At 67.1% G+C, this 57,671-nt stretch carries 45 protein-coding genes and 3 tRNA genes (2 of these 48 cut by a window edge); 20 read left to right on the top strand and 28 right to left on the bottom strand.

Features of this window, described 5'->3' with window-relative positions:
* The 7 genes from HGB41_RS09965 to HGB41_RS09935 form a co-directional block, all read right to left on the bottom strand.
* A protein-coding gene (locus HGB41_RS09965) for an alpha/beta hydrolase (RefSeq protein ID WP_171083793.1) crosses the window boundary here: on the bottom strand, positions 1-201 show its beginning. It extends 546 nt beyond the left edge of the window; 201 of the gene's 747 nt are visible here — the first part of the coding sequence; the start codon lies at positions 199-201; its stop codon lies beyond the left edge, outside the window.
* Positions 202-210: 9 nt separating this feature from the next.
* Entirely contained in the window at positions 211-480 is a 270-nt protein-coding gene (locus HGB41_RS09960; RefSeq protein WP_171083791.1) for a BufA1 family periplasmic bufferin-type metallophore, read from the bottom strand.
* Between the two features lie 55 nt (positions 481-535).
* Positions 536-868, bottom strand: coding sequence for a CzcE family metal-binding protein (locus HGB41_RS09955; RefSeq protein ID WP_171083790.1), 333 nt, complete (start codon positions 866-868; stop codon positions 536-538).
* Between the two features lie 163 nt (positions 869-1,031).
* Positions 1,032-2,357, bottom strand: coding sequence for an ATP-binding protein (locus HGB41_RS09950; RefSeq protein ID WP_171083788.1), 1,326 nt, complete (start codon positions 2,355-2,357; stop codon positions 1,032-1,034).
* Positions 2,354-3,094, bottom strand: coding sequence for a response regulator (locus HGB41_RS09945; protein WP_171083786.1), 741 nt, complete (start codon positions 3,092-3,094; stop codon positions 2,354-2,356). Before HGB41_RS09945 ends, HGB41_RS09950 begins: the two co-directional genes overlap by 4 nt.
* Positions 3,095-3,139: 45 nt before the next feature.
* A complete protein-coding gene (locus HGB41_RS09940; RefSeq protein WP_171083785.1) occupies positions 3,140-3,628 on the bottom strand; it encodes a MarR family winged helix-turn-helix transcriptional regulator in 489 nt (162 codons plus the stop codon).
* A gap of 73 nt (positions 3,629-3,701) precedes the next feature.
* Positions 3,702-4,886 carry an MFS transporter gene (locus tag HGB41_RS09935; RefSeq protein WP_171083783.1) on the bottom strand — a complete coding sequence of 395 codons (1,185 nt, stop codon included), beginning with the start codon at positions 4,884-4,886 and terminating at the stop codon, positions 3,702-3,704.
* Positions 4,887-5,322: 436 nt separating this feature from the next.
* On the opposite strand from HGB41_RS09935, the gene HGB41_RS09930 reads away from it, so the two are divergent.
* The 5 genes from HGB41_RS09930 to HGB41_RS09910 all read left to right on the top strand — a co-directional run bounded on the left by HGB41_RS09930 (position 5,323) and on the right by HGB41_RS09910 (position 12,986).
* Positions 5,323-5,742 (top strand): Ohr family peroxiredoxin, encoded by a 420-nt coding sequence (locus tag HGB41_RS09930; RefSeq protein WP_171083781.1) that lies wholly within the window; start codon positions 5,323-5,325, stop codon positions 5,740-5,742.
* A gap of 140 nt (positions 5,743-5,882) precedes the next feature.
* Positions 5,883-7,835 carry a putative bifunctional diguanylate cyclase/phosphodiesterase gene (locus HGB41_RS09925; RefSeq protein WP_171083779.1) on the top strand — a complete coding sequence of 651 codons (1,953 nt, stop codon included), beginning with the start codon at positions 5,883-5,885 and terminating at the stop codon, positions 7,833-7,835.
* Between the two features lie 155 nt (positions 7,836-7,990).
* On the top strand, positions 7,991-9,946 hold the full coding sequence (locus HGB41_RS09920; RefSeq protein WP_171083777.1) for a TOL_0244 family TonB-dependent receptor: 1,956 nt from the start codon (positions 7,991-7,993) through the stop codon (positions 9,944-9,946).
* Positions 9,947-9,948: 2 nt separating this feature from the next.
* Positions 9,949-10,542: a TOL_0243 family YfiR-like periplasmic protein gene (locus tag HGB41_RS09915; protein WP_171083775.1), complete on the top strand. Its 594-nt coding sequence runs from the start codon at positions 9,949-9,951 to the stop codon at positions 10,540-10,542.
* A gap of 5 nt (positions 10,543-10,547) precedes the next feature.
* Positions 10,548-12,986, top strand: a complete 2,439-nt coding sequence (locus HGB41_RS09910; RefSeq protein ID WP_171083773.1) for a sensor histidine kinase, YfiR-like protein-associated — start codon at positions 10,548-10,550, stop codon at positions 12,984-12,986.
* A gap of 36 nt (positions 12,987-13,022) precedes the next feature.
* Here HGB41_RS09910 and HGB41_RS09905 read toward each other — a convergent pair whose 3' ends face one another.
* Positions 13,023-13,514, bottom strand: a complete 492-nt coding sequence (locus HGB41_RS09905) for a nuclear transport factor 2 family protein (RefSeq protein ID WP_171083771.1) — start codon at positions 13,512-13,514, stop codon at positions 13,023-13,025.
* Positions 13,515-13,703: 189 nt separating this feature from the next.
* Between HGB41_RS09905 and HGB41_RS09900 the strand changes: the two genes are divergently transcribed.
* From HGB41_RS09900 to HGB41_RS09890, 3 genes are all read left to right on the top strand, one after another.
* On the top strand, positions 13,704-15,644 hold the full coding sequence (locus HGB41_RS09900) for a PAS domain S-box protein (RefSeq protein WP_171083769.1): 1,941 nt from the start codon (positions 13,704-13,706) through the stop codon (positions 15,642-15,644).
* A gap of 101 nt (positions 15,645-15,745) precedes the next feature.
* Positions 15,746-18,169, top strand: a complete 2,424-nt coding sequence (locus tag HGB41_RS09895; protein ID WP_171083768.1) for a heavy metal translocating P-type ATPase — start codon at positions 15,746-15,748, stop codon at positions 18,167-18,169.
* Positions 18,170-18,471: 302 nt separating this feature from the next.
* On the top strand, positions 18,472-21,093 hold the full coding sequence (locus HGB41_RS09890) for an ATP-binding protein (RefSeq protein WP_171083766.1): 2,622 nt from the start codon (positions 18,472-18,474) through the stop codon (positions 21,091-21,093).
* Positions 21,094-21,135: 42 nt separating this feature from the next.
* On the opposite strand, the gene HGB41_RS09885 is transcribed toward HGB41_RS09890, so the two are convergent.
* The 5 genes from HGB41_RS09885 to HGB41_RS09865 all read right to left on the bottom strand — a co-directional run bounded on the left by HGB41_RS09885 (position 21,136) and on the right by HGB41_RS09865 (position 24,382).
* The gene (locus tag HGB41_RS09885; RefSeq protein WP_229422961.1) at positions 21,136-22,380 is read right to left on the bottom strand and encodes a glycoside hydrolase family protein; all 1,245 of its coding nucleotides are present in this window, start codon (positions 22,378-22,380) and stop codon (positions 21,136-21,138) included.
* 185 nt (positions 22,381-22,565) lie between these two features.
* The gene (locus HGB41_RS09880; RefSeq protein WP_171083764.1) at positions 22,566-22,922 is read right to left on the bottom strand and encodes a translation initiation factor Sui1; all 357 of its coding nucleotides are present in this window, start codon (positions 22,920-22,922) and stop codon (positions 22,566-22,568) included.
* On the bottom strand, positions 22,919-23,581 hold the full coding sequence (locus HGB41_RS09875) for a TolC family protein (protein WP_171083762.1): 663 nt from the start codon (positions 23,579-23,581) through the stop codon (positions 22,919-22,921). The genes HGB41_RS09880 and HGB41_RS09875 overlap by 4 nt, the downstream gene beginning before the upstream one ends.
* Positions 23,581-23,913, bottom strand: coding sequence for a hypothetical protein (locus HGB41_RS09870; protein ID WP_171083760.1), 333 nt, complete (start codon positions 23,911-23,913; stop codon positions 23,581-23,583). Before HGB41_RS09870 ends, HGB41_RS09875 begins: the two co-directional genes overlap by 1 nt.
* A gap of 55 nt (positions 23,914-23,968) precedes the next feature.
* The gene (locus tag HGB41_RS09865; RefSeq protein WP_171083758.1) at positions 23,969-24,382 is read right to left on the bottom strand and encodes a hypothetical protein; all 414 of its coding nucleotides are present in this window, start codon (positions 24,380-24,382) and stop codon (positions 23,969-23,971) included.
* Between the two features lie 118 nt (positions 24,383-24,500).
* Here HGB41_RS09865 and HGB41_RS09860 point away from each other — a divergent pair, with 118 nt between their 5' ends.
* Together HGB41_RS09860 and HGB41_RS09855 are read left to right on the top strand one after the other, a co-directional pair.
* Positions 24,501-24,902, top strand: coding sequence for a hypothetical protein (locus tag HGB41_RS09860; RefSeq protein ID WP_171083756.1), 402 nt, complete (start codon positions 24,501-24,503; stop codon positions 24,900-24,902).
* Between the two features lie 147 nt (positions 24,903-25,049).
* Complete coding sequence (locus HGB41_RS09855; RefSeq protein ID WP_171083754.1) at positions 25,050-27,728, top strand: bifunctional acetate--CoA ligase family protein/GNAT family N-acetyltransferase; 2,679 nt, start codon at positions 25,050-25,052, stop codon at positions 27,726-27,728.
* 223 nt (positions 27,729-27,951) lie between these two features.
* On the opposite strand, the gene HGB41_RS09850 is transcribed toward HGB41_RS09855, so the two are convergent.
* From HGB41_RS09850 to HGB41_RS09845, 3 genes are all read right to left on the bottom strand, one after another.
* A complete protein-coding gene (locus HGB41_RS09850) occupies positions 27,952-29,199 on the bottom strand; it encodes a DEAD/DEAH box helicase (RefSeq protein WP_171083752.1) in 1,248 nt (415 codons plus the stop codon).
* A 105-nt stretch (positions 29,200-29,304) separates the two neighbouring features.
* A complete protein-coding gene (locus HGB41_RS23740) occupies positions 29,305-29,430 on the bottom strand; it encodes a hypothetical protein (protein WP_267874186.1) in 126 nt (41 codons plus the stop codon).
* 83 nt (positions 29,431-29,513) lie between these two features.
* Positions 29,514-30,191: a hypothetical protein gene (locus HGB41_RS09845; protein WP_171083750.1), complete on the bottom strand. Its 678-nt coding sequence runs from the start codon at positions 30,189-30,191 to the stop codon at positions 29,514-29,516.
* A 215-nt stretch (positions 30,192-30,406) separates the two neighbouring features.
* Between HGB41_RS09845 and HGB41_RS09840 the strand changes: the two genes are divergently transcribed.
* The 3 genes from HGB41_RS09840 (at position 30,407) to HGB41_RS09830 (ending at position 33,053) form a co-directional block, all read left to right on the top strand.
* On the top strand, positions 30,407-31,705 hold the full coding sequence (locus tag HGB41_RS09840; RefSeq protein ID WP_171083748.1) for a sensor histidine kinase: 1,299 nt from the start codon (positions 30,407-30,409) through the stop codon (positions 31,703-31,705).
* Complete coding sequence (locus HGB41_RS09835; protein ID WP_171083747.1) at positions 31,698-32,468, top strand: LytR/AlgR family response regulator transcription factor; 771 nt, start codon at positions 31,698-31,700, stop codon at positions 32,466-32,468. The genes HGB41_RS09840 and HGB41_RS09835 overlap by 8 nt, the downstream gene beginning before the upstream one ends.
* A gap of 102 nt (positions 32,469-32,570) precedes the next feature.
* Complete coding sequence (locus HGB41_RS09830) at positions 32,571-33,053, top strand: hypothetical protein (RefSeq protein WP_171083746.1); 483 nt, start codon at positions 32,571-32,573, stop codon at positions 33,051-33,053.
* 15 nt (positions 33,054-33,068) lie between these two features.
* On the opposite strand, the gene HGB41_RS09825 is transcribed toward HGB41_RS09830, so the two are convergent.
* Positions 33,069-34,052: an aldo/keto reductase gene (locus HGB41_RS09825; RefSeq protein WP_371868498.1), complete on the bottom strand. Its 984-nt coding sequence runs from the start codon at positions 34,050-34,052 to the stop codon at positions 33,069-33,071.
* 211 nt (positions 34,053-34,263) lie between these two features.
* Here HGB41_RS09825 and HGB41_RS09820 point away from each other — a divergent pair, with 211 nt between their 5' ends.
* Positions 34,264-35,598 (top strand): NAD(P)/FAD-dependent oxidoreductase, encoded by a 1,335-nt coding sequence (locus HGB41_RS09820; RefSeq protein WP_171083743.1) that lies wholly within the window; start codon positions 34,264-34,266, stop codon positions 35,596-35,598.
* Between the two features lie 536 nt (positions 35,599-36,134).
* Here HGB41_RS09820 and HGB41_RS09815 read toward each other — a convergent pair.
* Complete coding sequence (locus HGB41_RS09815) at positions 36,135-36,872, bottom strand: sensor histidine kinase (protein ID WP_171083741.1); 738 nt, start codon at positions 36,870-36,872, stop codon at positions 36,135-36,137.
* A 189-nt stretch (positions 36,873-37,061) separates the two neighbouring features.
* On the opposite strand from HGB41_RS09815, the gene HGB41_RS09810 reads away from it, so the two are divergent.
* Positions 37,062-37,517 (top strand): hemerythrin domain-containing protein, encoded by a 456-nt coding sequence (locus HGB41_RS09810; protein WP_171083739.1) that lies wholly within the window; start codon positions 37,062-37,064, stop codon positions 37,515-37,517.
* Between the two features lie 78 nt (positions 37,518-37,595).
* On the opposite strand, the gene HGB41_RS09805 is transcribed toward HGB41_RS09810, so the two are convergent.
* A complete protein-coding gene (locus tag HGB41_RS09805) occupies positions 37,596-39,221 on the bottom strand; it encodes a response regulator (RefSeq protein ID WP_171083737.1) in 1,626 nt (541 codons plus the stop codon).
* A gap of 270 nt (positions 39,222-39,491) precedes the next feature.
* On the opposite strand from HGB41_RS09805, the gene HGB41_RS09800 reads away from it, so the two are divergent.
* A complete protein-coding gene (locus HGB41_RS09800) occupies positions 39,492-39,941 on the top strand; it encodes a hypothetical protein (protein ID WP_229422960.1) in 450 nt (149 codons plus the stop codon).
* Between the two features lie 163 nt (positions 39,942-40,104).
* On the opposite strand, the gene HGB41_RS09795 is transcribed toward HGB41_RS09800, so the two are convergent.
* The 4 genes from HGB41_RS09795 to HGB41_RS09780 form a co-directional block, all read right to left on the bottom strand.
* Positions 40,105-41,103: a GGDEF domain-containing response regulator gene (locus HGB41_RS09795; protein ID WP_171083735.1), complete on the bottom strand. Its 999-nt coding sequence runs from the start codon at positions 41,101-41,103 to the stop codon at positions 40,105-40,107.
* A gap of 132 nt (positions 41,104-41,235) precedes the next feature.
* A complete protein-coding gene (locus tag HGB41_RS09790) occupies positions 41,236-44,310 on the bottom strand; it encodes a hybrid sensor histidine kinase/response regulator (RefSeq protein WP_171083728.1) in 3,075 nt (1,024 codons plus the stop codon).
* Positions 44,307-45,365 carry a uroporphyrinogen decarboxylase/cobalamine-independent methonine synthase family protein gene (locus HGB41_RS09785; RefSeq protein ID WP_171083725.1) on the bottom strand — a complete coding sequence of 353 codons (1,059 nt, stop codon included), beginning with the start codon at positions 45,363-45,365 and terminating at the stop codon, positions 44,307-44,309. Before HGB41_RS09785 ends, HGB41_RS09790 begins: the two co-directional genes overlap by 4 nt.
* Positions 45,366-45,484: 119 nt before the next feature.
* Complete coding sequence (locus HGB41_RS09780) at positions 45,485-46,339, bottom strand: response regulator (protein ID WP_171083723.1); 855 nt, start codon at positions 46,337-46,339, stop codon at positions 45,485-45,487.
* A 361-nt stretch (positions 46,340-46,700) separates the two neighbouring features.
* Between HGB41_RS09780 and HGB41_RS09775 the strand changes: the two genes are divergently transcribed.
* From HGB41_RS09775 to HGB41_RS09765, 3 genes are read left to right on the top strand one after another with little or no spacing between them, the layout of a single operon-like run.
* Positions 46,701-48,668 (top strand): TOL_0244 family TonB-dependent receptor, encoded by a 1,968-nt coding sequence (locus tag HGB41_RS09775; RefSeq protein WP_171083722.1) that lies wholly within the window; start codon positions 46,701-46,703, stop codon positions 48,666-48,668.
* Positions 48,669-48,689: 21 nt separating this feature from the next.
* Positions 48,690-49,289, top strand: a complete 600-nt coding sequence (locus HGB41_RS09770; protein ID WP_171083721.1) for a TOL_0243 family YfiR-like periplasmic protein — start codon at positions 48,690-48,692, stop codon at positions 49,287-49,289.
* A gap of 5 nt (positions 49,290-49,294) precedes the next feature.
* On the top strand, positions 49,295-51,181 hold the full coding sequence (locus HGB41_RS09765) for a sensor histidine kinase, YfiR-like protein-associated (RefSeq protein ID WP_171083720.1): 1,887 nt from the start codon (positions 49,295-49,297) through the stop codon (positions 51,179-51,181).
* A gap of 342 nt (positions 51,182-51,523) precedes the next feature.
* On the opposite strand, the gene HGB41_RS09760 is transcribed toward HGB41_RS09765, so the two are convergent.
* The 4 genes from HGB41_RS09760 to HGB41_RS09745 form a co-directional block, all read right to left on the bottom strand.
* Positions 51,524-52,069 carry an FxDxF family PEP-CTERM protein gene (locus tag HGB41_RS09760; RefSeq protein WP_171083719.1) on the bottom strand — a complete coding sequence of 182 codons (546 nt, stop codon included), beginning with the start codon at positions 52,067-52,069 and terminating at the stop codon, positions 51,524-51,526.
* A 484-nt stretch (positions 52,070-52,553) separates the two neighbouring features.
* Positions 52,554-52,630, bottom strand: a tRNA-Arg gene (locus tag HGB41_RS09755).
* A gap of 210 nt (positions 52,631-52,840) precedes the next feature.
* Positions 52,841-52,917: transfer RNA gene (locus tag HGB41_RS09750), tRNA-Arg, on the bottom strand.
* Positions 52,918-53,309: 392 nt separating this feature from the next.
* Positions 53,310-53,386: transfer RNA gene (locus tag HGB41_RS09745), tRNA-Arg, on the bottom strand.
* A gap of 106 nt (positions 53,387-53,492) precedes the next feature.
* Between HGB41_RS09745 and HGB41_RS09740 the strand changes: the two genes are divergently transcribed.
* Positions 53,493-57,455, top strand: a complete 3,963-nt coding sequence (locus tag HGB41_RS09740) for a sensor histidine kinase (RefSeq protein WP_171083717.1) — start codon at positions 53,493-53,495, stop codon at positions 57,453-57,455.
* A 9-nt stretch (positions 57,456-57,464) separates the two neighbouring features.
* Here HGB41_RS09740 and HGB41_RS09735 read toward each other — a convergent pair whose 3' ends face one another.
* A protein-coding gene (locus tag HGB41_RS09735) for a D-2-hydroxyacid dehydrogenase (RefSeq protein ID WP_171083715.1) crosses the window boundary here: on the bottom strand, positions 57,465-57,671 show its end. Its footprint extends 741 nt past the window's final position; only the last 207 of its 948 coding nucleotides appear in the window; the start codon falls outside the window, past its right edge — the gene reads right to left on this strand; it ends in the stop codon at positions 57,465-57,467.

Genomic DNA, 57,671 nt, shown 5'->3' with positions numbered 1-57,671 from the left:
CTCGAGCGTGTCGTGGGAGAGCGGCACAACGGTTACCTGGAAACCCTTGTGGCGGAGGATGTCGTGCACCACGCGCCAGCTGGCGCCGTCGATGAAAGTGCCGGGGACGATCACGACGTTCTTCGTGTCGGCCGGCGCGGCCTGGGCCAGGGCCGGCGCGAACACGGCGGCGGCCAGCATCAGGGAAGCAAAAGCGTTCATGCGGCGTCCTTACTTGCGCGGGGTCAGCGAGCCGTAGCCCTTGGGGGTCTTGATGGTGGTGCAGCTGCCTTTTTCGACCAGCGTCCAGGCATCGCCCTGGTAGTCGGACACCGAGGTGGCGGCGCAGGACGTGCCTTCGCCGGCGGCGCAGTCGTTATGGCCGGCGAGCGAGACGCCGTAGCATTTCTCCATCGGTTTCTTGACGTCGGCGGCATGGGCGCCGGCGGCGCACAGGCTCAGGGCAAAGGCGGCGGCAAAGGCGGCGCGGGTAGGGTGCATGGTGTTCTCCTGAAGGTGGGAATGTAGAAAAAAACTGCCCGGGGCGGATCGGCTGTCAGAAATCGAGGTATTGCGGGCCCGCGGCGATGTAGACCAGGACCTCCTGGCCGCTCCCGTCGCGCGGCAGGATGCGCGACAGGGGGACGACGGTGACGTTTGGCGCGGCCTGCACGAACCAGGTGACGCTGCGTTCTCCCTGGCGGATGGCGACGGTCTCGCCGTTCCTGACGTTGAGGTAGCGGGTGTTGGCCTTGACCTCGAGGACGCGTTCTGCAATGGCGCCGGTGCCGACCGGGCCGACGTCGGGACCGGTGGCGGCGGGTGCGGCCTGGGCGGCGCCGCCGAGGGCGAGCGCCAGCAGGAAGAGGCTGGTGGTGATCTTGTGCATGATGGTTCTCCGGGTGGTGAGCGACGGCGTCGCGACAGGAACCATTAGGCGCCCGCGATATGTCGCGGGTATCTCCGGCATGTGTCGGAAGGGGGCGCTTGTGTGTCGGCGCCCGGACTGGACATATTCGGAAACAAAGGCGCCGCCCGCGGCGCCGCGCGCATCAGGCGGCGCGCAGCACCAGGCGGGCCTCGAGTCCGCCGCCGGGGCGGTTGTGCAGGGTCAGTTCGGCCGGTAGCGCGGCGGCCAGCTGGCGCGCGATGGCCAGTCCCAGTCCGGTGCCGCCGGTCTCGCGGTTGCGCGAGCTTTCGAGCCGGTAGAAGGGCTCGAACACGGCTTCCAGCATGTCTTCGGGGATGCCCTGCCCGCGGTCGAGCACGCGGATCACGGGCGCTCCCGGCACCCCGCAATCGAGTACCAGCTCTGCCTGGCCGGCATACTTGAGGGCGTTGTCGACCAGGTTGCAGACGATGCGGCGCAGGGCCTTCGGCCGGGTGTGGACGATGGCCCCGGGCGGGGCGGCAAGGCACAGGGCGGCCCCGCCGTCGCGGTAGTCGAGCGCGATGCTGTCGAGCAGGCTGGCCAGGTCCAGGGGACAGGCCGGTTCCAGCTTGCCGTGCATCGCGCGGGCATAGTCCAGGCCTTCGCGCACCAGGTGCTGCAGCTCCGACAGGTCAGCGCCGAGTTTCTGCTGCAGTGCCGGGTCGTCGGCCAGGTCGATGCGCAGGCGCATGCGGGTGATCGGGGTTTGCAGGTCGTGCGAGATCGCAGCCAGGATGCGCAGGCGCTCGTCGACATAGCCGGCGATACGGCGCTGCATGGCGTTCAGCGCGCGGGTGGCACGCAGCACTTCGGACGGCCCGTGTTCCGGCAGCTCGGCCGGGCGCAGGTCGGGGCCCAGCGCGTCGGCGGCTTCGGCCAGCGCGCGCAGCGGGGCGGTGGCGAGGCGCACGGCCAGCCAGCAGCTCAGCGCCACCAGCGCCAGCTGCGCTCCCAGCACATAGGGCAGCCAGGGCGACAATGGCAGGCCGGGGCGCGGCCGGAACTCGATCGTGAGCGGATCTCCGTCGGCCAGCTGCAGGTGCAGCTGGAAACGTTCGCGCGGACCGGCCAGCGCATGCGCGCTGAAAGCATAACCGGGGGTCAGCGCCCGTGTGGCCGAGCGCAGCAGGCGGGTGGACAGCGCCGCTTCTACCGGCGGGCCGGACTGGCCGGTGCCAGGCAGGAAACGGTAGCCGCTGCGTTCGAGTTGCGGCAGCCAGGCGGCGCGCTCGGCGCGCGGCAGGCGGTCGAGCAGGGCGACGGCAGCGCGCAGGTCGACCTCGACGGTATCGATCATCGCGCCCATGTTCACCTCGTCGCGCTCGCCGATGGCGAGTGTGGCCGACAACAGCTGGGCCGCGGTCAGCCCGGCCACCAGGATCAGCGACAGGCGCGCGAACAGGCTGGGCGGCGCCAGGCGGGCCAGCAGCGCGCGCAGCGGCTTCATGATGCGCTTTCGAGCAGCTCGACCGGGCTGGCAAAGACATAGCCCTCGTTGCGCAGGGTCTTGATGTAGCGCGGCTCGCGCGCCCCGTCGCGCAGGCGCTGGCGCAGGCGGCTGACCAAGATGTCGATCGAGCGGTCGAACTGGTCGGCGTCGTGGCCGTGGGTCAGTTCCAGCAACTGGTCGCGCGTCAACACGCGCTGCGGATGGTCGAGGAAGACGCGCAGCAGGCGGTATTCGGCGCCGCTGACCGGCACCGCGACGCCGTCGGCGTCGAGCAGGTGGCGCGCCACGGTGTCGACCCGCCACTCGCCGAAACCGAGCAGGGTGGCGGCCTGGGTCAGCTGCATGTTGGGCGGCAGCATGCGGGTGCGGCGCAGCACGGCGCGGATGCGCGCCAGTAGTTCGCGCACCGAGAACGGTTTGGGCATGTAGTCGTCGGCGCCGATTTCGAGCCCGACCACGCGGTCGAATTCCTCGTCGCGCGCAGTCAGCATCAGGATCGGCACCGTGCGGTGCTTGCCGGCCCGCAGTTCGCGGCACAGCACCAGGCCGTCGTCGCCGGGCAGCATCAGGTCGAGCACGATGGCGTCCGGGGTGAAGCGCTGCAGCACGGCGCGCATTTCGCGCCCGTCCGCGGCCGCAGTGGTACGCAGGCCCTGTTTTTCGAGGTAGGCGCAGACCAGCTCGCGGATGCCGCGGTCGTCGTCCACCACCAGCACGTGGTCAGTATCGCGCATGGCAGCCTCCCTGAACGTGGGCTGCCGGGGCACGCAGCGCGGGGCTTAATCCGCTGCCGGCGCCTTCTCGTACCTGCCGGCGTTCTCCAGCAGGTTGGCGCGCAGGGTGACCAGGGTGCGGTGAAGTTCGGCCGACTGCTCCGGCGTGAAGCGGGTTTCCGACACCACGCCCTTGCCCAGTGCGCTCAGGCGCAGCCGGTGCCCAGCCTCGGTCAGCCCGACCCGCACCTGGCGTTCGTCCCTGGGGTCGCGCTGGCGCCGCACATAACCCATCGCCTCGAGTTTCTTGAGGATGGGGGTCAGGGTATTCGATTCCAGGAACAGCTTTTCCCCCAGGCCCGTCACGGTCTGGTCGTCCTCTTCCCACAGCGCGATGATGGCGATGTACTGGGTATAGGTCAGGCCGAGTTGCTCCAGGACCGGCTTGTAGGCCTTGCCCAGCGCCAGGTTGGTCGAATAGATCGCGAAGCACAGGAACTCGTCCAGCCTCTTGACACCCGGGTCGCCGGGTTTCACGCGCGCTGCCGTTTTCATTGCCGTTCTCCTTGGTTGCATGGTCATGGCGATTATATATCGCGCCCGATTTTTTCAATATACGGTCCATGGCTTATCCTGCCTGGGCGGTGGCGCCGGCGGCGCCAGGCGCGCTGGTGGCGCGGATGCGGCGGTCGGCCAGCACGGCGACGCCGAAAGCGAGCGCCAGCAGCGCGCCGGCCAGCAGCCCGATGTCGTGGCGCTCGAACAGGGCGATTGCGGCGCCGCCCAGCACGCCGGCCGACGACACGCCGGCGTAGAGCGCGGCGGAATTCAGGCCCATCAGCAGCGGCGCGGCGGCCGGCGCCAGCCCGATCAGGCGGTGCTGCTGCGGCACCAGCAGGCCCCAGCCGCAAACTGCCCAGACTACGATGGCCGGCAACGCGCTCCACAGGTGTGCCGAGGTCCACGGGGTCAGGGCGAAGTTGACGGCGCCCACCAGCAAGGCGCCGAAGATGATGCGGCGGCTGCCGAGGCGGTCGGTCAGGCGTCCCGCGACCAGGTTGCCGGCGGTGGCGGCAACACCCCAGATCAGCAGCAGGCCGGCCAGTACGCCGGGGGCGCCGGCGGTGACGCGGTCGAAGATCACGCCGATATAGGTGTAGACCGAGAACATGCCCGCATAGGCAACCAGGGTGGTCAGCAGCACCAGGGCGATGCGGGTGTCCTTGAGCGGCGCCAGGCGCTGGCGCAGGGTGGCGGCCGGCAGCGGCGGGATCGCCGGCAGCAGGAGCCAGACCCCAAGGCCGGCCAGGGTGCCGAGGATGCTGACGAACCACATCGTGCTGCGCCAGTCGTCCAGGCCGGCGATCAGGGTGCCAAGGGGCGCGCCGAGGGCGGTGGCACTCGACAATCCGGCGATCACGATGGCCAGGGCCGTCGCGCGCCGCTCCGGCGGGACCAGCGCAGCGCCGGTGGCGGTGGCGGTCGGGCTGTACATCGCCGCGCCCAGCCCGGCGATCACGCGGCTGGCCAGCACCCATCCGATCGAGGGGGCCAGCGCCGTCATCGCGTTGCCGGCGACGAACACGCCCAGGCCGGCCAGCAGCAGGCGCTTGCGCGGCCAGTGCGCCAGCATCGCCGCAACCGTGGGCGAGAGCAGGGCGTAGCTCAGCGCATACAGGGTCACCATCTGCCCGGCAAGCGGGATCGAGACCCCGAGCGAGGCGGCAACCTGGGGCAGGATGCCGGCGACGACGAAACTGTCGGTGCCGACTGCAAACATGCCGGAAGCCAGCACGAGTAAACGTCGATCCATGGGGAAAGCTCCTTCGATGAAATAGGTTGGCGGCACGGCGGACCAGACCGGGGCAGACGGCTGCGTTCAAGGCTGGCTACGCGCGCAACATGCATGTGGCGCCTGGAGCCGGGTAATCCTGAAGTGTTAGATGTATCGGATGCGACAGGAATGAATTGAACTCTAGAACATGCCGATGCACATGTCAAGCGCGGGCGAGACAATCGCACGCGAGGTATATCTTTTTCCATCAGTGCTTCCAGTGTCTGCGCGGCCTTGCGCTTGCTCAGCTACCCATGTTCCGTCGCGCTGACGGATTGGGTGCCTTGGGCGGCGCTTCTGCCCAGGGATGCTCGACGGGAAATTTTCAAAGACGACGGGCAACACCTTGAATAATCCGGTATGATACTTCGCATGCGATGCAATCGGCATCGCTACATTTATCAAGGAAATCATTATGACCAGCATCGACAACATCCTCTACACAGGCAAGACCCGCGTCACCGGCGGCCGCGACGGCGCGGCGCGCAGTCCGGACGGGCGCCTCGACGTGCCGCTTGCGCATTTCAACTCGCGTGCGCCAGGCACCAATCCCGAGCAGCTGCTTGCGGCCGGCTGGGGCGCCTGCTACCTGGGGGCGCTGCAGGGCGCGTTCCGCGAAGCCAGCCTGGCGTTTCCGGCGGATGCCGCAATCGACGTCGAGGTCGACCTGGGCGTCAACCCGGGGAATGACTATCGCCTGCAGGCGCGCTTCCTGGTCGAACTGCCCGGCGTGGACGCCGGCCTTGCCGGGCAGCTGACCGAGCGTGCGCATGCTACCTGCCCCTACTCCAAGGCGCTGCATGCCAACCTGCAGGTTGTGACCCGGGTGGCCTGAGGCTGCCTGCGCGCGGTTCGTCGCCCGCTGCGGCGCCCTCCCGTAGTGGCGTCGCATCGTGCCGGGATATGGGCCCTAAGCCGCAAGCGGATGCGCTTTCGGGGCTATACTTCATGCATTGCGCATGACGTGGAGCAGCCATGTCCGAACCGCCGAGCAGGGAACCCGCGGGCAGCACCGGCGACGGGCTCTCGTTGCAGCGCGCCTTGCGCGCGCACCGGACGCTGAGCGCCAGCAACCGGACGTTATTGCGCGCAACCGACGAAACCCGGTTGCTGTGCGACATGTGCACGGTGGCGGTCGAGCAGGGAGGCTATGTGCGCGCCGGTGTGAACTATGCCGGCCCCGGACCCGACCGGCGCCTGCACTGGATGGTGTGGATGGGTTGCGAAAACGGCAGGGCCACCGCGATCGATGTCCACGATCTCAACGAGGCAGGGTATACCTGGGCCGACACCCCGCTGGGACAGGATGCCACCGCGATCGCGATCCGCACCGGCAAGCCATTCACGCGCCGCGACGTCAATGAAGGGCCGGTATTCCAGGAGCCAGGCTACGAGGCGCTGCGAAGGCGCGTCGAGCAGGAAGGCTACCGATCGCTGACCGCCTTTCCGCTGGCCTGTGGCGACGAGGTGATCGGCGCGCTGTTCATGGCGGCGGCCGAGCCGGACGCCTTCGACGAGCAGGAAATCAGCCTGCTGGGCGAGCTCGCCGACGACCTTGCCTTTGGGATCCTTACGCTGCGCCTGCGGCGCGAGCACGAGCTGGCGCAAGAGACAATCAGGCGCCTGACGCTGTTCGATACCCTGACCGGCTTGCCCAACCGGGCGGGCATGTTCCAGCTGCTGCGCGAGCGGATCGCGGCCGCGCACGCCGCCGGACGGGGGCTCGCCATCGTGCATATCGGGGTCGAGAAGTTCCACGAGATCGGCAATGCGCTCGGGATGGACGCTGTCGAATGCCTGATGAAGACCCTGGCCGTCCGCCTGGTGGCAAGCATGCCGCAGGGCACGCCGGTCGTGATGCCGGGCGAAGGAGAGTTTGCGATCGTGCTCGACGACGCCGGCCTCGATGCCGCCGTGACCTGCGCCCGTACTGCCCTGGCCGTGCATGCCGAGCCGGTGGAGGCCTCGTGCGCGCTGATCGCGCCCCACCTGGCGGCGGGGATCTCCCTGTTTCCGGACCATGCGGTATCGGCGGAGAGCTTGGCACGCCGCGCCAGCGCCGCCATGCGCCTGGCGCAGCGCTCGGCAGAGGGGATCGCCGTGTACCCGGCCGGCCATGAGCAGGAGATTTCCGGGCGCCTTGCGATGATGGGCCGGCTGCGGCAGGCGATCGAGCAAGGCCAGTTGGAGATGGTTTGCCAGCCGAAGGTCGACATGCGTACGCGCAGCGCATTCGGCGCCGAAGCGCTGGTCCGCTGGCGTGACCCGCAGCTTGGTGCGATCGCACCAAGCGTCTTTATTCCACTGGCCGAGCAGGGCGGCATGATTTCCGCGATTACAGAGTGGATGGTGCACGCGGCCTTCCGCCAGGTGCATGACTGGCAGCGGGATGGCAACCCCGCGTCGCTATCGGTCAACCTGTCTGCGCACGACATCCAGAACCCCGCCTTCATCGACCGCATCCATCGCCTGGCCCTGGCCCTGGCGATTCCCGACAATTCGATTCAGTTCGAGTTGACCGAGAGCGCGCTGATGGACGATCCGGACACGGCCATGCAGTCGCTGGCGCGGCTGAGCGACATGGGTTTCGAGATCTGGATCGACGATTTCGGCACCGGCTACTCGAGCCTGAGCTACCTGCAACGGTTTCCGATTCATGCTATCAAGATCGACCAGTCCTTCGTGCGCCTCATGAGCGTGAGCAGCGGCTCTAGCGCCATTGTCCACGCCACCATCGACCTCGGGCACCACCTTGGCCTGTATGTCGTGGCCGAGGGCGTCGAGGACCAGGCGGCATGGTCCTGCCTGGCGGCCCAGGGTTGCGACGTGGCCCAGGGCTATTTTGTGGCCAAGCCCATGCCGGTTTCCCAATTTAACAACTGGAAGACCTCCTGGAACAAGGCCCAGCCCGGGCCGGGCGTGCACTGAGCGGGCGATCCGGCGCCGCTTGCAAATCTGGAACCAATCGGTATGCTCTTCTGATAAACTTCCCCGTTTGCAATGATTTGCGCGGCGGGCCCAGCTTGCTGTCCCGCTCCACCGTGCTCCAGCACGGCCTGTCCAATCCACGTCACCACGTTGCCATGATCTTGCGTCATTCGCTGCCCGCCTGTCTGCCATGCCTTCCCCTGACCCGCATCGCCCAGGCCGCCTGCCTCGCCGCCGGCATGCTCGCACTGCCGGCCCATGCTGACTCCCAGCCGGAAGAACTCGAAGCGCTGAGCATCGAAGCCTTGTCGAACCTGCGCGTCACCTCGGTCTCGCGCCGTTCCGAGCCGGTGGCCGATGCCGCCGCCTCCGTGTTCGTCATCAGCAGCGACAGCATCCGCCGCTCGGGCTATACCACGCTGCCGGAAGCGCTGCGCCTGGCGCCCAACCTGCAGGTAGCGCGGGTTGATGCGCGCAACTATGCCGTCACCGCGCGCGGCTTCAACAGCGCCTTCGAAAATAAACTGCTGGTGCTGATCGATGGCCGCAGCGTCTACACCCCGCTGTTCTCGGGCGTGTTCTGGGATGCCCAGGACGTGCTGCTGGAAGATGTCGAACGCATCGAAGTCATCAGCGGCGCCGGCGCCACCATGTGGGGCGCCAACGCCGTCAACGGCGTCATCAACATCATCACCAAGGCCGCCGGCGCCACCCAGGGCACGCAGCTCAGTGCCGCGGGCCAGCCCGACCTGCGTACCGGCTCGGTACGCCATGGCGGGGCACTCGCCAATGGCGGGCGCTACCGCGTGTATGCCAAGGCACTCGAGCAGGACGACATCGAACGCCAGAACGGGCTGGACAGCCTGACCGGCTACCGCCGCGCCCAGGCCGGCTTCCGCGCCGACTGGGGGCAGGGTACCGAGACCGCGACCTTCCAGGGCGACGCCTACAAGGGCGCGCTGCACCAGCAGGGCACGCGCGACATTTATATCGCCGGCGCCAACCTGCTGGGCCGCAAGACCATGCGCCTGGCGGGCGGTTCCGAACTGATGGCCCAGGCCTACTGGGATTTCACCGAGCGTAACCAGCCCGGCGCCTTCATCGAGCACCTCAATACCCTCGACCTGCAGCTGCAATCCACGGTCACCCTGGCCGAGCGCCACCGCCTGGTCTGGGGCGCGGGCTACCGCAAGTCCTTCGACCGCCTCGAGAACGGCGCGGCCTTCGGCTTCCTGCCGGGCAGTTTGAACCTGCATTGGGGTAACGTGTTCGTGCAGGACGAGATGGACCTTACCGATAACGTACGCGTGATCGCCGGCGCCAAGTTCGAACATAACAACTACACCGGCTGGGAATTCCTGCCGACCCTGCGCCTGGCCTGGAAACCATCGGGCGAGAGCCTGGCCTGGGCCTCGGCCTCGCGCACCGTGCGCGCGCCGTCGCGCATCGACCGCGATTTCTACAGCCCGACCCGGCCGGCCGTGGTGAACGGCGTGCCGCAGTTCGCCCTGGCGGGCGGCCCCGACTTCAAGTCGGAAGTGGCGAATGTGTTCGAACTGGGCTACCGCATCGCGCTGACGCCTGGCCTGTCGTATTCGGCTACTGCCTTCCTGAGCGACTATGACCGTCTGCGCACGCTCGAGCCAAACCCGAACGGTTCCGGCTCGGTCTTCAGTAACAAGGCGCACGGCCGCACCAAGGGCGTCGAGATGTGGTCGACCTGGGAAGCCAGCGCCGCGCTGCGCCTGTCTGCAGGCCTGGTGGTGCAGAACGTGCGCACCGCAACGGATCCCGGCAGCCGCGACTCGAGCGCGGCCACTGGCCTGGCCACCAGCGACCCAAGCAACTACTGGACGCTGCGTGCCTCGTACGACATCGTCCCCGGCCACGCGTTCGACGCGCTGCTGCGCCATCACGGCAAGCTGAGCCGCCCGGAAGTGCCGTCCTACGAGTCGCTCGACCTGAACTACACCTGGCGCGTCAACAAGGGGCTCGACCTGTCCATCAGCGGCCGCAACCTGCTGGATGCGGCCCATCCGGAATACGGCGGCGGCGTAAATCGCAGCGTGTACGAACGCAGCCTCGGCGCGAAGCTGGTGTGGCGCCTCTAGCCATGAACCGCCCTGGAGACAAGCTGTTCGCGATGCGCATGGCGAAGCTGCTCGTGCCGCTGCTGGTGCCGGTGTTGTTCGCGCTGGCCTGGCTGGCTGCGGGCGCAGCCCAGGCGCAGTTCGGCGCGCCGACCGAAGAAGCGGTCAAGGCCGCCTATTTGTCGAAGCTGCGCCATTACGTCGAATGGCCGGCGCGCGCGGCGCCGCCCGCCGGGACACTCACCGTGATCGGCATCATCGGCGCCGACGAGGTGGCCGACAACCTGATGAAGCTCTCGAGCGTGCGCGACCCGGCCAAGGCCACGCTGGCCGTGCGCCGCTTGCGCGGAGGCGACTCGCTCGACGGCATCCACATCCTGTACGTCGGCGACGCCTGGTTCGCGCGATCAAGCGCCATGGTGGGGCAGGCGGGCGCGCGCTCGATCCTGGTCGTGAGCGAAACCGAGGGCGCGCTCGCGCGCGGCAGCGTCATCAATTTCCACGTCGCCGACGAGCGTATCCGCTTCGATATCTCGCTGGAGTCGGCCGCAAAAAGCGGCCTGAAAATCAGCTCCCAACTGCTGGCACTGGCGGCGAACGTCGTCCGGGAAAAATAACAACCATGTTCAGCTCGATCCGGCGCTCCATCTCGCGCAAATTCATGGTGGCCGTCATGGCCACCACCTTCACCGCCGTCTTCGTCTCCGGCCTGGCCAACCTGGCCTACGACATCAACGATTTCCGCACCAGCGTGCTGGAAGAACTGGGTTCGCAGGCCGACATCCTGGCCCAGGTGAGCACCGCCGCGCTGGAATTCGAAGACAAGCCGAGCGCCGAAGCCACGCTGGCCCGCCTTGGGGCGCGGCCCAACGTGCACGCGGCGGCGATCTACCGCGCCGACGGAACGCTGTTCGTGTCGTATACCAGCGCCGACCAGCCGCAGGCACTGTCGCCGCCGGGCCGGCCCAGCGCCACCGGCCACATCATCGACGGAAACGACCTGCACATCTTCCGCCCGATCCTGCGCGGGAAGGACAAGGTCGGTACGATTTACCTGCGTTCGGCCTATCCGCTGGACGTGCGCGTCGAACGCGGCCTGAAAATGTTTGGCGCGGCGCTGGCGGTCAGCCTGGCGGTGGCCGCGCTGGCTGCGGGCTGGCTGCAGGCCGCCGTCACCATGCCGGTGAAGGCCATGACCCGGGCGGTACGCGAACTGATCACGCGGCGCGATTTTTCCCAGCGCGTGAGCAAGACCACCGAGGACGAAACCGGCATGCTGGTGGACGCCTTCAATTCGATGCTGGCCGAGATCGGCCAGCATGCCGCGCGGCTTGAGCAGAGCAACGTATCGCTCACCCACGAGATCGCCGAGCGCGCCAAGGTCGAGCAGGCCCTGAACGAGCTGAATGCCTCGCTCGAAGAGCGCATTGCGGCACGTTCGCTGGAACTCGCCAAAGCCAACGAGCAGCTGCACCAGTCGCAGAAGATGGAAGCCATCGGCCAGCTCACCGGCGGGGTCGCGCACGACTTCAATAACGTCCTGCAGGTCATCAACGGCAACCTGCAACTGCTGGGCATGACGCTGCCGGAAGACGCGGCCGCCCAGCGGCGCCTGGAAACAGCCAGGTATGCGACCGAGCGCGGCGCCAAGCTGGCCTCCCAGCTGCTGGCCTTCGCGCGGCGCCAGCCCCTGCAGCCTGCGCCGACCGACCTTGGCCGCGTGCTGCGCGACATGGACGACATGCTGCGCCGCGCCCTGGGCGAAACCGTGGAAGTCGAAACCGCGGTGACCGGCGGCCTGTGGAATACGCTGGTCGACCCGAACCAGCTGGAAAATGTCGTGCTCAACCTGGCCATCAATGCGCGCGACGCAATGAAAGGCCACGGCAAGCTGACGCTCGAACTGGGCAATGCGATGCTGGACGAGCACTACGCCGCCAACGAGCAGGAAGTGGTGGCCGGCCAGTACGTGATGCTGGCGATCTCCGATACCGGCTGCGGCATGCCGCCCGACGTGGTGGCGCGCGCCTTCGAGCCCTTCTTCACGACCAAGCGCGAAGGCGAGGGCACTGGCCTGGGCCTCTCGATGGCCTTCGGCTTCGTCAAGCAAAGCAGTGGCCACATCAAGATCTACAGCGAAGTCGGTTCCGGCACCACCATCAAGATCTACCTGCCACGCTCGCACCAGGCCGAAGAGCAGCAATTCAACATGGCGGTCGGCGAGGTCGTCGGCGGTAGCGAAATCGTGCTGGTGGTCGAGGACGACCTGGCGGTGCAGGCTACCGCGGTCGACATGCTGACGGCGCTGGGCTACCGCGTGCTGCGCGCCGACAACGGCGATGCGGCGGTGGCCGTGCTGGAGGAGCACGCACGCATCGACATGCTGTTTACCGACGTCGTGATGCCGGGCGCGGTGCGCAGTCCCGAACTGGCGCGCATCGCTAAAGATTTGCATCCGGCCATTTCGGTGCTGTTTACCTCGGGCTACACGCGCAATGCGATCGTGCACGGTGGACGGCTCGACCCGGGCGTTGAACTCATCAGCAAGCCTTACCGCGCGGACGACCTGGCCCGCAAGATCAGGCACGTCTTTGCGAATACGCGCCAGGTCGAAGGCCTGCGCCAGGCCAGCGCATCGGTCGCGCAGCCTGCAGCCGATGGCGCCATCGGCGCCATGGGCACCAGAGCGGAGGCGCAGCGCGCCGATGGACTGCGGCTGCTGGTGGTCGAGGACGACCCGGATAACCGCATGCTGCTGCAGGAACTCCTCGGCATGCTCGGGCACCAGGTAAGGGCAGTAGGCAGCGCCGAAGAAGCGGCGGCGGCATTCCAGCCGGGTTGCTTCGACGCGCTGGTGACCGATGTTCATTTGCCCGGCATGTCGGGCCTGGAACTGGCCGGCGCGCTGCGCAGGCTGGAGCCGTCGCTGAACGTGGTGATCGCCTCCGGCTCCGGCGAGGTGGCGGCGCCCGAGGGCGGGCATCCTTACCTGAGCCTGCCGAAGCCCTACCAGATCGACCGGATGGACGCGCTCCTGCGCGGCGCCGTCAGCATGGCCTGATGCCGGCGCCGAACGACGGTCCCGGGCGCGTGAAGCTCAGGGAGCGACCGGCCGGATCTCGGTGCTCTGGTGCAGCGCGTTGCGCCAGCCTTCGGGATGCCGGGTCCAGATGCGTACATAGCGGCCGCGCTTCGGCTGGGCCGCCTGGCGCTCTTCCACGGTGACGCGGTAGGTCCCGGTCACGATGGCGGTGCCACCCTGGTCCACCATATTGATTTCCATATCGTCCACGCCATAGTCGCGCAGGCGGAACTCGTTGCGCGCCAGCGCCTGCAGGAACTCGGTCTTGCTGCGCACCCGGCCGTTGCTCTCGACGTGGTAATAGTCGCCGCTGATCAGGCGCCGCAACACGTCGATGTCGCGCTGCCCGAGCGCCACGGCGCGCAGGCGCTCGGCTTCGCGCACGCCGGCAGTGGCGGAGACGGTGCGCACCGGCTCGTCGGCACCAGCTTCCGCCGCCATGACGGGCACGGGCAGGAAGGCGCAGCATACTGCGGGCAGCAGCAAAAGCCGGGGCAAGATTCGCATGATGGTTCCCTGAAACGGTCTGTTTCTTATTATAGGCACGCGGCAAGGGTTTAATTGTCACGCATATGCTCATTTACGACACATTCTTGGTCTCCGGAACACAGTAATTTTGTGTCGGCAATTGCGCTTCTGTTAAAGTCTAAGCTATGGGCAGTGCATATGCTGCTCCCCTGACCCTGACGGACGCTTATGCCTGCTGCCCCATTGCCACCGGACGAACTTGACCGACTGTCGCTGCTCGACGCGCTCAAACTGCTCGATACGCCCCCCGAACCCGTGTTCGACCGCGTCACAAGGCTGGCCAGCCGCTTGCTGGGCGTGCCGATCGCCCTGTTTTCGCTGGTCGATGCCGACCGCCAGTGGTTCAAGTCGCGGGTTGGCCTGGATGCGCCGGAAACGCCGCGCGAGCATGCCTTCTGCGCCCATGCGATCGGGATGAGCGAGCCGCTGGTGGTGAACGATGCCTCCCTGGACCCGCGCTTCAGCGACAATCCGCTGGTCAAGGATGCGCCGAACGTCCGTTTCTATGCCGGCGTGCCGATCCGCACCACGGCGGGCCTGGCGATCGGTACGCTGTGCGCGATCGATTCGCGGCCGCGTGAACTGAGCCAGGACCAGGCCGAGGTGCTGGACGACCTGGCTGCGATCCTGACCAAGGAAGTGCAGTCCCGCGAACGCATGGCGGTGGCGCGCGACCATCTCGAGCGCTCCAGCGACGTGCTGGGCGCGAGCGAGGCGCGCTTCCGCACCATCTTCGATATCGCCAGCGTCGGCATCGCCCTGGTGGCGCCCGATGGCGGCTGGATCAGCGTCAACAAGGCCTTGTGCGACATCGTCGGCTACACCGAAGAAGAACTGTGGGGTCTGACCTTCCAGCAGATCACCCATCCGGACGACATCAGCCGCGACGTCGACCAGCTCCAGGCGCTGGCGCGCGGCGACATCGCCCAGCACCAGATGGAGAAGCGCTATATCCGCAAGGACGGCAGCACGGTCTGGATCAACCTGAACGTCTCGCCCAAGCGCAATGCGCAGGGCCGGGTCGAGTACAACGTCGCGGTCATCAAGGACATCGACGCACAAAAACGTGCGCAGCAGGATATCGGCGCGCTCAATACCGATCTCGAACGCCGGGTGGCCGAACGCACCGCCGAGCTGCAGGAAGCCAACCGCCTGCTGCTCGATGCCGCCGAACGCCAGCGCGTCGCGGAGCAGGAACTGCGCGCGCGTGAGGCCGAGATCAGGAGCGTGGTCGAGAACGCGAACGATGCCTACATCGGCCTGGACGAAGCGGGTATCGTCACCGCCTGGAACCGCCAGGCCGAGGAAACCTTCGGCTGGTCGCGCGCCGAGGCGCTGGGCCGGGCGCTGGAAGAGCTGATCATCCCGCCGGAATTCCACGAGCGCCACCGCAACGGCATGCAGCGCTACCTCTCCACCCGCACCGCCACCGTGGTCGACCAGCGCCTGGAACTGCCGGCCGTGCGGCGCGACGGCAGCACCCTGACCGTGGAGGTACGTATACGCGCCCTCGAGGTCAACGGCCGCATCATGTTCAGCGCCTTCCTGCACGACATCACCGAGCGCAAGCAGGAACAGGCCAAGCGCGAATACGAAAGCCGCCACGACATGCTCACCGGCCTGCTGAACCGGCGCGCGCTGATGGAGTCGGTGCCGCTGGCGCAAGCGCGTGCGGGCCGCAGCGGCAAGACGGTCGGCATGCTGTTCATCGACCTGGACGGCTTCAAGGCCGTCAACGATTCGCAGGGCCACGAGGCCGGCGACATCCTGCTTGGCGTGATCGCCGAACGGCTGCGCCAGGGCGTGCGCAAGACCGACAGCGTATTCCGCCTGTCGGGCGACGAATTCACGGTGCTGCTGGAGGATATGGCCGACACCTTCGACGATGCCCACACCGTGGCCGAGAAGCTCATCTCCAGCATCTCCGAACCGGTGGAGCTGCCGGGCCGCGCGGTGCGGGTGCGCGCCAGCATTGGCATCGCCCTCGATGTGGCTGGCGCCGGCGCCGTGCGCCACCCCGACGAGCTGCTCAAGGAAGCCGACGGGTTCATGTACCGGGCCAAGAAGGCCGGCCGCGGCCGGGTGTGCTCGGCCAAGTATCCTTGCTGATTGTCCCTGCTGAGCGGCGCACCCTGGCGGCTCGACAAAGGGCCGCTTGACCTTCCCACCGTGGGAAGGGATATGCGTCGGGTATGGAACGAGAAGCTCACATGAACACCATTTCCAGCAGGGGCGGCGACGCGGTCCTGCGCATCGGCGGCATGACCTGCGCATCCTGCGTGGGGCGGGTGGAGAAAGCCTTGCTGGCCGTACCCGGCGTGGTCGACGCGGCCGTGAACCTGGCGCTTGACACCGCCACCGTACGCGGCAACGCGACACCCGCGGCCCTGGTCGCGGCAGTGCGCCAGGCCGGCTATGACGCCTCCGACGCCTCAGTTCCAGCTGCGCTTCGCGCCGCCGACCGCCTGCCGCCCTGGTGGCCGGTAGCCGCCGCGGGACTCCTGAGCGTGCCCCTGGGCGCGCCGATGATCGCGCAACTCTTCGGGTTGCATTGGATGCTGCCGGGATGGCTGCAGCTGGTCCTGGCCACCCCGGTGCAGTTCTGGCTCGGCGCGCGCTTCTACCGCGCCGGCTGGAAGGCGCTGCGCGCGGGCAGCGGCAACATGGACCTGCTGGTGGCCCTCGGCACCAGCGCCGCCTACGGCCTGTCGCTCTACCTGCTCCTGCGGCACGGCCGGCACGGGACGCCCCACCTGTATTTCGAATCCTCGGCCATCATCATCACCCTGGTCCTGCTGGGCAAATGGCTGGAGGGCCGCGCCAAGCACGGGGCGGTGGCGGCGATCCGGGCGCTGGAAGCGCTGCGGCCCAGTGAAGCACTGGTGCGGCGCGACGGCGTGGACATGAGCATCGCGCTCGAGGCACTGCGCGAGGGCGACCTGATGGTGGTGCGGCCCGGCCAGCGCGTGCCAGCCGACGGCATCGTCGAAGCAGGGCGCAGCCACCTCGATGAATCCCTGCTCACCGGCGAAAGCATGCCGGTGGCGAAGGGCGTGGGCGAGCACGTCACGGGCGGTGCGGTCAACGCGGACGGGCTGCTGCTGGTGCGGGCGACGGCGGTGGGCAGCGCGACCATGCTGGCGCAGATCATCCGGCTGGTGGAACAGGCACAGGCGGTCAAGGCGCCGATCCAGCGCCTGGTCGACCGCGTCAGCGCGGTGTTCGTGCCGGCCGTGCTGCTGGCGGCATTCGCGACGCTGCTGGGCTGGGGCCTGTGGACCGGCGACTGGCAGGCGGCGCTGCTCAATGCAGTCGCAGTGCTGGTGATCGCCTGTCCCTGCGCGCTCGGCCTGGCCACGCCCACTTCGATCATGGTCGGCACCGGTGTGGCGGCGCGCCTCGGCATCCTGGTCAAGGACGCCGAGGCGCTCGAGACCGCGCATGCGCTGGACGTGGTGGTGTTCGACAAGACCGGCACCCTGACCGAGGGCCGGCCGCGCGTTGTGGCGGTCGAGGGCGGCGATCCGGATCGCGTGCTGGCGCTGGCCTGCGCCGTGCAGCAATACAGCGCCCACCCGCTGGCAGCGGCGGTCGTGCGGGCCGCACAGGAGCGCGGCATGGCCTTGCTGCCGGCGACCGCAGCTGGTGCTCTGCCGGGACGCGGCGCGCACGCCGATGTCGGCGGCGCCACGGTCCATCTCGGGAACGCGCGCCTGATGGCGGAACTGGGCGCCGGTACCGGCTCCTTGCAGGCCGCTGCGCAGGCGCACGAAGACCTGGGGCGCACCGTGTCCTGGCTGGCCGTGGGCGCCAGGGGTGAGGCCCGCGCCGTGGGCCTGCTGGCCTTCGGTGACGCGGTCAAGCCGGGCGCCGCGGCCGCGGTGGCGCGCCTGCAGGCGATGGGCATCGAGTCGGTCATGCTCACCGGCGACAACGAAGGCGCGGCGCGCGCGGTCGCAGGCCAGGTCGGGATCGCGCGCTACCACGCCGGCGTCCTGCCCGCCGACAAGGCGCGGCTGGTGGGAGAATTCAAGCAGGGCGGGCGCAAGGTGGCGATGGTCGGCGACGGTATCAACGACGCGCCGGCGCTGGCCGCTGCCGATGTCGGCATCGCCATGGCCGGCCTCGACGCCGCCATGCACGCGGCCGGCATCACGCTGATGCGCGGCGACCCTGGCCTGGTGGCCGATGCGGTCGCGGTGTCGCAGCGGACCTATGCCAAGATACGCCAGAACCTGGGCTGGGCCTTCGTCTACAACCTGGTCGGCATCCCGCTTGCTGCTTTCGGGCGGCTCGACCCGGTGCTGGCCGGCGCTGCGATGGCGCTAAGTTCGGTGAGCGTGGTCGCGAATGCGCTGCTGCTGCGCCGCTGGCGCCCGGCGCCAGGCCTTTCAACCAGTTGGGCCGAAGCGCCCGCAATACCAGGAGGAAGCACGATGATTGAACTGACGGTGGACGGCATGAGCTGCGGGCATTGCGTGGGGCGGGTCACCCAGGCGGTGCAGGGTATCGACGCGGCGGCGAAGGTCAACGTCGACTTGCCTTCGAAGCGGGTGACGATCGACAGTGGCGCGGCGACCGGGCTGCTGGTTGCCGCCATCGGCGCGGCCGGTTATCCGGCGAAGGTCGCGTAGGCATCCGATACAGCAGGCGCACTACGCTGACAAGAAAAAGAGTCGCTGTGTCGCCTTTTTATCGTGCCAAGAAAATAACTGTCCCCAAAATGTATTTATGAGCTATATTTTTGATGGAGATTCAATAACTGCACGATATCGATGCAGAGTCATAAAGAGAAGCGGGGCACGACCTCCTCAGTAGCATTCCATCGGGATGATCCATGCGATACGGTGTTCTGGCAGAACCAGCTGATCTCGCGAAACACCCCCCCACACGGCGACAGCTTCGTACTGTCCTTGGCGTCCTCGTTTTCCTGTCGATGATCTTCGCGCTACTGGCGCCGGTTGCCGGCATGACGATGCCCGCGGCCCCGGCATTCCTTCCGGTGTACCAGGCTATCCTCATTGGCAGCAACCTGTTGACCGGCGTCCTCCTGCTCGGCCACGTACATACCAGCCGCTCCTGGTCGCTCGGCATCCTCACCCTGGGCTACCTGTTCACCGCGCTGATCGCCCTGGCGCACATGCTGACCTACCCGGGCCTGTTCTCGGCCCACGGCGTGCTGGGCGGGAGCAGCCAGACGACTCCCTGGCTGTTCCTGCTGTGGCATGCGCTGTTCCCCATCTTCGTCCTCGCCTACACCCGTAGCTACCGGCGTCCGCTGCCGCCGCATTTCATGCGGTTCGGGACGCTGCTGACCGGCCTGTTCGTGGTGCTGCTGGTGCTGGCCTGCACTGCCGGCGTGCGCTACCTGCCGGACGTGGTCGCGGACCACAGCTTCCTGGGCGCCTATCGCTGGATCAGCCTGGGGGTGCTGGCGCTGCCGCTGCTGGCCTTGTGGAAGCTGGGCTCCAAGCGTCCGCGCGCCGTGCTGGACGTCTGGCTGATCGTCGCGATGACCGCATGGGTGTTCGAAATACTGCTGTCCTGCCTGTTCAACAGCGGGAGTTATGATCTCGGCTACTACACCGGCCGCTTGTACGGCCTCGCTGCCTCGCTGTTCGTGCTCGGCGCCGTCGCCATCGACAACATCGCGCTCCATGCGCGCCTGCGCGACACCTTCGAAGAGATGATCGAGACGCGCTCGCGCGCCCAGTGGCAAAGCCTGCTCGGCTCCGTGCTGCAGCAACTGCCGGACGGGGTCCTGATCGTCGACAGCGAAGGCCATTGCGTAATGGCGAACGACCAGGCCGAACGCATGGCGGCGCGCTTTGCCCATACCGGGAAGGGCAGCAAGCCCGGCCCCGAGGCCATGCTGTCGCTGATCGGCGAGCCGGTGCGGCGCGCGATTGCAGGCCTGCCGTTCCGCGATGCGATGCTCGAAAGCGTGGCAGGCGACGGACGCCGCATGTTCACGGTCAGCGGTGCGCCCCTGCGCGACGGCGCGGCCGACCTGGCGGCGGCCGTCATCGTCCTCGACGACATCACCGAGCGCACCGCGGCCAGCGTGGCGCTGGCGAGCGCACTCGACCAGGCCAGGTACCTGATCGAAAACACGCCGCTGGCCGTGATCGAGTGGGACCGCAACTTCGTGATCCGCCTGTGGAACCGGCGCGCCGAAGAACTGTTCGGCTGGACCGCGCAGGAAGCGATCGGCCAGCGCATCGACGGCCTGCCGGTGATCCACGAAGACGACGCCGGCAAGGTGGCGATGACGATGGGACGCCTGATCGATTCGGCCACCAAATACGTCAAGTCGTGCAACCGCAACCGCACCCGCGACGGGCGCACCCTGCGCTGCGAATGGTACAACTCGGTGCTGTACGACGAGCAGGGCGATATCGACAAGGTGTTCTCGCTGGTGCTGGACGTGAGCGAACGCGAGGAAGCGATGGACGGCCTGACCGAAGCCGACCGCCGCAAGGACATCTACATCGCCACGCTGGCGCACGAGTTGCGCAACCCGCTGGCGCCGATCGCCAACGCCGCCTCGCTCCTGCGCAGCAAGCACCTGGCCCCGGACCGCATCGAATGGATCGCCGCCATGATAGGCCGCCAGACCGCCCAGATGTCGCGCCTGCTCGACGACCTGCTCGACGTATCGCGCATCAGCCGCGGCAAGATCGACCTGCGCCGCGCGCCGCTCGAGCTCGGGCGCCTGCTGCGCGACACCCTGCAGACCAGCATGCCCCTGATCGAAGCCGGCCGCCACCAGGTGGCGCTCAAGCTGTGCGACGAGCCGCTGTGGGTCGAGGCCGACGCGCTGCGCATGACCCAGGTGCTGGCCAACCTGATCAACAACGCCGCCAAGTACACGCCGCCCGCCGGCCAGATCGAACTCACCCTCAAACAGGAGGGCGGGGAAGCGCTGGTGCGCGTGCGCGACAACGGCATCGGCATCGAGCCAAGCATGCTGGCCCGCGTGTTCGACGCCTTCGTGCAGGTGAGCAGTGCCAGCCACCTGGCCCAGGGCGGGCTGGGGATCGGGCTGTCGCTGGCCAAGGGCCTGGTCGAACTGCACGGCGGCCGCATCGATGCGCACAGCGCCGGTCCCGGCCACGGATCGAGCTTCACGGTGCGCCTGCCGACGATCCGCCCGCCCGAGGGAATTGGCGCGGTCGAAGCCGGAAGCGGCGGCGTGCCCGGCCTGTCCAAGACCATCCTGATCGCGGACGACAATGTCGACGCCGCCGATTCGCTGGCCTGGCTGCTGCGCTCGGAGGGCGCGACCGTCGACGTCGTGCACGACGGCGCCGCCGCCTTGCGGATGTATAACGAGCGGCCGGCCGATATCGCGGTGCTCGACCTGGGGATGCCGGAGATGGACGGGCTCGAAGTGGCGGCTGCGCTGTCGCACCGCTCGCCGCGCCCCTACATGGTCGCGGTGACCGGGCGCGGTCGCAAGGAAGACCGCGCCGCCTCGCTGGCGGCGGGCTTCGACGAGCATTTCACCAAGCCGGTGGCGCCGCAGGAGCTGATCGACCTGCTGCGCAGGCTGTGATGCAGCGGGGATGATGCGGATTGGCGCCTGGCGCGGAAGCCCTCAGGACCAGTCCTTGTCCGGCTGGTGGTCGAGCCGGTGCGCCGCGTCGATCACGTCCTGCAGTTCCACCGGGTCGCTGAAGGGGTCTTCATCCAGCCGGGTAACCCGGTTCAGCTCCTTTTGCCAGCGACGCAATTCATCGACATAGCCCTGGTGAGGAACCCGCTTCAGGTCCCCGTCCTCCGCAAACACGTCGCAGATGCCGTTGTTCACCCACTCGCCGGTATGCCAGTCGGGCATGTCGACCGCCGGGAACAGGCAAATCCCCTGCAGGTCGATGCCCCGGCGCACCGCGGCCAGCGATTCCTCCATCACGTCCCTGAGCCAGCTGGCGCGCCCATGCCCAAGGCCGCTGGTCTCGCCAATGACGATCGGCCGCCGGTAGCGTTTCCAGACCAGCTCCAGCATGTCGCACAGCGGCGCAATGCGGTCGTCGCCGGGCTTGAGAGGCGCGTGCGGACCCGACTCGCGGTATTCCATCTGACCGAAGGAATAGGCGTTGGCGCCGACGATATCGAGGATCTCGGGCGAGCCGCCGAATTCGGGATGCTCGCGCCCGCACAGGATGTCCCAGGCCAGGAAGGTGTCGACATGGGTCTCGTGGCGCGCGGCCTCGATTTGGTCCGGGCGGTCGCGCGGCGCCACCACCCACACCAGCGGATCGACGTGCACCATGCGCGCTTCCGGATCGACTTCCCGGATCGCCTTGACGCCGGCGATCGCCGCTCGCGATAGCGCCAGCAGCAGGCGCGTGCGGTCTTCCCGGCTGCACTGGTAGGGTGCGGCCCAGCCCCATTCGCCGCCGCAGAAGGAAAAGAAGGTGATCTCGTTGATCGGCGTGAAGAAGTGCGGGCCGCGCACCTTCGGCACCACGTACTCGGCGCAAGCGCGGCAATAGGCAGCGAAACGGCTGACAAAAGCGTCTGAAAACGGGTCGAGGTCGTCCGGATAGCCATAGTGGCAGAGGTCCCAGATCGGCAGGACCTTCGATGCGTTCATGGCCTGGATAAACGGATCGACGCACGAGAAGTCGTACGCGCCACCCTTGTCCACGGTGGGCCACGGAATGCCTTCCCGCGCCACCGCGATGCCCAGTTCGCTCAGGACGCGGTAATCCTCGGCCGCATGGCGGTCATGCCCGGTTTCCGCCACCAGGTTGCGCCGCACGCCGTTGTTCCACAAGAAATTCGAGCATTCGAAGCCGGACAGGAAGAAGGTCGGGAAGATGCCTGGATGACGGGCCATGCGATGCTCCTTTGCGGGTTGACGTGCGCGGCAAGGAAAGCGGGCCGGGGCCGGCCGCGTAACAGCAGCTTACTCTGGCACCCGAGGAGAGCGGCGCCGGGCATGGCGGATGTGCAAGGGCGCTAAGCCGCCCCGACCTTCATGGGGAAGGTGGCGGGTTCGTTGCAATGCACCGTCTCGTCGCTTCAGCCGCCGGCACGTTTCGGATGATGTCCCAGCTTCTCGAGCGCCGCCATCACCAGGTCGCAATGGTCGCCCTGCACCTCGATCACGCCATCCTTGACCGTGCCGCCCGAACCGCAAGCCGTGCGCAGCTGCTTGCCCAGCAGGGCCAGTGCGGCCGCATCGAGCGCCAGCCCCTTGACCAGCGTGACGCTCTTGCCGCCCCGGCCCTTGGTCTGGCGCGATACCCGCACCACGCCATCGCCTGCCGAAACGGCCCTGGCCTTGCACGCACACTGCGCAAGGGGCTGCCGGCAGTCCGGGCACATACGCCCGCTCTCGGTGGAATACACCAGGCCGCTGTTCGATCCGTTCTTCATGCTTTACCCAGGTGATCAAGAAAAGGGGGCGCGCTCAATGCCCGTGTCCGCGCGCTGGCATTGCCTGCCTTGACCATGCGGCCCATCAGTTCGGCCGCGGCCTCGGCCGAGGCATTGACCTGGCGTGCATAGGCCAAGGCCTGCTGCGCCGCCACGGCCTCGACCCAGGCCTTGCGGGTGTCGATCGCATGGCGCTCGATGGCGCCGGCAACCGTCAGCCTGGCCGACTCGAAGCGGCGGCTCTCCATGCGCTGGCGCAGCGGCATGGTGAGCAGGCCCGCCAGGTCGAGCGTAATCGAGCGCTCGATCTCGACTTCGCCACCGCCCGACAGGCGCGAGAAGCCGATCGAAGGGTTGCGCAGGCGCGCCGCCTGGGCCAGGTCGGCCTGGGCGACGCCGACTTCCCAATAGGTGGCCTGCAGTCCGGAATGGTTGAGCACGCCGATCTGCACCGCCGTGTCCATCGACACCGGGTCCTTGAGCAGCGCGTCGATTTCCTGGGCAAGTAGCTCGCCGTCGGCGCCGGTCAGGCGCGGCGTGGCGCCGGTGCGCTGCTGCACCAGGCCGGCGACGGCGGCGGCAGCGTCATCGGGGCTGGTCGTTGCGCAGCCGGACAGCAGGAATGCAAGGCAGGCCAGCGAGAGCGTGGATCCGCGCATCAGTGGTGTCCTTTCTTGTCGTGGCCGGCGTGCGCGCCAGGGTCATGGGCCGGCTTTGCCGCAGGCTGGGGAGGCTCGGATGGCCGTGGCGCCGGGCGTTCCGGCATCGTCAGCATCATGGAGTTGTAGCCGGCTACCGTGCGGTTGGCCTCGATCCAGTGGCGGTCGGGCGTGGCGGCCCGCGGTTCGGGACGCTTGTACGCGCCAGGGGAGCGGTAGCGTGTCTCCGGCACGACGGCCGCCGCATCGTCGGGGCGGGCAGGAGCGGCAGCGGCGTGAAAACTGGCGAGCGCCAACGCGGCGGCGCAGGCGGTAAGTAAGGGGTGGAACATGCAATCCTCGTTCGGTCGAATACGGAGCGGCCGCATGCAATGGCGGCCGGGCGGATCAGGCGAGGAGGGTGCGGGGAGGCCGTTCCGGCAGCTCGGGATCGATCGCTGCGACCCGGGCGGGTGCGGCGCAGGGGCAGCAACTGCATGGACAGCAATCCGGGGACGGACCCGATGAAGCAGGCGCCATGGCGGCGCCGACCGAGCATGCGGAGCAGTTGCCGCATTTCTCCTGGTGGGGCTGTGCGTCGCCGCCGCCCGCGTCGTGCTGGCTGCCGGCCTGCGCCGCCTGCTGGTGGCAGGGCGGCTTGGCTGCGTGCCCGTCGTGGCCTTCGTGCTTCGGAATCGTCGATGGGGTCGCGGCGCCCGGCGCCATCCCGTGCGCGCAGGCCGTCGCCGCCGCAGCGAATCCCTGGAAGGGAATGGCGAGCAGGACGAACCAGACGAGGAGGGTACGGGCGAGCGTCTTCACCGGGCCATTCTAGCATGGGTTTTTACAACACTCCCGGCCCCATAAATTGCCAGCGAAGAAACGTACTGTTAGTATGTTTTATGGGATGTCGACAAGAACAAAAACCAGGAGCGAAGCGATGGAGATGCTCTCCCGCCTGTTCGGGCCACGCCGCAGGAAGAACCAGGATGAGATCGCCGGCCGCGCCGCGCACATCGTCGTGCAAGTGCTGTTCGACGTAGGCGCCGACCGCTTCCTCAACGGCAGCATCCGGCTCGACCGCCAGTTCCGCCTGCGCTTCTACGCCGTGCCGCCGCACGCCACGACTGACACCCTTGCCACGCTGCCCCTGGTCGAACTGGACGAGGCGCGCGTATTCCGCGCCCATGTCCAGGGTGCCCGGCTCGATACCGCCACCGTGGGCCGCCACGCGCCTTTCCTGGTCGACGGCCTGATGCGCGAATTGCGCGCCCGTTCGCCCGCCTTGTGCGCACTGCCTGCGGCGCGCAGCCGCAAGCCTGTCGCGGCCTGGGACGGCTGAACGGTCCGGTGCGCGCCGCCTTGCGAAGCGGCGCTATGCTCTCCTCATCAGGCCTGTCCGGGCCTGCTCACGAGGAAACATCGCGACCATGCCCGCCGCCCGATCGCCTGCCAGACTTGCGGCCAAGCGCCCAGCCGGGAGCCCGGCATGAGCGTGCGCAACCTCGGGCACCTGTTCGCACCCGGTTCGGTGGCGCTGGTTGGCGCGTCCGCGCGCCCCGGCAGCCTGGGCGCGACCCTGCTGCATAACCTGCTGGCGGGCGGCTTCAAAGGCGAGATATGGCCGGTCAATCCCAAATACCAGGAGCTCGACGGGCGGCACTGCTACGCCAGTGTGGCCGAGCTGCCGCGGGCGCCTGCGCTGGCGGTGATCTGCACGCCGGCGGCGACCATCCCCGCCATCGTGCGCCAGCTCGGCGAGCGCGGCACCAGGGCGGCCGTGGTGCTGACCTCGAACCTGCAGGGAGCGCGCGACGCCAAGGGACGCAGCCTGCGCCAGGCGATGCTCGACGCCGCCCATCCTTATTTGCTGCGCCTGCTGGGACCGAACAGCGCCGGGCTGCTGGCGCCCGGCCTGGGACTGAACGCGAGCGTGGCGCACAGCGGCGCGCTGCCGGGACGCATCGCCTTCGTGTCGCAGTCGGGCGCGCTGATGGCCGGGGTGCTGGACTGGGCGCGCACGCGCGGCATCGGTTTTTCGCATTTCATCGCGCTGGGCGACGCGTTTGATGTCGATCTGGGCGACGTGCTCGATTACCTCGCCAGCGACGGGTCTACCTCCGCCATCTTGCTCTACGTGCAGGACCTGCGCTATGCGCGCAAGTTCATGTCGGCGGCGCGCGCAGCCGCGCGCAGCAAGCCGGTGCTGGTGCTCAAGGCCGGCCGCGAAGACGACTCCTTGCCCGCAGCCGCCAGCGAAAGCGGGGCGCTGGCCCATCCCGACGACGTGTTCGACGCCGCGATCCGGCGCGCAGGCATGCTGCGGGTGTACACCACCGACCAGCTGTTCTCGGCCGCCGAAACCCTGGCCTATGCGCGCCCGCTGCATGGCGAGCGCCTCGCCATCGTCAGCAATGGCGCCGGGCCCGGCGTGCTGGCGCGCGACGCATTGGCCTACGGCGGCGGCGTGGAAGCGCAGTTCTCGGAAGCGTCAAGCGCACGGCTCGATACCTTGCTGGCCCCCGGCTGGCGGCGCGGGAACGTGGTCAACCTGCAGGGCGGGGCGCTACCCGAGGTTTACCGCGAAGCCATGGACATCCTGTTGCAGGACCCGCAGGTCGATGCGGTGCTGGTGATCCAGTCTCCCACCGCCACGGTGGCCAGCCGCGACGTCGCCAACGCCATTGCGCCGCTGGTGCGCACGGCCTCGAAGACAATCCTGTCCTGCTGGCTGGGCGGGGCTTCGGTCCTTGATGCCCGTGCCATCGCATCAAGCGCGCGGCTGCCGGCCTACCGCACGCCGGAAGACGCGGTGGCCGGCTTCATGCAGCTGGTGCACTACCGGCGCAACCAGAACCTGCTGATGGAGGTGCCGCCCTCGATGGCCGGCACGGTGGCGCCCGACCGCGCCGCCGCGCGCGCGCTGGTGCGTGAAGCCATCGGCAATGGCCGCTACCTGCTGTCCGATCCCGAGACCAAGGCCATCCTGCGCACCTACGGCATGGCGGTGGTCGAGACCCGCGCCGCGCGGGATGTCGAAGCGGCGGTGCATGCGGCGCAGAATATCGGCTATCCGGTGGCGGTCAAGATCCTGACGCCGGACGTGATGCACAAGTCCGATTTCGGCGGCGTGGCGCTCGACCTCGACACGGAGGAAGCCGTGCGTGCGGCGGCGGCGCGCATGCGGCGCCGGCTCGGGGAGCTGTTCCCGGAGGCCCGCTTCGAGGGCTTCGCGGTGCAGGCCATGGTCAGGCGCAGCAATGCGCACGAGCTGATCGCAGGTGCGGCCACTGACCCGGTATTCGGGCCGGTGATCGTGTTCGGGCAGGGCGGGGTGACGGTGGAGGTGGCCGACGACCATTCGGTCGGCCTGCCGCCGCTGAACCTGGTGCTGGCGCGCGACCTGGTCGACCGCACCCGCGTGGCGCGCCTGCTGGCGGGCTACCGCAGCCGGCCGGCGGTGAACATGGACGCGGTGCTGGCGGCGCTGGTGCAGGTCTCGCGCATGGTGTCGGACATTCCCGAAATCGTGGAGCTGGACCTGAACCCGCTGCTGGCCGACGCCAAGGGCGCGGTCGTGCTCGACGCCCGCATGCGGCTGGCGCTGGCCGACCGCTCGGGCAGCACCCTGGACCGGCTGGCGATCCGGCCCTATCCGCGCGAGCTGGAAGAGACGGTCGACTGGAACGGCGGTCCGCTGCTGCTGCGGCCGATCCGTCCCGAGGACGGGCCGGCGCACCTGGCCTTTTTCGATGCACTGACGCCGGACGACGTGCGCTACCGGATGTTCGTGCGCATCCGCGAGCTTCAGCCCTCGCAGCTGGCGCGGTTTACGCAGATCGATTACGACCGCGAGATGGCGTTTATCGCGACGCGCAAGAATGCCGATGGCGTGCCCGAGACGCTGGCGGTGGGCAGGGTGGTGGCGGATCCGGACAACATCACGGCGGAGTTCGCGGTGACGGTGCGCTCGGATCTGAAAGGCATGGGGCTGGGGAAGATGATGATGGAGAAGCTGATTGCCTATTGCCGTTCGCGCGGGACCAGGGAGATCGTGGGCGAGGCCCTGCCGCAGAATTCGCGCATTACGGGAATGGTGAAGAAGCTGGGGTTTACGGTGACGTCGACCGGGCTTGAGGGCATGCGCGAGATGCGCTTGATTTTGTAGGGTGGGCGGGTTCTCCCGCCCGCGCGTTCAACGCACGGGTGCGTGCCACGGAGCGGGCCGGGATACGTGATTTGAACCAACGCACGGGTGCGTGCCACGGAGCGGGCCGGGATACGTGATTTGAGCGCGTGGGCAAGGAACTTGCCCACCCTACGGGTATCGTCAAATCGGCCATGTTTGGTGAAAGAAAATTTCACCCAGCAAGCTTAGTTGAAATAATATTTCACCGCCTGAACCGCACATCCTCCGTCACCACCGGCGCATTCCCCTTCGGCTTCTTGGGCTTCTTGGGCTTTTTCACGATCTGCCCACCCGCCTGGGTCACCGGCACCCGGTGATCCGGCACGAACCCGTTCTCTTCGATCCGCTCCAGTGTCTGCCGCGTCAGCGCCTCGATCGCCGCCAGCTGCTCGACCTCGTCGGCGCACACCAGCGACACCGCCTCGCCCGACGCGCCGGCACGCCCGGTGCGGCCGGTGCGGTGCACGTAATCCTCGGCCACGATCGGCAGGTCGACGTTCACCACCACCGGCAAATCCTCGATATCCAGCCCGCGCGCCGCGACGTCGGTGGCCACCAGCACCCGCACTTCACCAGCCTTGAAGCGCTCCAGCGCGCGCAGTCGCGCAGGTTGCGGCTTGTCGCCATGGATCGAGTCGGCCGAAATACGTTTGGCATCGAGCAGCGCGACCAGTTCGTCGACGCCCTTGCGCGTCTTGCAAAAAGCCAGCACCTGCGGCCAGTCGTGTTTCTTCAGCAGGTGCAGGAACAGTTCGGACTTGCGCTTCTTGTCGACCGTCACCAGCCACTGCTTGATCGCGGTGACGGTCGAGTTGCGCGGCGCCGCCTCGATGCGCACCGGCTCGCGCAGCAGGCGGTTGGCCATGGCGCGGATCTGGTCGGAGAAGGTGGCCGAGAACAGCAGGGTCTGGCGTTTTTTCGGCAGGGCCGCGAACACCTGGTCGAGCTCGCGGGAGAAACCGAGGTCGAGCATGCGGTCGGCCTCGTCGAGCACCAGGGTTTCTACCAGATTGAAGGTCACCGCGTTCTGGCGGTGCAGATCGAGCAAACGGCCAGGCGTGGCCACCAGCACGTCCACGCCCTTGCGCAGGCTCATCATTTGCGGATTGATGCTGACGCCGCCATAGGCGACCATCGTGCGCAGTTGCAGGCCGGCGCCATAGGTCTTGAAACTCTCGTGCACCTGCTCGGCCAGCTCGCGGGTCGGCACCAGCACCAGCACGCGCGCGGCGTTGCTGCTGACCGGCGTGCTCTTCCTGGCCAGGCGCTGCAGCAGCGGCAGCGCAAAGCTGGCGGTCTTGCCGGTGCCGGTCTGGGCCGCGGCCATGACGTCCTTGCCGGCAAGCACGGCGGGAATCGCCTGCTCCTGTACGGTGGTCGGGGTGGTGTAGTCGAGCGAAGCGAGGGTCTGATTGATGTGATCGATCAGCCCGAGGGAAGCAAACGGCATGGGGTGGTTGCGGAAATAAATGAACAGCCGCTAGTGTCTCACATCGAGGCACGAGCCGCGGCGCCTGCCCACGCGGGCATGCAGAGGCTGGTGGCAGATACCGCCTCAGCGGTCGACGACGGTGTGCGAGAGGTCGACGATGGGCTTGGCGGGTTCGCGCTGGTCTTTGCAGCCTGCAAGGACCAGGCAGGCGAGGGCGAAGGCGGTAGCGAACAGAAGGCGCGGTGGCATGGAGGATCTCCCAAGGGAGTGTCCATCATACGCCGGTCCGCGCCGAAAATGCATATGCCTGTAGTTTTTTTAGAAACTGCGCATCAGAAGCTGTACGACACGCTGGCGCGCAGCACCGGATACACCTTGAAGTCCGACGCATCCTCGGTCAGGCGAAGTTCCTCGACCGCCACGTCGCGCGCCAGCTGCCCGCACAGGGCGTTGGAGGTGACGCAGCCGCGCGGGATCAGGTTCACGACCGCCTTGCCCTGGTAGAAGGCGCCGAGGTCGGCGCTGAAGTTCCAGCGCTTGTTCGGGCTCAGGGCATTGCCCCAGCCGATGCCGAGATAAGGCGCGGCGCGGCGAAAGGTGACGTCGCCTTCGAGCGTGCCGATGTCGGTTGACGCATAGGTATTGCCGTTGAAAGTGAAGCTGCCGCCCACGCCTGGCTTACCACGCGCATTGAAACGGGTGCCGTTGTACAGGATGCCGCCCGTCAGGCGGAAATTGCCTTGCGGACGCAGGTACCAGTCGAACAGCACGTCGAAGGTCTGCAGCTTGCCGTCGAACTGGTAGTCGACCAGGCCCGAGCGCTTGTCGAAGTCGTGCTTGAAATAGTTGGCGCCGAAGCGGCCGTTCAGGTAGGTCTCCATCGGGACCACGATGTGGAAGCCGGCACCGGTGGTGCCGATGTCGGCCGTGAGGGCGACGCCGACCTGGGCGTGGGCGGAAGCGCCGGCCAGCAAGGCGGCACAAGCAAGGACGGTATGTTTCAGGGTCATGCGGAAAACCTTTCAGTGTCGATCAGCGCAGGCATTGTAGCCGCATGGCACGTGACTACGCGAGCGCCGCAGGCCGGATGAGACGGATGCGCAACGGATTATTTAGGGCCGGGCTCCCCGGTTTCGTCGCCCTTATCCCGGCTCCGTCGCATAATGTCACCCGGCAATGGAGACCGGGACTAATCTGGCGCTGCCCTGACTACTGAGAGAACATCATGATTTCAAGTACCTTCCACTTCGGCCGGCTGCTCGCCGCCTGGCTCGTCGTCTACATTGCTTTCTGCATTTTCCTGGTCGAGTCGATTTTCGAGCATACCGAGTTCGGCGAGCGCGACCTCGGCGGCTATTTCGTGCTGCTCGGCTTCGTGCTGGGGCTGTGGGTGCTGTCGGGCGTGTTCTCGCACATCCGCCGGGTGCGCCTGGTGTCGGGCGCAGTCAATTCCAGCACGCTGTCGAACCGCCAGCGGCGCCAGATCGAGATCCCGTTCGAGGCCGGCGAAGCCTTCGACCTGATCGACGCCGCGATCCGCGAACTGCCGGGTGCGGTCATCTCCGAAAGTGCCCGCGACAGCCTGCAGGTGCGCGCCAAGGTGGCCCGGATCGACCCCTACGGGAACAGCGAGCGTGGCGAGGGCCGGGTCTCCAACTGGGCGCTCGACCATTTCGGTTCGCGCCGCAACCAGATCCTGGCCACCGTCACGCCCAACGGCGACGAAGCCGGCAGCGTGACCCTGATCTGCGAACCGGAAGGCGCGGCCTGGACCGACTGGTTCCTGGTCGACCACGGCACCAACCTGGAAAACGCCGAGGCCATCGTGCGCGCCATCACCCGCCGCGTGGCCGAGCGCCGCCGCGGGGAAAAAGCCAGGGTGCGCCAGACCGCCACCGAGAAGGAGTTGACGGTCGCCAAGCTGAACCTGCTGCACGCCCAGGTCGAGCCGCACTTCCTGTACAACACCCTGGCCAGCGCCCAGGTGCTGACGCGCACCGACCCGGCGCGCGCCGACGAAATGCTGGGCAACCTGATCCAGTACCTGCGCCACTCGCTGCCGCGCACCGAAGATGCCCCCTCGACCATCGGCGAAGAACTCGAACGGGCGCGCGCCTACCTCGACATCCTGAAAATCCGCATGGGCCCGCGCCTGCAGCTGCAGGTCGATATCCCGGATGCGCTGCGCGGCGTGCTGTTCCCGACCATGATGCTGCAGACCCTGGTCGAGAACGCAATCAAGCATGGGCTGGAACCGAAACCGGGCGGCGGCACCGTATGGATCCTGGCGCGCCAGGTCGACAACGCTGTCGCGGTGACGGTGGCCGACGACGGGCGCGGCTTCACCGCCGAGGGCGGCGGCACCGGGGTCGGCCTGCGCAATGTGCGCGAACGTCTGCGCCTGGCCTATGGCAGCGCGGCCTCGTTCTCGATCGTGGCCAACTTCCCGAGCGGCGTCGCGGCCACCATCACGGTGCCGAATGCCGTCAACAGCACGGTTCCAGAAGGAGTCCATCATGCCTAAATGTGTGATCGCCGAAGACGAAGCCCTGCTGCGCGAATCGCTGGTGCAGCTGCTCGGGCAGGTGTGGCCGGAGCTGGAGATCGTCGCCGCCTGTGAAGACGGCGGCAGCGCGCTCGAAGCGATTGCGGCTTACCAGCCGGAAGTGGCCTTCCTGGATATCCGCATGCCGGGCCTGAGCGGGCTGGAAGTCGCCTCCGCCATGCTGGCTTCCAATATCAAAACCGAAGTCGTGTTCGTCACCGCCTACGACCAGTACGCGGTCGATGCCTTCGAGCGCGGCGCGGTCGACTACCTGCTCAAGCCGGTGGCGCGCGAGCGGCTGGCCGGGACGGTGGGGCGGGTGAAGGAAAGGCTGGCGCGCGGCGGGCAGGATGTGAGCCAGCTGCAGGCGCTCCTGCAGCAGCTGGCCACGGTCGCGCCGCCGCAACCCAAGGCGCCACCGCTGGTCTGGCTCACTGCAAGCCGGGGGCAGGAGACGCGCCTGATCCTGGTCGACGACGTGTCCTACTTCCAGGCCGACAGCAAGTACACGGTGGTGATGACCGCCGACGGCGAAGCGCTGCTGCGTAAACCGATCCGCGATTTGCTGGAAGTGCTCGACCCGTCGATGTTCAAGCAGGTGCACCGCTCGACCATCGTCAACCTGCGCGCAGTCGCGGGCGTGACGCGCGATGAAACGGGGCGCGGCACGGTGCGGCTGAAGAACCGGCCCGAGACCCTGGCGGTGAGCCAGCCCTTCATGGCGCTGTTCCGCAATATGTAAGCGAGTGTGAAAGGGTGCCCCCAAGAGAGGAATGTTCGCTACCGTACATCCAACTAACGTTGCCGGTGGTAACGTGTTTACATCAACTCTTGAGAGGCACCCATGAAATCCCTGATCCTTTGCGCAGCCCTGGCGGCGGCTACCTTCCCGGCGCTGGCCCAGACCAATGTCAGCATCAACATCGGCCAGCCGGGCTTCTACGGCCGCCTCGACATCGGCGACTACGGTCCGCCGCCGGTCTACCTGGCGCAGCCGGTCATCATCGAGCGCCACTACCGTTCGAACGTCCAGCCGGTCTACCTGCGCGTGCCGCCGGGCCACCGCAAGAACTGGCGGAAGCACTGCCGCAAATACGGCGCCTGCGGCCAGCCGGTGATGTTCGTGCAGGACCGCTGGTATTCGGACGTGTATGCGCCGCGTTTCCGCGAGAGCCACGGCGGGTATGACCGCAACGACCGCCATGGTCGCGGCGACGACCGCCGCGATGACCGCAACGACCGTTACGACGACCGCGGGCATGGCAAGCACAAGGACAAGCACCACGACAAAGGCCATGGCAAGGGCCACGGCCGCGGTCACGACTAAGGAGCCGCCGGCCGGCTAGCCCGGCAGCGGCGCTTCGCGCGGCAGCAGGCCCTCGTACACCAGCTCTTCCCAGAACGCGGCCGGGATCGGCGCCTCCATCAGCCCTGCATTGCGGCGCAGGTGGTGGGCGCTGCTCGCGCCCGGGATGGTCGCCACCACCACCGGGTGGGCGGCGCCGAACTGCAGCGCGGCGGCGGGCAAGTCGACGCCATGGCGCGCCGCGACCCGGCGCAGGTGCTCGCGCCGCGCATATTTCTCCTGGCTGGCAGGCTGGTAATCGTAATGGTCGCCCCCCGCCAGGAAGCCCGAGTTGTACGGGCCGCCCAGCACCACCCCGGCGCCGCGTTCGGTGCACCGCGGGAACAAGGCCTCGAGCGGCGTGGTCTCCATCAGCGTGTAGCGCCCGGCCAGCAGGAAGATGTCGGGATCGGACTGCTGCAGCGCGCGCAGGCAGGGCTCGACCGTGTTCACGCCCAGGCCCCAGCCCTTGATCATCCCTTCCTCGCGCATCCGCACCAGGCCCTCGAAGGCACCGCCCGGGCCGGCCGCAATCCTGAAATACTGTTCGAACGCGTCGCCGAAGGCGTCCGGCGACAAATCGTGCACGTAGACGATGTCGATGCTCCCCAGTGCGAGCCGCTGCAGGCTGTCCTCGACCGCACGGCGGGCGCCATCGGCCGTGAAGTCGATCACGCGCCGGAACGGCATCGAGGATACGAAGGGCGCGGCAATGTCGCCCGCCACATCGGGCACCAGCAGGCGCCCGACCTTGGTCGACAGCGTGTAGCTGCCGCGCTCGCGCCGGCGCAGCGCCTGGCCGAAGCGGTGTTCGGACAGCCCGGTGCCGTAATGCGGCGCGGTGTCGAAATAGCGGATGCCCGCATCCCATGCGGCATCCACGGTGGCATGCGCCGCCTCGTCGCTCGTGGCGTGGTACATGTCACCCAAGCCGGTGCCGCCCAGGCCCAGGTGCGTGATCGGTCGATAGCGCTGGTTCACGTGGTCTCCTCTCCATGTCGTCAGGCGGAAGGGCCGGGTCGATGGCAAGGCCAGCCCCTGGTCCATGCTACACGGGCGGAGGGCGCAGGGAGCACGGTACCGGATGCCGCCCCGGCCCAGCGATGCACGCGCTGCAGCCTCAGCGCTAAGGGGATGCAAACGTAGTAAGATTGCCACATCGCCCATGTGCTGGCATTGCCGGACGGGCGCCATGAAGGAGCTTGCTTTGCGTAGCGATATCGTGATCGTGGGTGGTGGGGCAGGCGGCCTGGAGCTGGCCTGCAAACTTGGCCGGAAGCTCGGGCCGTCGAAGGTGACGCTGGTGGACAGCCGGCTCTACCATATCTGGAAGCCGTCGCTGCACGAAGTTGCGGCCGGCACCCTCGACATCCACCAGGAGGGCCTGTCGTACCAGATGCTGGCGCACGACAATGGCTTCAATTTCGTGTTCGGCCCGATGACGGCGCTCGACGCCGCCACTAAAACCATGACAGTCGGGGCGATCGTCGCAGCCTCCGACAATGACGAGGTCCTGCCGGAACGGCGCCTCGCTTACGGCTCACTGGTGCTGGCGATCGGCAGCACCTCGAATTACTTCGGCGTGCCGGGCGCGCGCGAAAACACCATCTCCCTGAACGCCACCGAAGATGCCGAGCGCTTCCGCCTGCGCATGCTGCGCCTGATGCTGGCGGCCGAACAGGACCAGGAGGAGCAGGACGGGAATGGACACGGGCAGGGCGGGGGGCTGGATGTGGTCATCATCGGCGGCGGCGCGACAGGCGTCGAACTGGCGGCCGAGCTGCGCGAAGCCTCCGGCGCCTATGTCACCTACGGCTTCGACCAGCTCGACGTCCGGCGCGACGTGCGCATCACCATCCTGGAGGGCGCGGCGCGCGTGCTGGCGCCCTTGCCGGAAAAGGTATCCGATGCCGCGACGAAGTTGCTGGAGAAGCGCGGCATCCGGGTGGTTGCCAACTGCCGCGTGACCGCGATCGAAAAGGACCGGGTGATCGACAAGGACGGTAAGGTCTATCCGTCCAAGCTGTGCGTCTGGGCTGCAGGCATCCGCGCGCCGGAGCTGCTCGAGACCTTCGGCCTGCCGCTCGCCAAGGGCGGGCAGGTCGACGTGGATGCGCAGCTGCGGGTCAAGGGCATGCCGGACCTGTATGCGCTGGGCGACTGCGCCGCCTGCACTGACGGCAATGGCAACGTGGTGCCGCCACGCGCCCAGGCCGCGCACCAGCAGGCGGATTACCTGGTCGCGACCTTCCTGCGCCAGTCCAAAGGCGAGGCGCCGCAAAGCAAGCCGTATGAATACCGCGACTATGGGTCCCTGGTGTCGGTCGGCCGCAGCACCAGCGTGGGCAGCCTGATGGGCTCGCTACGCGGGGCCAGCTGGTTCGTGCAGGGCTGGATGGCGCGCCTGATGTACACCAGCCTGCACCTGATGCACCACCGCGCGGTGCTCGGCACCTTGCGCACCGGCGTGCTGGCACTGGCGCGTTTCCTGGTGCGGCGGGCGACGCCGCTGGTAAAGCTGCACTGAGCGGCGCCAGTTGCTAAATGCCGGTCACGTGAGCGTTGCTATTCAATCGTAGGGTGGGCAATTCGTCATTCAGGGCATTGCCCGAAATTACCTTGCCCACGCGTTCAATCAGTCCGTGAATATTGTCGTTGCCCGACGGAGCGGAGACGGTTTGAACGCGTGGGCAGAATCTGCCCACCCTACGAGTCGCCGGCGGCTCTCAAGTCTGCGGGCCTAGCGTGGCAGGGCAATTCGCGCCAGTTGCTAAATGCCGGTCGACTAAGCGTTGCCACTTAATCGTAGGGTGGGCAAGTTCCTTGCCCGCGCGTTCAATCAGTGCGTGAATAGAGTCGATGTACGACACAGCCGAGACGGTGTGAATGGGTGGGCAGAATCTGCCCACCCCACGAGTCGCAGGCGGCTCTCAAGTGACGGGCATTGGCCGGGTCAGCGACGGCTCCTGAATGTCCGGCGTCGGGGCATTTCCCGGACTTACGCTCACCCAGCAACCGCTTCGGCACCGCCTGACTGAACGGCATTACAGCCAGGCCGGCAGTTCAGGCGGCCGGCGCGGCCTTCGGCAGCGTCATGCGCAGCAGGGCGCCGCCGCCGTCTGCTGCAGACAGTTCCAGCGTGCCGCCCAGGAAACGGGCGCGCTCGCGCAGCAGGCGCAGGCCGTGGCTGCTGTTGGCCTCCATGACCCTGGCGCCCTCAGGCAGGCCGGCGCCGTTGTCGCGCACGGTCAGCATCAGCTGCTCGCCATCGTCGTCCAGCACCACGTCGACTTCGGTGGCGCGCGCATGCGCGGCCACGTTGCGCAGGCCTTCCTCGGCACAGCGCAACAGCACCACGCCCTGGTTGCGGCTGTAGGATCCGTCTTCGTCGGGCAGGCTGGCGCGCGCAGTGAGGCCGTGTTCGGCGCCGAATTCGGGCACCAGTTCGGCCAGCGCGGCTTTCAGGCCGAGGAATTCGAGCTTGTCGTTCCACAGCTCGAGCTGCATCTTGCGGTTGGTCTCGATGATGTTTGCGAGCAGGGTCTTCATCTGCGCGCTGCGGTCGCGCATCGATTTGTTCTCGGCAGGGATGTGCTGGCTCAGCAACGCCAGGTGCATGGTCAGCGCCGTCATCGACGAGCCGAGGCTGTCGTGCAACTGGCGCGCCAGCAGGCGGCGCTCCTCGTCCCAGCAGCCGGACACGTAGGCCAGCATCTCGGTGAGTTCAGCGGTGCGGTCAGTGGCCGGCGCATTGGATGCGCCAGGGGCCGGTTCAGACTGCGGATGTGCCGGTTCGGTCATCGTAAGCTCGGTTAAATGTTTCCCAAATCATACAACAGTTGGAGGGATGGCGGCGCGCAAGGCGGAAGACCCGATTGCCGGCTGCAACAGGGAACAGCGTGCGGTGCCGTACAGTGCGCCCGGCGGTTTCGCGCGATGCTGGGGGTGTGGGAGATGCCACTTTATTAACATAACCGGGGGTTAACACAAATGACGACCGCAGCCAAACCGCAGGATGCCATCACGCTGCTCACCGCGCAGCACCGCGAAGTGAAAGCCATGTTCGATGAATTCGAGAACATGACCGACCGCGCCAAGGTCAGCAAGAAAAAACTCGCCGACAAGATCTGCGATGCGCTGATCATGCACACCACGATCGAGGAAGAAATCCTGTATCCGGCCGTGCGTGAAGCAACCGAAGAAACCGAAGACATGGTCGACGAAGCCGTTGTCGAGCACGCGTCGGCCAAGGACCTGATCGCCCAGATCCAGGAAATGGACCCGGGCGACGACCTGTACGACGCCAAGGTGAAGGTACTGGGCGAACTGGTCGAGCACCACGTCGAGGAAGAAGAGGAAGAAATGTTCCCTAAAATGCGCGAGCTGAAGCTCGACCTCGCGGGACTGGGACAGGAAATGGCGGCGCGTGCCGCTGAACTGCAGTAACTGACTGCAGTAAGTAGCAGGAGCAAGTGAGCGGAGTAGTTTTTACCTGCCCGGACGCCAAGGTCCGGGCAAAGCGGCTCAGGCCGCGTCGGCCGCCGGCATGCTTGCCGACGCCAGCGCTTCCAGCAGCTGGTCCATGCTGACCGGCTTAACCAGGTGCTGGTCGAAGCCGGCTTCCAGCACCCGGCGCTGGTCTTCCGCCAGCCCATAGCCGGTCAGTGCGATCAGCCGGATGCCGGCCGTGGCCGGGTCGCGCCGCAGGCGGCGCGCCACTTCATAACCGTCGATGCCGGGCAGGCCGATGTCCACCAGGGCCGCAGCCGGCAATCCGCTGACCGCAGCCGCCACGCCCTGCAGGCCGTCGGCCGCCTGGGCCACCGGGAAGCCGTGGGCCGCCAGCATGGTCGCCATCATTTCGCGCCCGTCTTCATTGTCTTCGATCAGCAGCACCGATGGCTTGCCCGTGTTGTCGCCCGGCGAATGCTGGGGCGCCTGCGGCGCCACGGCGGGTTCGGTGCGCGGCATGCGGATCATGAAGGTAGAGCCGTTGCCGCTGCCTTCGCTCTGCGCGCTGACGCTGCCGCCATGCAGTTCTACCAGGCGGCGCACCAGCGACAGGCCGATGCCCAGGCCGCCCTGCGAGCGGTCGATCGAGATCGCGCCCTGCACGAAGACGTCGAATACATGCGGCAGCAGTTCGGCCGGGATGCCCACGCCGCTGTCGCGCACGGTCAGCACCACTTCGTCGGCGGTCTGCTCGAGGTGGATGTCGATATTGCCGCCGGCCGGCGTGTACTTGATCGCGTTGTCCAGCAGGTTCGAGGTGATCTGTTCGAGGCGGGTCGGGTCGCCGTCGACCCAGCCGGGAGCGAGGTCGACGCTGAAGCGGTAGCCGGCGGTGCGGCCGGTGGCGCGGAAGGTTTCCAGGCAGCCGGCAACCAGGGTGGCCAGGTCGATCGGTTTGCGCGCCAGCAGGATCTTGCCCGACATCGCACGCGACAGGTCGAGCAGGTCGTCGACGATGCGCGACAAATGCTGGCTCTGGCGCTGGATGATCTGCTTGGCGCGGACCACGGTTTCGCTGTTGGCGCCGGCCAGGCCGATCAGCGACGAGGCGCTGCTGATCGCCGACAGCGGATTGCGCAGCTCGTGGCCGAGCATGGCGAGGAATTCGTCCTTGGCGTGGCTCTTGCGCTCGGCGTCGCGGCGTTCTTCCATCTCGCGCACGAGGCGGCGGTTGGTCGCGGTCAGCTCGGTGGTGCGCTGCGACAGCTTCTCGGCCTGGCGCTTGAGCTGTTCGTTCTTCATGGCCAGGGCCACGAATACCGACACCTTGGCATGCAGCACCTGCGGGATCACCGGCGTGAACATGAAGTCGGCGGCGCCGCGCTGGTAAGCCTTGAGGCGGTCGATCTCGTCGGCCAGGAAGGCGGTAACGAAAATGATCGGGATGTCCGCCGAGCGCGCGCGCTGGTGGATCGCTTCGGCGGTCTCGAAACCGTCCATGCCCGGCATGTTCACGTCAAGCAGGATCACGGCGAAATCATGCAGCAGCACCTGGCGCAGCGCTTCCTGGCCGGACCGGGCCGAATGAACCGTGTAGTTGCTTTCATCCGCCCATTGGTCGAGCAGGCTTGTCAGCGCAAGCAGGCTTGCCGCGTCGTCGTTCACGACCAGGATCTTCGGTTTGTCAGTATGTGCCACGGTGTATGCGCTAATGTCGCCCAAGTTCGGCTTGGGGGTTTGCCTTCGGAGATGAAGAATACCAGAGCCAATTGTTACATCAAAGAAAGCCTACGTATTAACACGGAATCATAGCACGGCGAATAAAGTGCACCAGAGCAAAAAACTCAATTGTGTGCGCTATTACCCGTACGGTGCCGCACATACGCCACAGCTCCTGTGTGCGATAGTGGAACCGTCCAGTTCAGCCGTATCGATGGAGGACCGGGGCCCCAACTTGAAAGGACAATCATGAATATTGATAACATCGTAAACCAACAATTCCACGGCAAGTCGTTTAGCGAGCTGGTCAACGCACCATTGAGCTGCCTGAGCGGCATTACCGAACAGCAGGCCGCAGCATTTGCCGCTGCCGGCGTGCACACCGTTGGCGACCTGGCGAAGATGCCGGTCGTGAACTATGCAGTGGCCATCCGCGCGCTGGCGACCTGCGAAGGCGCTTCCAGCAAGGAACAGGCCGAAGAATGCCTGCTCGATGACGCAGTCGAGATGACCTTCCCGGCCAGCGACCCGATCTCGGTCGACTCCGGCATCACGCGCATCGAAGTGGCGCCGGACAGGGTCGATGCCGCGCGCGACCACCAGGGTGCGCAGGCAATGGAAGCGCATAACGAAGAGGCGCTGCGCAACGCCGAGGTGCGTAGCGGCTACCTGCAGAAGGATGAGGGCGGAAACCGCTGACCGGTTCACCAGCCTGATCGTTTCGTGACGGGCCACCGGCGGCGCAAGCTGCTGGTGGCCCGTTTGTATTCGGGAAGCAGTTCCATGCCGTCTCGCACGTATGTGTAATGTGCAATGCAATTGGGCCCCAATGGGGCCCGGTCGTGAGCGGATGCGCGTGGCGCTAGCGGTGCGGCGCCAGTTCGGCCACGGACGCTGCGCTCGGCAGCGGCATCTTGGTCGCCGACTGGCGATTCGCGGCCGGCGAGCAGAAGCGGTTCTTGCCGGCGCGCTTGGCTTCGTACAGGGCGTAGTCGGCGATGCTGATCAGGGAGTCGACCGATTCCGCATCGTCCGGATAAATGCTGATGCCGATCGAGGTCGACAGGCGCAAGCTCAGGTCCTTGATGAAGAAGGGCTCCGACAGGGCTTCGACCAGCTTGGCGGCCGGGCCTTGCGCGTCGGCCAGGCAATGGATATCGCCCAGCACCACCATGAATTCGTCGCCGCCGAGGCGAGCGACCGTGTCTTCCTTGCGCGAACCGGCCAGCAGGCGCTGCGAGACCATCTTCAGGATCTCGTCGCCGTAGGCGTGGCCATAGGTGTCGTTGATCGCCTTGAAGCCGTCCAGGTCCAGGTACATGATCGCGGCCTTCGCGTGGCTGCGGTTCGCGTGCTGGAGGGCGGTTTCGATGCGGTCTTCCAGCAGGCGGCGGTTCGGCAGGCCGGTGAGGGCGTCGTGCAGCGCCAGTTCCTGCTGCGCGCGGCTGTACTGGGCCAGCTCTTTATAGAGCAGGCGTACCTCGAGCATGTTGTGGATGCGCTTGTGCACTTCGAGCAGGTCGAAGGGCTTGCTGATGAAGTCGCGCGCACCGGCTTCGAGCGCGGCGATCTTGAAGCTCGGCTGGGCGGTCAGGGCCAGCACCGGCAGGTAGCCGCCCTGTTCGATTTCCTTCAGGCCCTTCATGACCTGGAAACCGTTCATGCCAGGCATCTGGAGGTCGAGCAGGATGATGTCGTAGTTATGCTCGCGATGCAGCGGGCACACCTGGTCCGGGAACATGGTCGAACTGACGCAGGTGTAGCCCTCTTCGCGCAATATCTCTTCCATCAATTCGATATTGTCCGGCGAGTCATCTACCACCAGGATTTTTGCGTTCAAAATGTCTTGTCTGCTCGGCATGCTTGGTCTCTTCTACTCGGTCTGGAGGGCCTGTTCCATTTCTTTCTGGAATGGGCTTATCCCATCTCTGCATAGTCTAGCAAAGCCTACAAAATTTCTTGTAGGACAGCGCCGCGTGAGGCGGTAGGAGCATCAACGAACGTGTCCGCGCGGGCTGGCGGCCACCATCGGCGCCGCCGGCAAGGTCACCGAAGCGACCGTCGCAATCAGTTCGCTCGGCTCTACCGGCTTGGAAATATGTGCCGAGAATCCGGCTTCCAGCGCCTTCAGACGGTCTTCCGAACGCGCGAAGGCGGTCAGGGCGATGGCTGGAACCTGTCCACCTGCCTCGCGCGGCAAGCCGCGCACCCAGCCGATGAACTCGAAACCGTCGACCTCGGGCATGCCGACGTCGCTGATCAGGATATCCGGCCGGTTTTCCTGCAGCGCCTCGAAAGCTTCGCGCGCGCTCGCGGCCACCCGCACCCGCGCATGGCAGTCGGTCAGGATGCGGGCGATGAGTTCGCGCGAGTCGCGATCGTCGTCGACCACCAGCACCGTGACCCCGGCCAGGTCATGCACCGCGATCTCGCCGGCTTCAGGGGTTGGCAGGGAAGGCGTGTCGGCGCCGCGCCGCGCCGCGCCGCCCGGCGCCTTGGCCAGCGGCAGCTCGATGGTAAAACTGGCGCCCAGGCCTTCGCCGGGGCTCTCGGCGCGCACCGTGCCGCCGTGCTGCTCGACCAGATGCTTGACGATCGACAGCCCCAAACCCAGTCCGCCGTGGCGGCGCGTCATGGAGGCGTCTTCCTGGCGGAAGCGTTCGAACACGTGGGTAATGAATTCCGGGCGGATCCCGGCGCCGTTGTCGCGCACCGTGATCGCCACCGACTGCTCGTGCTGCGCCACCTCGATCGCGACGATGCCGTCGCGCGGCGTGAACTTGATGGCGTTCGACAGCAGGTTCCAGACTACCTGCTGCAGGCGGCCGGTGTCGCCGGCAACCAGCAGGCCGGCGGTTCCTGGCCCGCCATAGCGTTTTTCTAGCGTGATCTGCTTGGCCTCGGCGGCCGGGCGCACCGTTTCGATGGCGGCGTCGATGAACGAGGCGGGCCCGATCGCCTGCATCTCGAGCAGCACCTTGCCGGAGGTGATGCGGCTCATGTCGAGCAAGTCTTCGATCAGCTGGGCCTGGGCGCGCGCATTGCGCTCGATGGTCTGCAGCCCGCGCTGCAGGTCGGCGCCGTCGCGGCTGCCGCGGCGCAGCACCTGCGACCAGCCGAGGATGGCCGACAGCGGCGTGCGCAGTTCGTGCGACAGCGTGGCCAGGAATTCGTCCTTCATCTGGCTGCTGCGCTCGGCCTCGGCGCGCGCCTCGCGCTCGTTCTCGAGCAGCACCTTGCGTTCCTCGGCGGCGCGGCTGGTGGCTTCATACAGGCGGGTGTTGTCGACCGCGATCGCCGCCTGCAGCGCGATGCCGGTGACGATGCGTTCGCTGCGCTCGGTGAACACGCCAGGCTCCGGGTCGCCGAACAGCATGGTGCCGAGCAGCTCGCCCGAGCGCGCCACCACCGGCACCGCCATGTAGCTGCGCACCGGCGGATGGCCTTCCGGCAGCCCGAATTGCGGCGCGCTGCCGGCATAGCGTTCGTCGCGCGCGATGTCGTCGACCCGCACCAGTCCCTGCGCGCGCAATACGGGGCCAAACAGCGCGCCGGCGCGCGCCGCGCCGATGCTGCGGAACTCGGCCGAGGTGGCGCCCGCCAGCGTGTACAGCGAGAACAGGGTGCCGTCAGCCGCATCTTGCTGGTTGCCGTCGCCTTCCTGCCCGACATGGAAGAAGGCGCCGAAATGGGCGCCGCTGACACCGGTAGCGGCCTCGGTGGCGGCTCGCAGCAGCGAGCGCAGGTCGCGCGTCGAGGCCAGGATGCTGCCGGTGCTGTTGAGCAGTTCGAGCACGTGCGACTCGTCGCGCAGTGCTTGTTCGGTGCGCTTGACCCCGTCGACGTCGGTATTCGTGCCGAACCAGCGCAGCACGCGGCCTTCGGCATCGCGCACGGCGCGGATGCGGGTCAGGTGCCAGCGGTAGCGGCCGTCTGCCCCGCGCAGCGGGAATTCCATCTCGAACGGCTCGCCGCTGCGGATGGTGTCCTGCCAGCGCGCCATCACACCGGGCATGGCGCCTGGCTCGACCGCGTCCTGCCAGTTCCAGCCGACGCTCTGTTCCGGCGTGCGGCCGGTGTAGTCGTACCAGCGGTCGTTGAACCAGACGATGGCGCCATCGGTGCCGGCCATCCAGGCCAGTTGCGGGATCGAGTTGGCCAGCGCGCGCAGCAGCTCTTCACTTTGGCGCAGGGTGTCTTCGGCGCCCTTGCGGGCGGTGATGTCCTGCACCACGCCGGTCATGCCGACCAGGGTTTGCTGGCCCTTGAGTTCGACGTAATCGGGGCGCCCGACCAGGGCTACCCAACGCGGCGGCGATGCCCCGCCCTGTTCGTCGCCCTTGATCCGGCATTCGATGTTCAGGTCGGCGCGCGCCTTGAACGCGGCCAGCACGGCGCGCCGCACCTGGCGCCTGTGTTCCGGATGCAGGCGCGCGCGCAGCTGTGGCCAGCGCAACGGCGCACCGGCCGGCAGGCCCAGGATGCCGGCGGCGCGCACGCCGAGCTGCACCCGGTCCGGTGCGGCATCCCAGCGCCAGTCGCCCAGGCGGCCTGCCGCCAGCGCCACCTGCAGGCGGGTGTTGTTCTCCACTAGCGCCTGCTGGTCGAGTTTACGCTGGGTGATGTCCTGGAAGTAGAGCGTGAGCCCGTCCGGCGACGGGTGCAGCCGCATCTCGACCCAGCACTGCAGGCGGGCGTAATAGAAGTCGCGCACCACGGTCTCGCGCTGCTCCATCGCGCGCAGGCAGTCATGGGCCACCGAGGTGCCGTGCAGGTCTTCGAATTCGTCCCACAGGTTGCGGCCCACCAGGCCGGCGCGGCTCTTGTCGAGCGGCGCGATCATGTCGAGGGCACGCCCGTTGATATAGGTGATGCGCCAGTCGCGGTCCACCGCGCAGAAGCCGTCGCTCAGGCTCTCGAGCATGTTCTCCATGCGCTCGCTGGCGCGGCGCAGGGCGTCCTGCGCGCTGATGAGTTCTTCTTCGGCGCGCTGGCGCGCCGCCAGCACGCTTTGCGCGTTGCGCAGCGCGGCCGAGCGCATCCGTTCGAGTTCGTGGTCGTCGCTCATGCCGCTCCTTCCAGCAGGCTGGCGGCCAGGCGCGTGCCGTCGACCCGCGCCTGCATCTTGGCGAAGGCGGCGTTTCGGCTGATGCCCTCGTCATCGTAGAAGGGGGCAAAGCCGGCATCGTCGGTGGTGCCGAGCCGCTGCGGCGGCAGGTAGGTGGCGGCCAGCAGCACCCGGTCGCACACCTGTCCGGCGGTCTCGACGGTCGGGTTGGCTGGATCGGTCACGCCGACGAACACGCGCTGATCCGGGCGCGCATAGTCGCGCGCGATCCGCAGCACGCGTTCCGGGTCGGGCTGGCCGGCCACGGCGATATAGAAGCTGCCGGCACGGATCTCGAACAGGGTCGGCAGCAGCTCGGCATAGTCGACCTGGGCGTCGCCGGCGCCGTGCACGCCGGCAGGCGACGCATGCAGGCCGATCAGCGCCCGCTGGTCGCTCGAAAAGCGATCGAGGGCCATGTTGTTCAGGTGGACGAAGCTGGCCAGCAGGGCGCCGCTCGGGTCGAGCCGCATGGCCAGCGGGCCCTCGGCGAAATCGACCTGTACCTTGTGCGCGCCGGCTTCGAGGCAGCGCCGGATTTCGGTTTCGTGTTCGCGCACGAGGTCTTCCAGGAACTGCTCGCGTGAATAGCCGTTGATACCGTCGGCGGGGTAGAGCAGCGACAGTGCGGACGGAGAGATGATGGCCTGCTTGAGCGGTAGCGTGGCGTAGGCGCGCGCGGCGCGCACGAACTCGTCGGCGTAGCGCTGGTAGCGGAACGGGCCGTGGGTCAGGCGCGGCATGCGGTGGCGTCCGCCGTTCCCCACCGGAATGCGGAAGCCATCGGGCGCGGTATTGGCGGCGCCATGCACCGGATAGCTCCAGAAGTTCTCGAACTTGCCCTGTTCGCCGTCCGTGATGACCGGCGCGCCGGTCGCCTCGAAAGCGGCCACGGTGGCGCGCACCGCCGCGTCGACCAGCGGCGCGAGCTCGCGCGCCGCCATGCCGGCGCGCACTGCGGCGACCAGCTCGGGTGGACGGGGAATGCTGCCGATAGGTTCAGTCGGGATCATCATCGCTGGCCGGGTGCGGCGCCACCGGGGGCGCCGCTCAGGTGGGCGGAAGGCTGTTCCAATTCCAGCCATTGTAGCCCAGCCGGGACCAGGCCGGGGCGGCAGGGCGTCAGCGCCAAACCTCAGCCGCCGTGCGCCGGCAGGCGCGCCACTTTGGCAAGGGCGTCCTGGAGCTGGTCGAGCTCATAGGGCTTTTGCAGCGACAGGTAGGGAAATTCGAGATGGCGCAGCAGCGAGTCGCCGTAGCCGGAAGCGAAGATTACCTTCAGGCCCGAGTCGTCGCCGACCGCCTTGCGCGCCAGGTCGACGCCGGACATGCCGGGCAGGCTGACGTCCGAGAACAGCACGTCGTAGCGCTGCCGCCCCAGTAGGTCGAGCGCATCGTTCGGGTGGGCCACGCCGTCGGCCTCGTGGCCGAAGGCCTTGAGCATCTCGCACACCAGGTATTGCGAATCGATATTGTCTTCGACCACCAGGATGCGCAGGCTGCCGTTGCCGGCATCCTGCTCGGGCGCGGCAGCGGCCTGGGACGGTGGAGCCAGCAGCACGTGGACGCCGCCGACGCCGCCGCTGCCATTCAGGACCGGCGTCAGCCACAGGTCGCAACGGTAGTCGAGCGGACCCTCGGCGCGCCGGAACGAGGGCGTGGCGCCGGCGACCAGGCCCGGTTGGCCGTCCCAGGCACCTTGCAGCGCGCTGCCGGCGCTCGAGAGTGGCGGCGGCAGCACCGAAGGCACCGAGCCGCCCGGCACGCGGCCGCAGCCGAGGCCGGCCAGCGCCGCATACGCTTCGTTGAAGACAAGGATGGTCTGGCGTCCCCAGACCAGCAGGCCCGGCAGGGGCGAGTTGAGCAGCAGGTCGGCGGCCGCGCGCAGCGGGGCCGGCCAGCCTGCAGGATCACCCAGTGCGCTCGCCGACCAGTCATAGGAAAGGGCAGTGCGGGCGGCGGGACGCGGCGACGGATCGTATTCAGGCATGGGCGAAGTGTTGTAGGAACGAAAACATGGCGGCAATCCTACACCAAATGGCGTGCTGCTGTTGCTTCAAGCCGTGCGTCCATCCATACGGACGCCACTTATGCTGGGACAAAAAAAAAGCCCGCTTCCTGCGAAGCGGGCTGAATCTATTTCCTTGGAGGAGAATAGAGGAGACAAATGCATGATGCTGCATTGCCGCAAATTCGTCCAATTTATATTACTAATGACTGGTATCAATTTTATTGATGGCCGGTTTGGGGTCGACTGGTTTGTCAAGCTCTGCGTTATACGCGCGACGGAGATACCACAGGCCTATCGTGCGCCCTTGGTGCAGAAGAGAAAATGTTCTACGATGGCAACTATGTTACGACTTCCTGTGTTCGCCTGCGTATTTACGGCACTGTGCCTGCTGCCGATCGGCGCGGGGCAGGCAGCCGTCCGGACGGACGGCGAGGAAACTGGACAGGCAATGCCGGAGAAGGATGCCGAGCTCGCGCTGGCCGACTATTCGCTCGAGCAGCTGGCCGAAATCGTCGTCACCTCGGTGTCGCGCCAGCCGGGCCGCCTCGGCAGCGCCGCGGCTTCGCTGTATGTCATCAGCGGCGCCGACATCGCACGGGCCGGCGCCACCACCATTCCCGAAGCCCTGCGGCTGGCGCCCAACCTGCAGGTGGCGATGACCGGCAGCCAGGAATACGCCATCAGTGCGCGCGGTTTCTCCTCGCAGCTGGCCAACAAGCTGCTGGTGCTGGTCGATGGCCGCAGCGTGTATTCGCCCTTGTTTTCCGGCGTGTTCTGGGAAGCCCAGGACGTGCCGATGATGGATATCGAGCGCATCGAAGTGATCAGCGGCCCCGGCGGGACCATCTGGGGCACCAATGCCGTCAACGGCGTCATCAACATCATCACGCGTAGCGCAGCCGATACCCAGGGCGGGCTGGCGACCGTCCATGCCGGCAACCGCCAGGCCGGCGCCACGGTCCGCTACGGCAAGCGCCTGGCCAATGGCGCGCACGTGCGCGTCTACGGCAAGCGCGACGAGCTCGAGGGCGCACCTGGCGAAGCGCCCGGCATGGATGGCGGCAGCGCCGGCCGGCGCCAGGCGGGCTTCCTCCTCGACTGGGAAGGCGCCGACCAGGGCTTGAGCATCAGCGGCGACATGATGGACGGCGCATTGCGTGCGTCGCGTGAGCCGCGCACCAGTTTTTCCGGCGCCAACCTGGCCGCACGCTTCAACGCCCGGCTGGCCGGCGACGCCGAACTGCGGCTGCAGGTGTATGTCGAGCAGGCCCGGCGCGAGCAGCGCGGCGTCGGCCGTAGTGAACTGGATATCTTCGATCTCGAGGCGCAGTACAGCAAGCGCCTGGGCGAGCGCCACGCGCTGACCTGGGGCGGCGGCTACCGCCATGGGCGCGACCGCTTCGCCAACGGCCCGGTGCTGCAATTCGCGCCGGACCACCGCCACCTGGGCTGGACCAACCTGTTCGTGCAGGACGAGGCCAGCATCACGCCGCGGCTGCGCGCGACAGCCGGGCTGCGGCTGGAGCACAATGACTACACCGGCATGGAGCTGCTGCCCAACCTGCGCCTGGCCTGGGATGCCGGGTCGGACAATGGCGCGGACGCCATGCTGTGGGCTGCCGCCTCGCGCACGGTGCGGGCCCCGTCCCGGATCGACCGCGACCTGCTGCTGGTCGACCCGGCCTCGAACGGGCAGCGCTACCTGATCGCCCCTTCGCCCGGTATGCGCTCGGAAACCGCGCGCGTGCTGGAGCTGGGCTGGCGCGCCCAGCCGACGACCGCGCTGTCGTATTCTGCCACCCTGTTCTACAGCGACTACGCGCACCTGCGCACACTGGAGCTGCAGGGCGCGGGTGCGCCGGCGATGTTCGGCAACCTCGGCCATGGACAAGTGCGCGGCCTCGAATTCTGGGGCAGCTGGCAGGCCGCACGCGGCTGGCGCCTGTCGGCAGGCGCGGTGCTGCAGGATGTCGCCACCGGCGCGGCGCCGGCCAGCACCGACGTGTCGGCGCGCGCCGGACTGGCGACCAACGACCCGCGCAGCTACTGGACCCTGCGCTCGTCGCACGAGCTGCGGCCGGGCCTGGGCGCGGACCTGATGCTGCGGCGCGTCGCGCGGCTGCCGCAACCGGCCGTGCCGGGCTATCATGAGCTGGATGCACGGATTGCGTGGCAGGCGCGGCCCGAACTTGAACTGTCCCTCGTGGGCCGGAATTTACTGCATGCCCGCCATCCCGAATTCGGGGCGGCGGACTTGCGCCAACTGGCCGAACGCAACCTGTTCGCCAGCGCTATGCTGCACTTCTGAGTGCGGACCCAAGTGCCCATAATGACAAAGACGAATCCACCTCCCGATCGACCGCAGCGCCGCCTGGCCTGCCGGGCGCTCGCCTTGCCGCTGCTGCTGGCCGCTGCCACGGTAACGGCGCCGCGCGCCCTGGCCCAGCCGGCCGGCACGCAGGCGCTCGAACGCCGGGTCAAGGCGGCCTTCCTGTATAAATTCCTCGGCTATGCCGATTTCCCGTCCAGCGCCTTTGCCGATGCCGGCGCGCCGCTCACGATCGGCGTGGTCGGGTCCGACGACATGGCGCACGAGCTGGCGCGCATTGCCGCCGGCCGCGTGATCGCCGGACGCCCGATCGCGGTGCGCCAGGTTCGCGAGAACGAGACGCCGCCGGCGATGCACCTTCTGTTCGTGTCGGGGTCCGACAGCGAACGCGCCGGGCGCGTGCTGCGCGGGGCGCCGGGCGCCTTGCTGACGGTGACCGAATGCGATCTCGGGCTGCGTTACGGCAGCGTGATCAACTTCCGCATCGTCGACGAGCGCGTGCGCTTCGACGTGTCGCTCGACGCCGCCGAAAAGAAGAACGTAAAACTCAGTTCGCGCCTGCTGACCGTGGCGAACCGGGTGCAGAAGGGGGGATCGTGATGGGCATGCACGATACCAATTCCGTCCGCAGCAAACTGATCCTGATGGCGATCGCGACCACCATCGTCGCGCTGCTGTCGGCCTCCATCGCCATGCTGGTGGTCGACGTGCGCACCTTCCAGAAGGTCTGGGTCGACGACCTGACCACCCAGGCCGACATCATCGCCGACGTCACCGCGCCGGCCGTCTCGTTCAACGACGCGGCCGCGGCCACCCGCAACCTGAGCGTGCTGCGGGTGCGCCCGCAAATCGTGGCAGGCGCGATCTATACCAACAGCGGCCAGCGTTTCGCCACCTATGGCGCGCCGGGCACGCAGCAGGCCTTCCCGTCCCGGCCCGAGGCGGCAGGCTTCCGCATCGAGCGCGGCGAACTGGTGGTGTTCCGCCCGATCGTCGAGAACGGCGAGCCGCTCGGCACCGTCTACCTGCGTTCGCGCTACGGGCTGTTGGAGCGCGTGATCAGCTATGGCGCCATCCTCGGCGGCGTGATGCTGGGTGCGCTGGTGATCGCGGCGCTGGTGGCTTCGCGCCTGCAGGCCTCGATCACGCGTCCCCTCGAAGCCGTCACCAACGTGGCGCGCCAGGTGATGCTGAGGCGCGACTTTACCCTGCGGGTGCCGGGCAACGAGAAGGGCGAGATCGGGGTGCTGGTCGAGGCCTTCAACGACATGCTGGCGGAAATCGGGCGCCGCTCGGACGCGCTGCAGGCGGCCAACCGCACGCTCGAACACGAAATGACGGTGCGCGAGCGCGCCGAGCAGGCCCTGATCCTGGCCGACCGCCGCAAGGACGAATTCCTGGCGACGCTGGCGCACGAACTGCGCAACCCCTTGGCGCCGATCCGCACCGGGCTGGACATCCTGCGTATCCGCAGCGGCGACGCCCAGGCCACCCAGCGCGCCACCGACATCATGGAGCGCCAGCTGCGCCAGATGGTGCGCCTGGTGGACGACCTGCTGGACGTCTCGCGCATCAATACCGGGAAGTTCACGATCAAGATGGGCCGGGTCGAACTCAAGGCCGTCGTCAACGACGCGCTCGAAGTGGTGCGCTCCTACATCGAGCTGCATGGCCACGAGCTGGAAATCGACCTGCCGGACCGCCCGGTCTTCCTGCATGGCGACGCCACGCGCCTGGCGCAGATCCTCTCCAACCTGCTGAACAACGCCGCCAAGTACACCAACCGCGGCGGGCGCGTGGGCCTGAGCGCCACCGTCGAAGACAAGACCCTGGTGCTGGAGGTGGCCGACAGCGGCATCGGCCTGGACCCAAGCATGCTCGACTCGGTATTCGAGATGTTCGTGCAGGTCGATTCCACGCTCGAGCGCAGCAATGCGGGCCTGGGCGTCGGCCTGTCGCTGGCGCGCAAGCTGGTCGAACTGCATGGCGGCACCATCGAGGCGCGCAGCGAAGGCCTGGGCCATGGCAGCCAGTTCGTGGTGCGCCTGCCGATCGTAGTCGAGCCCGAGCCGCTGACCAAGCCCACGCCGGCCGCCTTCATCAGCACCGAGACCTACCGCATCCTGCTGGCCGACGACAACGTCGACTTCGTCAACAGCATCGGCGCACTGCTCACGGCCATGGGGCACAGCGTGGTGATCACCCACAACGGCCCGGACGCGCTGGCCGCGGCGGCGCGCTTCTGTCCGGATTACGCTTTCCTCGACATCGGCCTGCCGCACATGTCGGGCTACGACCTGGCGCGCGGCATCCGCAAGCTGCAATCCGGCGCGATGACGGTATTAATCGCCGTCACCGGCTGGGGCCAGGAAAAAGACCGCCAGCTCGCCTTCGAGGCCGGCTTCGACCACCACATGGTCAAGCCGGTGCGCTTCGAGCAGATCGAGGAAATCCTGAGTAATCGGGCGGTGATCAAGAAGCTGCGGACTTGAGGGGTAGGGCGGCAGGCTTGGTTTTTCGTAGGGCGGGCGGGGTGATTTTGGGCAATGCCCGGAAACACAAACGCCCGCGCGTTCAAATTACATGTGAGCTGACGCATTGGCGTTATGCCCAGGGTTGGGTAGCCGCGTTCTTCAGTGCGAGTCGTGCGCGTAGCCTGCTCTCTTGTTAAACATCATCGGATCGGTTATTTTGGGCAACGTCTCTGTGCACGCGTTAGTTGAACGCGCGGGCGGCGAAGCCGCCCACCCTACAAAGACAGGCCTCCCGCTGACGGCGGGGGAAAAAAACGGAAGCGCATTGCACGCTTCCGTCGATTCACACACCAGGCTGCTTCAAGCCTGTTTGGCTTTGCGCCGACGTGCCAGGAAGCCCAGCACGCCAAGTCCGCCCAGCATCATGCCGTAGGTCTCTGGTTCTGGAACCGGGGCCAGCATGACAGCGCCGCCGAATGAGGCGCCGGCATCCGAGACCAGGCTACCGCTGACTTGCAGGTAGTAGTTACCGGCAGCCAGGTTGTCGCTGGAGATCGACCACACGTCCATTTCACCGCTCATCAGCGAGGAGCCGGTGGTGATCAGGGTGTCTCCTTCGCCATACAGTGCCAGGCCGGTGATGTCGAGACCGGTGTCGGCTGTGCGGCTGATCGACGAGATGATCGCGTCCAGATTCATGCCCATGTCACCATCAACAGTGAAGGTGAAACGGTCAGCGAAGGTGTTGCCTTCGTTACCTGCTTCGAATGTATCGCCGAAGAAGGCGCTGTCATCAATCAGGTCCAGTGCTTGTGGAGAATTTCCGACCACGTCCTGCGCCATGACGGCCGACGAACCGAACGAAGCGGAAGCCAACACAATTGCAGCAATCAATGATTTTTTCATTTCTTTCCTCGCATAGAATCAGCCGCGTCCTGCAGCTTGGGTTTCAAGAATCGGGGAACTTCATGCTATCAAAACAACATGGAAATGCACGCGGATTCATGATTGAGCGCTGACGCGAACGCCACATTCTAAAAATCAACCAATTTCCGAAAAGCCATACCAAACAAGGCTCCCCCATAGGAGAAGCCCTTGATACGAGGTTGTTGGGTAGCAAAATCTCGTTCAGTTGCACAAAATGTGTCAGCATTTTCCTACGCAAAGAGAAGAGCGTGTCCTGTGCTGAGTACACGCGAATTGACACAATTTTATTGAACGAAGGGCAAAAGTTCGTGTGAAATCAAGGTTCTTGCTGAGTTAGCCCGACGGCGTAGCGGCGTGCGCGCTTGTAGGACGAAAGAAAGTGGACTTTGAAAAGCGCCGGCACCAGACCAGGTGCGGAAAAGAAAAATGGCCCAGAATCGCTTCTGGACCATTTTAAAAAAATTGGTGCGGCTGGCAGGAATCGAACCCACGACCCCTTGGTTCGTAGCCAAGTACTCTATCCAGCTGAGCTACAGCCGCCCGAGGCACGCATTATAGCAGCACATGAATGATTGGCAAACCCCCTGCGCGAACGGCGCAGGCTCCTCTCGTTCACGGACCCGGCGCACACCCGACGCGGGGGCAGGGCAGTCCGCACATACCCGCAGCCTGGCCAGCTTGCCCGCACCTGCCTCGGAACGCACAAAGAAAAAAGGGACCAGATTTTTCAATCTGGTCCCTCATGTCTTCTGGTGCGGCTGGCAGGAATCGAACCCACGACCCCTTGGTTCGTAGCCAAGTACTCTATCCAGCTGAGCTACAGCCGCCCGATGCACGCATTATAGCAGGGGTTCGCCTGTTGGCAAAGCCTCATCGGCGCCGGCCCGGAAAAACCTGCGTCGCGTCTAATGCCAGTCAATTAGTGAGAGCCGTAGGGTGGGCGGCTTGTAATCTGGTCCACTGGACCAGATTACCCCGCGCGGTGATAGTTGCAATATGAACCGGCGCACGGGCTGCAGCACCGTAATTTGAACGCGCGGGCGCATGACAGGCCACTGGCCTGTCATGCCCTGCCCGCCTACAAGCAATCAACGGCGCTTGAGTGATCGGCATTGGCACGGCGCCCGGCTTTCCTGCGTCCGCGGAGCATGGCCGAAGCCAGGAGGGCAGGCACAACGAAAAAAGGACCAGATCTTTCGATCTGGTCCTTCATATCTTCTGGTGCGGCTGGCAGGAATCGAACCCACGACCCCTTGGTTCGTAGCCAAGTACTCTATCCAGCTGAGCTACAGCCGCCCGATGCACGCATTATAGCAGCCCGATTTTGTTTCCGGAAGCCTCATTTTTTTCCGCGGGCAAAGCTGCTCTGGTAGATTAGCCGGGTTGATCTCATTGGACACGTATGTTTGCCTTCAAGCCGGGACCGCGCCTTGCCCTGACTGCCTTATTCCTTTGCCTGTCGTGGTCGCTATGGGCGGCGAGCGCCGCGGCCGCACCGCGCAGCCTGCGTTTCGAGCGCCTGTCGATCGAGCAGGGCCTGTCGCAGCAGTCGGTGCTGGCGATCCTGCAGGACCGGCGCGGCTTCATGTGGTTCGGCACCCAGGCCGGCCTGAACCGCTACGACGGCTACCGCATGACGGTCTACCGCAACGACCCGGACAACCCGGACAGCATTCCCGACAACTATGTGATGGCGGCGCACGAAGATCCGCAGGGCCGGATGTGGTTCGCCACCAAGGGCGGCCTCACACGTTTCGACCACGCGACCGGCAAGTTCATCCGTTATGCGCCGCCCACGGACAGCACGCGCCGCGCGGGCAACCGCAGCGTGCTCGCGATGCTCGCCGCCCCCGGCGGGGGGCTGTGGCTCGCTACCGGCGACGGCCTGTTCCATGTCGATACCGCCAGCGGGCGTTTCCGCAGCTACCGCCATGACCCCGCGGATCCTGCCAGCCTGCGCGACAACCGCGTCAGCGCGCTCGCGCTCGACACCAAGGGCCAGTTGTGGGTCGGCACCGCGGCGGGGCTCGACCGCCTCGCGCCCGGCGGCACCCGCTTCGAGCATTTCACGATCGATGCCGGCGACCCGCAGCGCAACACGATCTCGGCCCTGTCGATGGGGCCGCGCGACACCCTGTATATCGGCACCGGCGCCGGGCTGGAGGCATGGCGCCTTGGCGAGGGCGCGCCGGAACGCCGGCGCCTGGGCACCGCCGAAGGACTGGGCGGGGGCACCGGCGCCGGCTCGGGCGATCCGCGCATCCTGTCGCTGTACCACGACAGCGGGGCTACGCTATGGGTCGGCACCGACATGGACGGCCTGAAGTGGCTGGACCCGGCCAGCGGCCGTTTCACCAGCTACCGCAACGATCCGGCCGACCAGCATTCGCTGTCCGACAACCAGGTCAGCTCGGTCCTGGTGGACCGTACCGGCACCCTGTGGGCGGGCACGCTGTTCGGTGGCGTCAGCCGCACCGACCTGGCGAGCGGCGGCTTCCTGCGCTATGGCGGCAACGACGGCCTGGGCCGGGCCAAGGTGCGCGCCATCCTGGAGGCGCCAGGTGGCGGCCTGTTGATGGGCACCACGGGCGACGGCATGATGCGGATGGATGCGGCCAGCGGGCAGGTCGAGCGCATCGGCCATGGCGGCGTGCCGGGCGACGTCGTCACCTCGCTGGCCCTGTCGCACGGCCGCACCTGGATCGGCACTCCGACCGGGCTGGTTTGGCGCGACCCGGCCGGGCGCTTCGGGCAGCTGTCGCTCGGGACCAGCCCGGGCGCGAACTATGTGCATGCGATCCACGCCGCGCGCAGCGGCACGCTGTGGATCGTGACGCGCGGGGGCCTGTCGGCGCTGGCGCCCGGCGCGGCCGGGACGGATGCGGGTGGCCTTGCTGTTCGCAGCTGGCGGCACGACCCCGACGACCCGTCCAGCCTGGGCGAGAACTACGGCTTCGCCGTGCTCGAAGACCGCCAGGGCATCGTCTGGATCGGCACCGAGACCGGGCTGGAACGCTTCGACCCGGCCAGCGGCCGCTTCACGCACTACCGGCGCGACCCGGCCAAGCCGGACTCGCTGCGCCACAACCGCGTCTACTACCTGATGGAGTCGGCGCGCGGTGCGCTGTGGGTCGGCACGGCCGGCGGCCTGCACCGCATGGAGCAGGGCAAGGACGGTGCGGGTTTCCGCTTCTATCCATTCGCCAGCAGCCGCGATGCGCTGCCGATCGGCGCCATGCTCGAAGACAGCCACGGCTTCATCTGGGCCAGCACGACCGCCGGCATCACCCGGCTCGACCCGGCCAACGGGCAGGTGAAGAACTACACTTCGAAGGATGGCCTGGTGGACGGCTCGTATTTCGTCGGCGCCGCCCTGCGCGCCGCCGACGGGCGGCTCTACTTCGGCGGCATCAACGGCATGACTGCCTTCGAGCCGGACGCCGTGCGCGACAATCCCTACCCGCCGCCGGTGGTACTGACCGACCTGCTGGTGCTGAACCGCTCGCGCGCCACCCCCAATTTCCACGAACAGCGCGAGCTGACCCTGTCGCACCGCGATTCCGTGTTCGCGCTCGAATTCGCAGCCCTGCATTACGCCGACCCGGACGGCAACCGCTACGCCTACCAGCTCGAAGGCTTCGATGCGAGCTGGGTCGACACCGACTCCCGCCGGCGCTATGCGACGTATACCAACCTCGATCCCGGCACCTATGTATTCCGGGTCCGCGCCAGCAACAAGGACGGGGTGTGGAGCCCGCAGGCCACGGCGCTCACCATCCACATCACGCCGCCGTTCTGGAAAACCTGGTGGTTCCGCACGCTGGCCGTGCTGGCGACCGCGGCGCTGTTCACGGCCGGCTACCGGCTGCGCATCCGCGCGCTGGTGGCGCAGAAGCTGCTGCTGGAACGCGAGGTCGGCACCCGCACCGAGGAACTGCGGCGCCAGAAGGAATCGGCCGAACGGCGCAAGCAGGAAGTCGAGGAACAGAAGGAAGTGGTGGAGCAGGCGCACCGCAACATCGCGCTACTGTCGGACATCGGCCGCACCCTGACGGCGAACCTCGACACCGAAGCGATCATGCGTACCCTGTACGAACACGTGCGCGCGCTGATGGATGCCGCACTGTTCGCGGTGGTGCTGCGCCACCCCGAACGCGGGGTGCTGGAATACGTCTACACGGTGGTCGAGGGCGAGCGGCGCCCCGCCTTCGAGCTGCCGGAAGACGCAACCTCGCACCTGGCAGCCTGGTCGATCGCCAACGGGCGCGAAGTACTGGCCGGCGACCTGCCGCAAGGCCTGGCGGACTACCTGCCCTCGCTGCCCCCGGAACGCGCGATCCAGGCCGCGCTGCCCTATGCCTGGCGCCATGGCCTGTCGCCGCGTTCGCTGCTGATGGTGCCTGTCATGGTCGGAGAGCGGGTGCTCGGGGCGCTGACGGTGCAAAGCCCTGTTGCGCAAGCCTATGGCCAGGTCCATCTCGACATGCTGGAAACCCTCGCGGCCTATGTCGGGGTGGCGATCGACAATGCCGAGGCCTACCACCAACTGAAAGAAACCCAGGCGCAGCTGGCGGCCCAGGAAAAACTGGCCTCGCTCGGTTCGCTGGTGGCGGGCGTGGCGCACGAGCTGAATACCCCGATCGGCAACAGCCTCCTGATGGCCAGCACGCTGCAGGAAAAGACCACCGAAGTCGCCACCCGCTTCGATGCGGCGACCTTGCGCCGTTCCGACCTGGCCGACTACATGGCGGCCTCGCGCGAGGCGTCGAACCTGATCATGCGCAGCCTGAACAATGCCGCGGAACTGGTGAACAGCTTCCGCCAGGTCTCGGTCGACCAGGCCAGCGCCCAGCGCCGCCGCTTCGACCTGGCCCAGGCCTGCCAGGAAATCGCGGCCACCCTGATGAACACGGTGCGCCTGTCCGGGCACCGGCTCGAGCTCAGGGTGCCGGCCGGGATCATGATGGACAGCTTCCCCGGTCCGCTCGGCCAGGTCGTCATCAACTTCGTCAACAACGCGCTGCTGCACGCCTTCGACGCACCCGGCGGCATCATGGTGCTAAGCGCAACCCGCATCGACGGCGCCGTGCGCATCGAGTTCCGCGACGACGGGCGCGGCATACCGCCCGAACACCTGGCGCGCATCTTCGACCCCTTCTTCACGACCCGCATGGGGCAGGGTGGAACGGGGCTGGGCCTGAACATCAGCTGGAACATCGTCACGTCGCTGCTGGGCGGCACGGTGCGGGTGGAGAGCGCGCCGGGACAGGGCGCCGCCTTCATCCTCGACCTGCCGCTGCGCGCCCCGGACTCACAGCCTGCACAACCCGCGCAGCCGGAACCCGAAGCCGCAGGGCAGGAGTAAGCGAAGCGCTCAGGCCACCACGTTGCGTGGTGCGCCGCTTGCCCAGGCTTCGATGTTATCGACCAGCATGTCGGCCAGGATCTGCATCGCGCCGGCGCTGGCCCAGGCCACGTGCGGGGTGAGGATGAAGTTCGGCAGGCGCAGCGCCAGGAGGGGATTGCCGGGCAGCGGCGGCTCCTTGCTCAATACGTCGAAGCCGGCGCCGCCGATGGCGTT

This window comes from Telluria aromaticivorans, assembly GCF_013003915.1.
Taxonomy (GTDB): Bacteria; Pseudomonadota; Gammaproteobacteria; order Burkholderiales; family Burkholderiaceae_D; genus Telluria; species Telluria aromaticivorans.
The sequence above is the reverse complement of the archived record's forward strand: the minus strand, read 5'-3'. Positions and strand labels throughout refer to the sequence as shown.

Coding starts and splice junctions, on each gene's coding strand:
- HGB41_RS09900 (WP_171083769.1), top strand. CDS start 13,704: ATGCCTGCTGCCCCATTGCCACCGGACGAACTTGACCGACTGTCGCTG.
- HGB41_RS09780 (WP_171083723.1), bottom strand. CDS start 46,339: ATGCCTGAATACGATCCGTCGCCGCGTCCCGCCGCCCGCACTGCCCTT.
- HGB41_RS09960 (WP_171083791.1), bottom strand. CDS start 480: ATGCACCCTACCCGCGCCGCCTTTGCCGCCGCCTTTGCCCTGAGCCTG.
- HGB41_RS09920 (WP_171083777.1), top strand. CDS start 7,991: ATGATCTTGCGTCATTCGCTGCCCGCCTGTCTGCCATGCCTTCCCCTG.
- HGB41_RS09795 (WP_171083735.1), bottom strand. CDS start 41,103: ATGCCGAGCAGACAAGACATTTTGAACGCAAAAATCCTGGTGGTAGAT.
- HGB41_RS09915 (WP_171083775.1), top strand. CDS start 9,949: ATGAACCGCCCTGGAGACAAGCTGTTCGCGATGCGCATGGCGAAGCTG.
- HGB41_RS09740 (WP_171083717.1), top strand. CDS start 53,493: ATGTTTGCCTTCAAGCCGGGACCGCGCCTTGCCCTGACTGCCTTATTC.
- HGB41_RS09875 (WP_171083762.1), bottom strand. CDS start 23,581: ATGCGCGGATCCACGCTCTCGCTGGCCTGCCTTGCATTCCTGCTGTCC.
- HGB41_RS09890 (WP_171083766.1), top strand. CDS start 18,472: ATGATCTTCGCGCTACTGGCGCCGGTTGCCGGCATGACGATGCCCGCG.
- HGB41_RS09830 (WP_171083746.1), top strand. CDS start 32,571: ATGAAATCCCTGATCCTTTGCGCAGCCCTGGCGGCGGCTACCTTCCCG.
- HGB41_RS09940 (WP_171083785.1), bottom strand. CDS start 3,628: ATGAAAACGGCAGCGCGCGTGAAACCCGGCGACCCGGGTGTCAAGAGG.
- HGB41_RS09775 (WP_171083722.1), top strand. CDS start 46,701: ATGTTACGACTTCCTGTGTTCGCCTGCGTATTTACGGCACTGTGCCTG.
- HGB41_RS09850 (WP_171083752.1), bottom strand. CDS start 29,199: ATGCCGTTTGCTTCCCTCGGGCTGATCGATCACATCAATCAGACCCTC.
- HGB41_RS09810 (WP_171083739.1), top strand. CDS start 37,062: ATGACGACCGCAGCCAAACCGCAGGATGCCATCACGCTGCTCACCGCG.
- HGB41_RS09835 (WP_171083747.1), top strand. CDS start 31,698: ATGCCTAAATGTGTGATCGCCGAAGACGAAGCCCTGCTGCGCGAATCG.
- HGB41_RS09910 (WP_171083773.1), top strand. CDS start 10,548: ATGTTCAGCTCGATCCGGCGCTCCATCTCGCGCAAATTCATGGTGGCC.
- HGB41_RS09945 (WP_171083786.1), bottom strand. CDS start 3,094: ATGCGCGATACTGACCACGTGCTGGTGGTGGACGACGACCGCGGCATC.
- HGB41_RS09925 (WP_171083779.1), top strand. CDS start 5,883: ATGTCCGAACCGCCGAGCAGGGAACCCGCGGGCAGCACCGGCGACGGG.
- HGB41_RS09815 (WP_171083741.1), bottom strand. CDS start 36,872: ATGACCGAACCGGCACATCCGCAGTCTGAACCGGCCCCTGGCGCATCC.
- HGB41_RS09950 (WP_171083788.1), bottom strand. CDS start 2,357: ATGAAGCCGCTGCGCGCGCTGCTGGCCCGCCTGGCGCCGCCCAGCCTG.
- HGB41_RS09845 (WP_171083750.1), bottom strand. CDS start 30,191: ATGACCCTGAAACATACCGTCCTTGCTTGTGCCGCCTTGCTGGCCGGC.
- HGB41_RS09935 (WP_171083783.1), bottom strand. CDS start 4,886: ATGGATCGACGTTTACTCGTGCTGGCTTCCGGCATGTTTGCAGTCGGC.
- HGB41_RS09800 (WP_229422960.1), top strand. CDS start 39,492: ATGAATATTGATAACATCGTAAACCAACAATTCCACGGCAAGTCGTTT.
- HGB41_RS09855 (WP_171083754.1), top strand. CDS start 25,050: ATGAGCGTGCGCAACCTCGGGCACCTGTTCGCACCCGGTTCGGTGGCG.
- HGB41_RS09885 (WP_229422961.1), bottom strand. CDS start 22,380: ATGGCCCGTCATCCAGGCATCTTCCCGACCTTCTTCCTGTCCGGCTTC.
- HGB41_RS23740 (WP_267874186.1), bottom strand. CDS start 29,430: ATGCCACCGCGCCTTCTGTTCGCTACCGCCTTCGCCCTCGCCTGCCTG.
- HGB41_RS09770 (WP_171083721.1), top strand. CDS start 48,690: ATGACAAAGACGAATCCACCTCCCGATCGACCGCAGCGCCGCCTGGCC.
- HGB41_RS09785 (WP_171083725.1), bottom strand. CDS start 45,365: ATGATGATCCCGACTGAACCTATCGGCAGCATTCCCCGTCCACCCGAG.
- HGB41_RS09955 (WP_171083790.1), bottom strand. CDS start 868: ATGCACAAGATCACCACCAGCCTCTTCCTGCTGGCGCTCGCCCTCGGC.
- HGB41_RS09790 (WP_171083728.1), bottom strand. CDS start 44,310: ATGAGCGACGACCACGAACTCGAACGGATGCGCTCGGCCGCGCTGCGC.
- HGB41_RS09760 (WP_171083719.1), bottom strand. CDS start 52,069: ATGAAAAAATCATTGATTGCTGCAATTGTGTTGGCTTCCGCTTCGTTC.
- HGB41_RS09870 (WP_171083760.1), bottom strand. CDS start 23,913: ATGTTCCACCCCTTACTTACCGCCTGCGCCGCCGCGTTGGCGCTCGCC.
- HGB41_RS09930 (WP_171083781.1), top strand. CDS start 5,323: ATGACCAGCATCGACAACATCCTCTACACAGGCAAGACCCGCGTCACC.
- HGB41_RS09860 (WP_171083756.1), top strand. CDS start 24,501: ATGGAGATGCTCTCCCGCCTGTTCGGGCCACGCCGCAGGAAGAACCAG.
- HGB41_RS09895 (WP_171083768.1), top strand. CDS start 15,746: ATGAACACCATTTCCAGCAGGGGCGGCGACGCGGTCCTGCGCATCGGC.
- HGB41_RS09880 (WP_171083764.1), bottom strand. CDS start 22,922: ATGAAGAACGGATCGAACAGCGGCCTGGTGTATTCCACCGAGAGCGGG.
- HGB41_RS09765 (WP_171083720.1), top strand. CDS start 49,295: ATGCACGATACCAATTCCGTCCGCAGCAAACTGATCCTGATGGCGATC.
- HGB41_RS09905 (WP_171083771.1), bottom strand. CDS start 13,514: ATGCGAATCTTGCCCCGGCTTTTGCTGCTGCCCGCAGTATGCTGCGCC.
- HGB41_RS09840 (WP_171083748.1), top strand. CDS start 30,407: ATGATTTCAAGTACCTTCCACTTCGGCCGGCTGCTCGCCGCCTGGCTC.
- HGB41_RS09820 (WP_171083743.1), top strand. CDS start 34,264: ATGAAGGAGCTTGCTTTGCGTAGCGATATCGTGATCGTGGGTGGTGGG.